At 74.6% G+C, this 54,506-nt stretch carries 53 protein-coding genes and 1 pseudogene; 32 read left to right on the forward strand and 22 right to left on the reverse strand.

Annotated features, from left to right (window positions below; all coding sequences use genetic code 11):
• The first annotated feature begins 162 nt into the window (after positions 1–162).
• Positions 163–1,194 carry a sigma-70 family RNA polymerase sigma factor gene (locus ACIQ87_RS34760; protein ID WP_402414888.1) on the forward strand — a complete coding sequence of 344 codons (1,032 nt, stop codon included), beginning with the start codon at positions 163–165 and terminating at the stop codon, positions 1,192–1,194.
• A gap of 75 nt (positions 1,195–1,269) precedes the next feature.
• On the opposite strand, the pseudogene ACIQ87_RS34765 reads toward ACIQ87_RS34760, so the two are convergent.
• Positions 1,270–1,449 (reverse strand): annotated as a pseudogene (locus ACIQ87_RS34765) (hypothetical protein); the annotation flags it as partial.
• A gap of 89 nt (positions 1,450–1,538) precedes the next feature.
• On the opposite strand from ACIQ87_RS34765, the gene ACIQ87_RS34770 reads away from it, so the two are divergent.
• Positions 1,539–2,030 (forward strand): NUDIX domain-containing protein, encoded by a 492-nt coding sequence (locus ACIQ87_RS34770; RefSeq protein WP_402414891.1) that lies wholly within the window; start codon positions 1,539–1,541, stop codon positions 2,028–2,030.
• A gap of 136 nt (positions 2,031–2,166) precedes the next feature.
• Here ACIQ87_RS34770 and ACIQ87_RS34775 read toward each other — a convergent pair whose 3' ends face one another.
• The 4 genes from ACIQ87_RS34775 to ACIQ87_RS34790 form a co-directional block, all read right to left on the reverse strand.
• Positions 2,167–2,928: a Clp protease N-terminal domain-containing protein gene (locus tag ACIQ87_RS34775; RefSeq protein ID WP_402414894.1), complete on the reverse strand. Its 762-nt coding sequence runs from the start codon at positions 2,926–2,928 to the stop codon at positions 2,167–2,169.
• Between the two features lie 108 nt (positions 2,929–3,036).
• Entirely contained in the window at positions 3,037–3,780 is a 744-nt protein-coding gene (locus tag ACIQ87_RS34780) for a tyrosine-protein phosphatase (RefSeq protein ID WP_402414896.1), read from the reverse strand.
• Between the two features lie 182 nt (positions 3,781–3,962).
• Positions 3,963–4,703 carry a VC0807 family protein gene (locus ACIQ87_RS34785; protein WP_402414899.1) on the reverse strand — a complete coding sequence of 247 codons (741 nt, stop codon included), beginning with the start codon at positions 4,701–4,703 and terminating at the stop codon, positions 3,963–3,965.
• A 239-nt stretch (positions 4,704–4,942) separates the two neighbouring features.
• Positions 4,943–5,653, reverse strand: a complete 711-nt coding sequence (locus ACIQ87_RS34790; RefSeq protein WP_402414902.1) for a hypothetical protein — start codon at positions 5,651–5,653, stop codon at positions 4,943–4,945.
• A gap of 462 nt (positions 5,654–6,115) precedes the next feature.
• On the opposite strand from ACIQ87_RS34790, the gene ACIQ87_RS34795 reads away from it, so the two are divergent.
• The 4 genes from ACIQ87_RS34795 to ACIQ87_RS34810 all read left to right on the forward strand — a co-directional run bounded on the left by ACIQ87_RS34795 (position 6,116) and on the right by ACIQ87_RS34810 (position 10,481).
• Positions 6,116–7,006 (forward strand): RNA polymerase sigma factor, encoded by an 891-nt coding sequence (locus ACIQ87_RS34795; protein ID WP_402414905.1) that lies wholly within the window; start codon positions 6,116–6,118, stop codon positions 7,004–7,006.
• A complete protein-coding gene (locus ACIQ87_RS34800) occupies positions 7,003–8,094 on the forward strand; it encodes a hypothetical protein (RefSeq protein ID WP_402414908.1) in 1,092 nt (363 codons plus the stop codon). Before ACIQ87_RS34795 ends, ACIQ87_RS34800 begins: the two co-directional genes overlap by 4 nt.
• Positions 8,095–8,520: 426 nt before the next feature.
• Positions 8,521–10,086: a protein kinase gene (locus ACIQ87_RS34805; protein WP_402414910.1), complete on the forward strand. Its 1,566-nt coding sequence runs from the start codon at positions 8,521–8,523 to the stop codon at positions 10,084–10,086.
• Positions 10,087–10,106: 20 nt separating this feature from the next.
• Entirely contained in the window at positions 10,107–10,481 is a 375-nt protein-coding gene (locus tag ACIQ87_RS34810) for a VOC family protein (protein WP_402414913.1), read from the forward strand.
• 115 nt (positions 10,482–10,596) lie between these two features.
• Here ACIQ87_RS34810 and ACIQ87_RS34815 read toward each other — a convergent pair whose 3' ends face one another.
• The 4 genes from ACIQ87_RS34815 to ACIQ87_RS34830 form a co-directional block, all read right to left on the reverse strand.
• On the reverse strand, positions 10,597–11,118 hold the full coding sequence (locus ACIQ87_RS34815; protein ID WP_402414916.1) for an ion channel: 522 nt from the start codon (positions 11,116–11,118) through the stop codon (positions 10,597–10,599).
• An 84-nt stretch (positions 11,119–11,202) separates the two neighbouring features.
• Entirely contained in the window at positions 11,203–12,618 is a 1,416-nt protein-coding gene (locus ACIQ87_RS34820) for a hypothetical protein (protein ID WP_402414918.1), read from the reverse strand.
• A gap of 151 nt (positions 12,619–12,769) precedes the next feature.
• The gene (tatA, locus tag ACIQ87_RS34825) at positions 12,770–13,054 is read right to left on the reverse strand and encodes a Sec-independent protein translocase subunit TatA (protein WP_402414921.1); all 285 of its coding nucleotides are present in this window, start codon (positions 13,052–13,054) and stop codon (positions 12,770–12,772) included.
• Positions 13,055–13,273: 219 nt separating this feature from the next.
• The gene (locus tag ACIQ87_RS34830) at positions 13,274–13,843 is read right to left on the reverse strand and encodes a methyltransferase family protein (protein WP_402414924.1); all 570 of its coding nucleotides are present in this window, start codon (positions 13,841–13,843) and stop codon (positions 13,274–13,276) included.
• Between the two features lie 164 nt (positions 13,844–14,007).
• Here ACIQ87_RS34830 and ACIQ87_RS34835 point away from each other — a divergent pair, with 164 nt between their 5' ends.
• The gene (locus tag ACIQ87_RS34835) at positions 14,008–14,298 is read left to right on the forward strand and encodes a type II toxin-antitoxin system Phd/YefM family antitoxin (protein WP_402414927.1); all 291 of its coding nucleotides are present in this window, start codon (positions 14,008–14,010) and stop codon (positions 14,296–14,298) included.
• A gap of 180 nt (positions 14,299–14,478) precedes the next feature.
• Here ACIQ87_RS34835 and ACIQ87_RS34840 read toward each other — a convergent pair whose 3' ends face one another.
• Positions 14,479–16,032, reverse strand: a complete 1,554-nt coding sequence (locus ACIQ87_RS34840) for an MFS transporter (protein WP_402414930.1) — start codon at positions 16,030–16,032, stop codon at positions 14,479–14,481.
• Between the two features lie 83 nt (positions 16,033–16,115).
• Here ACIQ87_RS34840 and ACIQ87_RS34845 point away from each other — a divergent pair, with 83 nt between their 5' ends.
• Positions 16,116–16,721 carry a TetR/AcrR family transcriptional regulator gene (locus ACIQ87_RS34845; protein WP_402414933.1) on the forward strand — a complete coding sequence of 202 codons (606 nt, stop codon included), beginning with the start codon at positions 16,116–16,118 and terminating at the stop codon, positions 16,719–16,721.
• On the opposite strand, the gene ACIQ87_RS34850 is transcribed toward ACIQ87_RS34845, so the two are convergent.
• Positions 16,711–17,028, reverse strand: coding sequence for a cupin (locus tag ACIQ87_RS34850; RefSeq protein ID WP_392867979.1), 318 nt, complete (start codon positions 17,026–17,028; stop codon positions 16,711–16,713). The genes ACIQ87_RS34845 and ACIQ87_RS34850 overlap by 11 nt on opposite strands.
• 181 nt (positions 17,029–17,209) lie before the next feature.
• Between ACIQ87_RS34850 and ACIQ87_RS34855 the strand changes: the two genes are divergently transcribed.
• The gene (locus ACIQ87_RS34855) at positions 17,210–17,476 is read left to right on the forward strand and encodes a hypothetical protein (protein ID WP_402414935.1); all 267 of its coding nucleotides are present in this window, start codon (positions 17,210–17,212) and stop codon (positions 17,474–17,476) included.
• Between the two features lie 100 nt (positions 17,477–17,576).
• Here the strand turns inward: ACIQ87_RS34855 and ACIQ87_RS34860 are convergent, their stop codons facing one another.
• Positions 17,577–18,734, reverse strand: a complete 1,158-nt coding sequence (locus ACIQ87_RS34860) for an acyl-CoA dehydrogenase family protein (RefSeq protein ID WP_402414937.1) — start codon at positions 18,732–18,734, stop codon at positions 17,577–17,579.
• Positions 18,735–18,936: 202 nt separating this feature from the next.
• On the opposite strand from ACIQ87_RS34860, the gene ACIQ87_RS34865 reads away from it, so the two are divergent.
• Positions 18,937–20,130, forward strand: coding sequence for a TetR/AcrR family transcriptional regulator (locus tag ACIQ87_RS34865; protein WP_402414940.1), 1,194 nt, complete (start codon positions 18,937–18,939; stop codon positions 20,128–20,130).
• A 32-nt stretch (positions 20,131–20,162) separates the two neighbouring features.
• Here the strand turns inward: ACIQ87_RS34865 and ACIQ87_RS34870 are convergent, their stop codons facing one another.
• Positions 20,163–20,546 (reverse strand): hypothetical protein, encoded by a 384-nt coding sequence (locus ACIQ87_RS34870; protein ID WP_402414942.1) that lies wholly within the window; start codon positions 20,544–20,546, stop codon positions 20,163–20,165.
• A gap of 255 nt (positions 20,547–20,801) precedes the next feature.
• Here ACIQ87_RS34870 and ACIQ87_RS34875 point away from each other — a divergent pair, with 255 nt between their 5' ends.
• From ACIQ87_RS34875 to ACIQ87_RS34900, 6 genes are all read left to right on the forward strand, one after another.
• The gene (locus ACIQ87_RS34875; RefSeq protein ID WP_402414945.1) at positions 20,802–22,757 is read left to right on the forward strand and encodes an ATP-binding protein; all 1,956 of its coding nucleotides are present in this window, start codon (positions 20,802–20,804) and stop codon (positions 22,755–22,757) included.
• A 61-nt stretch (positions 22,758–22,818) separates the two neighbouring features.
• Complete coding sequence (locus ACIQ87_RS34880) at positions 22,819–25,176, forward strand: hypothetical protein (RefSeq protein ID WP_402414948.1); 2,358 nt, start codon at positions 22,819–22,821, stop codon at positions 25,174–25,176.
• Between the two features lie 215 nt (positions 25,177–25,391).
• Positions 25,392–26,045, forward strand: a complete 654-nt coding sequence (locus ACIQ87_RS34885) for a DedA family protein (RefSeq protein WP_402414951.1) — start codon at positions 25,392–25,394, stop codon at positions 26,043–26,045.
• A 206-nt stretch (positions 26,046–26,251) separates the two neighbouring features.
• Positions 26,252–27,976, forward strand: coding sequence for a threonine/serine exporter family protein (locus ACIQ87_RS34890; protein WP_402414953.1), 1,725 nt, complete (start codon positions 26,252–26,254; stop codon positions 27,974–27,976).
• 88 nt (positions 27,977–28,064) lie between these two features.
• Positions 28,065–29,147: a hypothetical protein gene (locus ACIQ87_RS34895; protein WP_402414955.1), complete on the forward strand. Its 1,083-nt coding sequence runs from the start codon at positions 28,065–28,067 to the stop codon at positions 29,145–29,147.
• 263 nt (positions 29,148–29,410) lie between these two features.
• Complete coding sequence (locus ACIQ87_RS34900) at positions 29,411–30,670, forward strand: C40 family peptidase (RefSeq protein WP_402414958.1); 1,260 nt, start codon at positions 29,411–29,413, stop codon at positions 30,668–30,670.
• 52 nt (positions 30,671–30,722) lie between these two features.
• Here ACIQ87_RS34900 and ACIQ87_RS34905 read toward each other — a convergent pair whose 3' ends face one another.
• The gene (locus ACIQ87_RS34905; RefSeq protein WP_402414960.1) at positions 30,723–31,049 is read right to left on the reverse strand and encodes a hypothetical protein; all 327 of its coding nucleotides are present in this window, start codon (positions 31,047–31,049) and stop codon (positions 30,723–30,725) included.
• A gap of 127 nt (positions 31,050–31,176) precedes the next feature.
• On the opposite strand from ACIQ87_RS34905, the gene ACIQ87_RS34910 reads away from it, so the two are divergent.
• Positions 31,177–31,698: a GNAT family N-acetyltransferase gene (locus ACIQ87_RS34910; RefSeq protein WP_402414961.1), complete on the forward strand. Its 522-nt coding sequence runs from the start codon at positions 31,177–31,179 to the stop codon at positions 31,696–31,698.
• Between the two features lie 41 nt (positions 31,699–31,739).
• The gene (locus tag ACIQ87_RS34915) at positions 31,740–33,020 is read left to right on the forward strand and encodes a GNAT family N-acetyltransferase (RefSeq protein ID WP_402414963.1); all 1,281 of its coding nucleotides are present in this window, start codon (positions 31,740–31,742) and stop codon (positions 33,018–33,020) included.
• A gap of 62 nt (positions 33,021–33,082) precedes the next feature.
• Here the strand turns inward: ACIQ87_RS34915 and ACIQ87_RS34920 are convergent, their stop codons facing one another.
• Both ACIQ87_RS34920 and ACIQ87_RS34925 read right to left on the reverse strand, forming a co-directional pair.
• A complete protein-coding gene (locus ACIQ87_RS34920) occupies positions 33,083–33,895 on the reverse strand; it encodes a TetR family transcriptional regulator (protein WP_402414965.1) in 813 nt (270 codons plus the stop codon).
• 10 nt (positions 33,896–33,905) lie between these two features.
• The gene (locus ACIQ87_RS34925) at positions 33,906–34,043 is read right to left on the reverse strand and encodes a hypothetical protein (RefSeq protein WP_402414968.1); all 138 of its coding nucleotides are present in this window, start codon (positions 34,041–34,043) and stop codon (positions 33,906–33,908) included.
• Positions 34,044–34,075: 32 nt separating this feature from the next.
• Here ACIQ87_RS34925 and ACIQ87_RS34930 point away from each other — a divergent pair, with 32 nt between their 5' ends.
• A complete protein-coding gene (locus ACIQ87_RS34930) occupies positions 34,076–34,648 on the forward strand; it encodes a GNAT family N-acetyltransferase (RefSeq protein WP_402414970.1) in 573 nt (190 codons plus the stop codon).
• A 21-nt stretch (positions 34,649–34,669) separates the two neighbouring features.
• Here the strand turns inward: ACIQ87_RS34930 and ACIQ87_RS34935 are convergent, their stop codons facing one another.
• Together ACIQ87_RS34935 and ACIQ87_RS34940 are read right to left on the reverse strand one after the other, a co-directional pair.
• Positions 34,670–35,149 carry a macro domain-containing protein gene (locus tag ACIQ87_RS34935; RefSeq protein ID WP_402414973.1) on the reverse strand — a complete coding sequence of 160 codons (480 nt, stop codon included), beginning with the start codon at positions 35,147–35,149 and terminating at the stop codon, positions 34,670–34,672.
• Between the two features lie 9 nt (positions 35,150–35,158).
• Positions 35,159–36,442 carry an MFS transporter gene (locus ACIQ87_RS34940; RefSeq protein ID WP_402414976.1) on the reverse strand — a complete coding sequence of 428 codons (1,284 nt, stop codon included), beginning with the start codon at positions 36,440–36,442 and terminating at the stop codon, positions 35,159–35,161.
• 112 nt (positions 36,443–36,554) lie between these two features.
• Here ACIQ87_RS34940 and ACIQ87_RS34945 point away from each other — a divergent pair, with 112 nt between their 5' ends.
• Positions 36,555–37,541 (forward strand): LysR family transcriptional regulator, encoded by a 987-nt coding sequence (locus tag ACIQ87_RS34945; RefSeq protein ID WP_402414979.1) that lies wholly within the window; start codon positions 36,555–36,557, stop codon positions 37,539–37,541.
• 136 nt (positions 37,542–37,677) lie between these two features.
• Here the strand turns inward: ACIQ87_RS34945 and ACIQ87_RS34950 are convergent, their stop codons facing one another.
• Positions 37,678–38,292 carry a YceI family protein gene (locus ACIQ87_RS34950; RefSeq protein ID WP_402414982.1) on the reverse strand — a complete coding sequence of 205 codons (615 nt, stop codon included), beginning with the start codon at positions 38,290–38,292 and terminating at the stop codon, positions 37,678–37,680.
• 182 nt (positions 38,293–38,474) lie between these two features.
• Here ACIQ87_RS34950 and ACIQ87_RS34955 point away from each other — a divergent pair, with 182 nt between their 5' ends.
• The 8 genes from ACIQ87_RS34955 to ACIQ87_RS34990 all read left to right on the forward strand — a co-directional run bounded on the left by ACIQ87_RS34955 (position 38,475) and on the right by ACIQ87_RS34990 (position 46,472).
• Positions 38,475–41,693, forward strand: a complete 3,219-nt coding sequence (locus ACIQ87_RS34955; RefSeq protein ID WP_402414984.1) for an SNF2-related protein — start codon at positions 38,475–38,477, stop codon at positions 41,691–41,693.
• Positions 41,690–41,890 (forward strand): hypothetical protein, encoded by a 201-nt coding sequence (locus ACIQ87_RS34960; protein ID WP_402414987.1) that lies wholly within the window; start codon positions 41,690–41,692, stop codon positions 41,888–41,890. The genes ACIQ87_RS34955 and ACIQ87_RS34960 overlap by 4 nt, the downstream gene beginning before the upstream one ends.
• A gap of 41 nt (positions 41,891–41,931) precedes the next feature.
• Positions 41,932–42,918 (forward strand): RNA polymerase sigma-70 factor, encoded by a 987-nt coding sequence (locus ACIQ87_RS34965; protein ID WP_402414989.1) that lies wholly within the window; start codon positions 41,932–41,934, stop codon positions 42,916–42,918.
• A 35-nt stretch (positions 42,919–42,953) separates the two neighbouring features.
• On the forward strand, positions 42,954–44,051 hold the full coding sequence (locus tag ACIQ87_RS34970) for a MerR family transcriptional regulator (protein WP_402414992.1): 1,098 nt from the start codon (positions 42,954–42,956) through the stop codon (positions 44,049–44,051).
• Between the two features lie 116 nt (positions 44,052–44,167).
• A complete protein-coding gene (locus tag ACIQ87_RS34975; RefSeq protein ID WP_402414994.1) occupies positions 44,168–44,971 on the forward strand; it encodes an alpha/beta fold hydrolase in 804 nt (267 codons plus the stop codon).
• Between the two features lie 107 nt (positions 44,972–45,078).
• Positions 45,079–45,486, forward strand: coding sequence for a helix-turn-helix domain-containing protein (locus ACIQ87_RS34980; protein WP_392867915.1), 408 nt, complete (start codon positions 45,079–45,081; stop codon positions 45,484–45,486).
• Between the two features lie 2 nt (positions 45,487–45,488).
• Positions 45,489–46,004 (forward strand): hypothetical protein, encoded by a 516-nt coding sequence (locus ACIQ87_RS34985; RefSeq protein ID WP_402414997.1) that lies wholly within the window; start codon positions 45,489–45,491, stop codon positions 46,002–46,004.
• 198 nt (positions 46,005–46,202) lie between these two features.
• Positions 46,203–46,472, forward strand: coding sequence for a DUF2516 family protein (locus ACIQ87_RS34990; protein WP_392868765.1), 270 nt, complete (start codon positions 46,203–46,205; stop codon positions 46,470–46,472).
• Between the two features lie 125 nt (positions 46,473–46,597).
• On the opposite strand, the gene ACIQ87_RS34995 is transcribed toward ACIQ87_RS34990, so the two are convergent.
• A complete protein-coding gene (locus tag ACIQ87_RS34995) occupies positions 46,598–48,094 on the reverse strand; it encodes a PP2C family protein-serine/threonine phosphatase (protein WP_402415000.1) in 1,497 nt (498 codons plus the stop codon).
• Positions 48,095–48,328: 234 nt separating this feature from the next.
• On the opposite strand from ACIQ87_RS34995, the gene ACIQ87_RS35000 reads away from it, so the two are divergent.
• Positions 48,329–48,892 carry an O-acetyl-ADP-ribose deacetylase gene (locus tag ACIQ87_RS35000; RefSeq protein WP_402415003.1) on the forward strand — a complete coding sequence of 188 codons (564 nt, stop codon included), beginning with the start codon at positions 48,329–48,331 and terminating at the stop codon, positions 48,890–48,892.
• Positions 48,893–49,141: 249 nt separating this feature from the next.
• Here the strand turns inward: ACIQ87_RS35000 and ACIQ87_RS35005 are convergent, their stop codons facing one another.
• The gene (locus ACIQ87_RS35005) at positions 49,142–49,975 is read right to left on the reverse strand and encodes a class I SAM-dependent methyltransferase (RefSeq protein WP_402415006.1); all 834 of its coding nucleotides are present in this window, start codon (positions 49,973–49,975) and stop codon (positions 49,142–49,144) included.
• Positions 49,976–50,189: 214 nt separating this feature from the next.
• Here ACIQ87_RS35005 and mshA point away from each other — a divergent pair, with 214 nt between their 5' ends.
• Positions 50,190–51,563: a D-inositol-3-phosphate glycosyltransferase gene (gene mshA, locus ACIQ87_RS35010; RefSeq protein ID WP_402415009.1), complete on the forward strand. Its 1,374-nt coding sequence runs from the start codon at positions 50,190–50,192 to the stop codon at positions 51,561–51,563.
• A 71-nt stretch (positions 51,564–51,634) separates the two neighbouring features.
• A complete protein-coding gene (locus ACIQ87_RS35015) occupies positions 51,635–52,231 on the forward strand; it encodes a YbjN domain-containing protein (protein WP_402415012.1) in 597 nt (198 codons plus the stop codon).
• A gap of 9 nt (positions 52,232–52,240) precedes the next feature.
• On the opposite strand, the gene ACIQ87_RS35020 is transcribed toward ACIQ87_RS35015, so the two are convergent.
• Entirely contained in the window at positions 52,241–53,530 is a 1,290-nt protein-coding gene (locus ACIQ87_RS35020) for an MDR family MFS transporter (protein WP_402415015.1), read from the reverse strand.
• Between the two features lie 149 nt (positions 53,531–53,679).
• On the opposite strand from ACIQ87_RS35020, the gene ACIQ87_RS35025 reads away from it, so the two are divergent.
• A complete protein-coding gene (locus ACIQ87_RS35025; RefSeq protein WP_402415017.1) occupies positions 53,680–54,438 on the forward strand; it encodes a phosphoglyceromutase in 759 nt (252 codons plus the stop codon).
• Positions 54,439–54,506: the final 68 nt, after the last annotated feature.

Genomic DNA, 54,506 nt, shown 5'->3' on the forward strand with positions numbered 1-54,506 from the left:
GCCGGACAGAACAACCGGAGGACAGCCCAGCAGGGCGTCAGTCAGTGGCAGAGCCACGACCACCGGGGACCGGTTAGCAGTATCAGTGTCAGTGGTGTGCGCTACGTTCCTCCCGTTCACCAGGGCACACGGCACGGCAGGACGACGGGGGCGGGGCGCACCATGACCGACGTGATCACGGAGGAGCCGGTCGAGCTCCAGCTGGAGCGGTACCGCACCGAGCTGACCGGCTACTGCTACCGCATGCTCGGCTCGGTCTTCGAGGCCGAGGACGCCGTGCAGGAGACCATGGTCCGCGCCTGGCGCGGGCACCGGGGCTTCGAGGGGCGGTCCGCGCTGCGCTCCTGGCTGTACCGAATAGCCACGAACGTCTGCCTGGACGCGTTGAACGGCCGCAACAGCCGGGCCCGGCCGATGGACCTGGCCGGTCCGGTCACGGTGGCCACCGCGCACGACACCCGACTGCCCGAGGTGACGTGGATCGGCCCGGCGCCGGACGGCCGGGTGCTGTCCGAGACGGGGGACCCGGCGGACGTGGCCGCCCAGCGCGAGTCGGTGAAGCTGGCCTTCGTCGCGGTGCTCCAGCGCCTCGCGCCCCGGCAGCGGGCGGTGCTGATCCTGCGCGAGGTGCTCGGCTGGAAGGCCGCCGAGGTGGCCGAACTGCTGGGCGTCACGGTGGCCTCGGTCAACAGCGCGCTCCAGCGTGCCCGGGCGGCGCTCGCCGCCGACTCGGCGGCCCGGCCGGCCCCGGAGCTGGACGAGGACCACCGCGCGCTGCTGGACCGCTACGTCCGCGCCTTCGAGGCGTACGACATGGACGGCCTCGCCGCGCTGCTGCACGAGGACGTCACGCTCAACATGCCGCCGTTCGCGATGTGGCTGCGCGGTCGGGACGAGCTCCGGGAGTGGATGCTGGGCCCCGGGCACGGCTGCCGCGGTTCCCGGCTGCTCCCGGTGACGGCCAACGGCGGGCCGGCCTTCGGCCAGTACCGGCCGAGCCCGGAGGGCGGGCACGAGCCGTGGGCGCTGATCGTGCCGGAGGTGTCAGGGCACAAGATCACCGGCTTCACCAACTTCCTGGACACCGACGTGCTCTTCCCGCTCTTCGGCCTCCCGTCCCGGCTCGACGCCGTGTCGGCCGAGCCCGCCGAGCCCGCCGTGTCGGCCGTGTCGGCCGAGCCCGCCGCCGGGTAGCTCCGGCAGATCCGGCAGCTCCGGCGGGTCGGCGAGGTCGGCCGGACCGGGCAGCAGCGCCGAGAGCCCGCTGAACGCCAGCAGTTCGCGCAGCGGGCCGCCGGCGTTCCGCAGCACCACGGCCACCCCGTGTCGGGCGGCGGCCAGCCGTAGCCGGGCGAGCGCGTCGACGACGGCCAGGTCGGGGGCGGTGAGTGCGCCCAGGTCGCAGGTCAGGAGGGCGCTATGGCGCGGTGCGGTCGTCATGGTGTCCATGGCGGATAGGACCGTTGAGGAGGCAGGGAGTCATCGGTCGGGTGGCAGAGTGGGGGCGACCGAACCCACCCTGCCCCAGGAGGAGCACCGTGACGACCGAGCCCTTGAAGTCCCGCGAGGAGTGGCTGGCGTCCCTGCCCCGGATCTACGCGGCGGCGGGCTGCCTGCTGCGGGACGAGTCCGGCCGGATCCTGATCGTGAAGGCCGGGTACCGCGAGCACTGGCAGTTCCCGGGCGGCACGATCGACCTCGGGGAGGGCCCGGTCGAGTGCGCCGCACGGGAGTTGGAGGAGGAGACCGGCATCGTCCGGGAGGCGGGCGAGCTGCTGGCCATCTCCTGGACCCACGCCTCGGCCGAACTCGACCACCCCGCCCAGCACTTCCTGTTCGACTTCGGCACCGTCCCGGACGGCACCCCCGTGACCGTCCCGGCCGGTGAACTGGACGACTACCGCTGGGTGTCGACCGAGGAGGTCATGGACCTGCTCGGTCCGGCCCGTTCGGCCCGGCTGCGGGCGGCGCTGGAGGCGGCGGAGGCCGGCCGGGTCCGGATCGTCACCACCCGCGTCTCCGGGTTCTGAGCGGACGCGGCAGCGGACGAGGGGCGCGGAAGCGAACCCCGAAGCCGAAGCCGAAGCCGAAGCCGAAGCCGAAGCCGAAGCGCAAGTGCCCTGCCCCGGGCGGTCGTCGTGCCCGGGGCGGGACATCGGCGGCGACTCACTCCTGCGAGTCGGACTCCGGGTTCCGGGCGGCGATGATGGCGGCGATCGCCTCCGAGACGAAGGACTCCGTCTCGGACTTGTCCACCTTCAGCCCGGCCAGCACGCCCTGGCCGTTCTCCAGTTCCAGCAGCGCGAGCAGCAGGTGCTCGGTGCCGACGTAGTTGTGCCCGAGCTTGAGCGCCTCGCGGAAGGTCAGCTCCATCACCTTCTTGCCCTGGGCGTCGTAGGGGATCAGCGCGGGCACCGTCTGCTCGACGGCGGCCGGCAGCGCGGCGGTGGCCGCCGTGCGGACGGCCTCCGGGGTGACGCCCTGGGCGGCGAGCGCCTTGATCGCGATGCCCTCGGGCTCGGCGAGCAGGCCGAGCAGCACGTGCACCGGGGCGATCTCGGCGTTGCTCGCCTTCCGGGCCTCCTCCTGCGAGGCCACCACGACCTTGCGCGCCCGGGGGGTGAACCGGCTGAAGCCCTGGCTCGGGTCGAGGTCGTTCGGGGTGCCCGGGTCCTTGGGGACGAAGCGCTTCTGGGCGGCCTGCTTGCTGACGCCCATGCTGCGGCCGATGTCGGTCCAGGAGGCGCCGGAGCGGCGGGCCTGGTCGACGAAGTGGCCGATGAGGTGGTCGGCGAGTTCGCCGAGGTGGTCGGCGGCGATGACCGCGTCGGAGAGCTGGTCGAGCGCGTCGGTGTGGACCTGCTTGATCGCGGCGATCAGGTCGTCGAGGCGCAGCGGAGTGGTGTTGGGAACAACGGGATTCTCCATGCGTCAACCGTAGGTTGTCGATCCGAGGATCGTCAACCATCGGTTGACGATGGTTTCGGAGGACTTTTCCCGAGTCCCGACGCGCCGAAGGGGCTCCGGCGGCCCGCGCTACGCGGCGGGCAGCAGTCGCTCCCGGGCGGCGGCGATCCGGTCGGGCGTGACGCCGGCCGCGAGCAGGTAGCCGACCGGGTCGAACCCGTCGAGCGCGGCGGCCAGGGCGGCCTCGGCGGTGGTCCCGGCCTCGGCGAGCACCGCGTCGATCCGGCGGTACGGGTCGGGCAGGCCCAGCATCCCGTACAGCGGGCGGATGTTGGGGCCGCTCATCAGGTAGTCCTCGGTGATCGCGGCCCGGTCGACCCCGGCCAGCGAGAGCAGCAGGAGGGTGGCCAGGCCGGTGCGGTCACGGCCGGCGCCGCAGTGCACGACCACGCCGCCGGGGCGGGCGTCGGCGATCACGGAGACCAGCGCGGCGGCGGCGTGCGGGCAGTGGTCCAGGTACGGGCGGAGCGCGAGCGGGGTGCCGTCCAGTCGTCCGTGGGCCTCCCACCAGGCGGGGCCGGCCAGTTCGTCCAGCGGGACGCGGACCAGCTCGACGTCCTCGGGGAGCGGGAGGAGCGGCTTGTACTCCTCGGCGTTGCGCAGGTCGACCACGGTGCGGACGCCGTGGTCGAGGAGGGTGTCCCAGCCCTCGGCGGTGAGGCGGTCCAGGTTGTCCGCCCTGACGATCGCGCCGCGGGCGGTGAGCCGGCCGGCGGCGGTGGGCAGCCCGCCCAGGTCGCGGACGTTCAGGCAGCCGTCCCAGACGAGGGTGCGTTCCTCGGTGCTGCTCGGCGCGTACGTCGTCCGGTTCATGGGGTCCCCGTTTTCCTCGGTCGGGGGTCCCGTTACCCCCTCGTTATGAACGACTCCCGGGAGATCCGGATGGTTCCTCGCCGTTCGAGTCCTCGGAGCCGGCTGTTCAGAGAAGCGGAAGGGGAGCGACGGGGCAGCGAAGGGGAGCGACGGGGGGGGGAGGGAGGGGAGGGGCGGCCGGCTCAGGCGGTGGTCGGGGCCTCGGCCTCGGCGCGGACCAGCCGCTCCATCGGCTCGACCGCGATCTGGCCGAGCATCGAACCGGCCACGATCGCGCCGACCAGGAAAACGGTGGACAGCCAGGCCATGGTCGACACCGGCAGGGTGAAGGCGCCGACCACCCGGGCCGCGCACTCGGTCAGCAGCGCGGTGCCCCAGATGCCCGAGAACAGCCGCTCGTGGCGGCGGAACGCCCGCGATCCGGCCGCCCGGCCCTCGACCAGCCGCTGCCAGGCGGCGGCGCGCTCCGTCCGGCCCTTGGTGAGGAAGGGCATCAGCATCGGGGTCATCACCGGCCGGCCGATCAGCGCGGAGGCCAGGATCGCCAGTGCCACGGTGCCGCTCAGGCCGCCGTCCTTGGCGATCATCAGCCGGGCGTCGCCGGTGACGAAGGTCAGCGCCAGGCCCGCCAGGTTGACGGTCAGCATCAGGGTGGCCCACAGGTTCAGCCTGCGCTCGCCCAGCAGGCCGAGGACGGTCCGGGCGGCCGGGAAGGCGCTGCTCCAGGCCAGCGCGGCGAACTCGCTCAGGCCGAGGGCCGAGTGCAGCAGGTAGTAGCCGGCCAGCGGCGCGGCCACGTCGAGGGCGAGCGGGCGGAGCCCGGAGACCAGCGGGTTGGGCGTCTTGGCGTGGGCGGCGGTGACGGCCAGGGCGGGAGCGGAGGTGGCGCTGGTGACGGCGGCGGCACTGAGGGTCTGGCTCACGGTGGGTTCCTCCCCGGCTGGTGGCCGCGGGCCACTGCCCGCGTCGTGCCTCCAGTCTTTCCGCCGGACCCTCCGTCAGAGCAGTGCCGTCCGTTGCGTCATCCGCGTGACAGTTGTCATGGTGCGCGCCGTGACACCGCCTCCGACCTGCTGCTTTCCTGGCCTCGTCGGGGAAGGCCGCCTCGTCCGAGGCGACGGGGCTGCTCCCCGGGGCTGCTACCCGGGGCTACTCGCCGGGGCTACTCCCCGACGGGGAAGGTCCACAGCTCGCGGCCCAGGGTGTCCAGGCAGCGGACGGTGCCGAAGCGCTCGTCCCCGGCGGACAGGAAGCCCCGGGCGACCCCGGCCAGGACGGTCCGGGCGACGCCGTCGCCCGAGGTCCAGGCGCCGGTCAGCACCAGCGCCTCGTCGGCCAGCTCGGCGCGCTGCACCCGGGCCACTGCGGCGGTCAGCAGCGCGGCGTTGACCGCCTCCAGCTCGGCGGGGAGCAGGTAGGTCTCCCCGGTGGGGGCGCGGTCCGCCTCGGCCCGGCGCCGCAGCTCCGGCAGGCCGTAGTGGCGGACGGCGGCGACGGCGTCGTCCAGCGGGAGCTGCCAGCGCGGCCCCGGCAGCACCTCCCACCAGACGTCCTCGCCGACCGGCAGCACCTCGCCGATCCGGGCCCGCCAGGTCTCGATGCCGTACCGGGTGCGCGGGTCCGGGCGGTGCCCGGGGAGGTCCGCGACGGTCCAGTCGGTGCGGCGGACCACGCTGAGGTCGAAGGTGAAGGGCACCCGGTCGGGGGCGGGGCGCTCGACCAGGCCGAGCAGCAGCCAGTGGGTCGCGTCCGGCAGGCTGAAGGTCCGGCGCCACCCGGTGAGGCCCAGGGCGCGCAGGGCGGGTGCGAGGTGCTCGCGCAGGCCCTTCGCGTGGAGCCCGTGGTGCTCGTGGAGCTCGTGGGCGGTCGTCATCGTGGTCTTTCCCTGCTCGTCGTGCTGCCGGTGGCGGGTTCCTGCCGGTCGAGGGCCCCTGCCGTGGGGCCGTGGGTGGCCCTGCCGTGGGGCGGCCCTGCGGTGGGCTGCTCCTGCGGTGGAGGTGGCCCTGCCGTGGGGTGGCCCTGTGGAGGACGGCCCCCGTCGGTGCTGGTCCGCTGAGGGCCGGCCCAAACCCGGGAGGGGCGTGCGGCCGGGGCCGGTACGGGTCGTGTGTGCGCCCTCGAACGCGGCGGGGTCGCGGTGGCGGGCCGGGAGTGCCGTCGGACCCGGCGTCCGGGTGCGGCGGCGGCCGGGTTGCTTCGCCTACCGACAACGTAGGCCGCCCGGGCCCGCCGGGGCCGTGGGCCAACGGCAGCAGTCCTCGGGACCTTGGCCCCGGCCGCGCCGGTCGTTCGGCCGGAGCCGAAGTGTTCGCCCGAATGGCGCATCATGTGGCGGGTGCAGAGTGCAGAGCGCCCCGGAGCGGGCACCGACGGCCCCGTCGGCCGGTCCGGACCAGTACCACCCGACGGCCCGCCACCGGGCCCGGCCTCCGCCCGCCCGGACCTGACCGAGGCGGTCCTGGCCGCGCAGGGCGGGGACGAGGAGGCGTTCCGGCTGCTGTTCCGGACGGTGCAGCCGGGCCTGCTGCGCTACCTGCGGGTGCTGGTCGGCGGCCGGCCGGAGGACGCGCAGGACGCCGAGGACATCGCGTCCGAGACCTGGCTGCAGATCGCCCGGGACCTGCGCGGCTTCTCCGGGGACGGGGACGGCTTCCGCGGCTGGGCCGCCACCGTCGCCCGCCACCGCGCCCTCGACCACCTGCGTGCCCGGCGCCGCCGTCCGGTCGCCGACCTGCCCGTCGAACACCTGGCCGAGCTGGCCGCGGGGGACGACACCGCGCGGGCCGCGCTGGCCACGGTCGGCACCGCCGACGCGCTGGCCCTGATCTCCCGGCTGCCGCGCGACCAGGCGGAGGCCGTGCTGCTGAGGGTGGTCATGGAGCTGGACGCGGAGAGCGCCGCCCGGGTGCTCGGCAAGCGGGCCGGCAGCGTCCGGATGGCCGCACACCGGGGGTTGCGGCGGCTGGCCAAGCTGGTCGAGCCGCTCGCGTCCGGGGGCGGCATCCCGGCCGCCCGGGCCGGCGGACGGGCGGCCCGCGCCGAGGCCGGTACGGGCCCCGAAACCGCCGGGACCGCCCCCGGGAGCACCGCCGGGACCACCCCCGGAACAGCCGCCGGAGTGAGCGCGGGCGAGGCCGCCGGGCGACCCACGGGGAAACCCGCGAAAAAAAGTTCTCCGCAGGGTGTGACAGAACGCCGGGCCGCGACGCTGAAGGACATGAGATGAGCACCAACCGATCCCGTCGGATCGACCGTGATGCCGCCGAGCAGCTGCTCGGCGGTGCCGTGGGCGGCCCGTCGGCCGGGCAGGACGCCTCGCTCACCGGACCGGACGGCGGTCCCGGGCAACTCGCCCGGGTGCTCGCCGCGGCCGCCGCTCCCGCGACGGCCGAGGAACTGGCCGGGGAGGAGGCCGCCCTGGCCGCGTTCCGGAAGGCGAGTCTCGCGCCCGACCCGACAGTGACCCCCGTCCGGAGACGATCGATGGCAACCGCCGCGCTGGCCAGGGCCTTCAGTACGAAGGCCACTGCCGTCGTGCTCGGCACCACCGCGCTGTGCGGGGTCGCCGTCGCCGCCGGCACCGGCAACCTGCCGTCCCCGCTGGGCGGCGGCCCGTCCGTGCCGGAGCGCAGGCTCGCGGGTGAGGACGCGGCCGGCGGCCCCGTGCCGGGCTCGTCGGCCGTCGGCCCGTCCGCGGGCGTGGCCCCGTTCGGTGCCGTGACGTCCGGCTCCGCCCGTCCGTCCGGCGGTTCCTCCGGTGGACCGCAGGCGGTCGTCCCGTCCGATCCCAGGACGCCCGGCAACCCGTCGGCCGAGGGGCGAGGCCTGCGCACGGCCGTCCCGCCCGCGCTGCTCGGCCTCTGCACCGGTTTCACCGACCGAACGGCGAAGGGCGAGCGCCCGAGCAAGCTGGTCGGCGACCCGCTGTACGGTCCGTTGGTCACGGCGGCCGGCGGCGCGGACCATGTGGCGGACTACTGCGAGGCCGCGATCGGCGACGAGGACGGCGACCACCGGGGCGCCACCACCCCGACGCGGGGGCCCGGCCGCCCCGGCACCGCCCCCGGTACGGGAGCGGGCAAGGGCAACACCGACGGCGGCCGGACCGGTGGCAGCGGCAACGGCACCGGGAGCGGCGGCGCCGGAGACGGCAACGCCGACGGCGGCGGCAACGGCGAGGACACCGGCGGCGCCGGCACCAGACCGGGCAAGTCCGGCGTCACCCTCCCGCCCGTTCAGACCGGTCCCGGCGCGCAGGACGGCCGCCCGAGCAAACCCGACCGGTCCGAGAACCAGCAGTCGGTCGGGAGGTAACCCCCCCCCAGAACTCCGGGTGGGCGGCGAGCGACTCCCCCCGGGCTCGCCGCCCACCCGGAACAGCACCACCCGCGGTACCCGCACCATCCCGCACCACCCGCGGGAAGCAGTACCACCCGAAGACCCCGGGTGGCCGGTCGGCTCCCCCGTGCCCACCGGCCGCCCGGCCGGCCCCGGCCGGACCGGTAGGCGCAATCCCGGACGCGCCGCCGGCCCGGTCGGCCCGGAAACGTGCGGCCCGCCCGCCCGCAGTCAGGGCGGGCCGCACCCCCGTGCCGGCGGCCGGGGGACCGCTGCCCGGTCCCCCGACCGCCACCCTCCGCCCCAGGTCGGGCCGTTCGGCCCGTCCGGCGGTGCGGCTATCGTGCACAGGTGCACGAGGCGGCCCGGGACCCCGGGCAGGGCACGTGAGGGGAGCTCCAGGTGATCGGACGGGCGCTGAACGGGCGTTACGAACTCGTCGAGTTGCTCGGCGTCGGCGGCATGGCCACCGTGTGGCGCGGCGTCGACCGGGTGCTGGGCCGTCAGGTGGCCGTCAAGGTGCTCAACGGCGGCCTCGCCGACGACCCCCGCTTCGCCGAGCGCTTCAGCCGCGAGGCCCAGCACGCGGCCATGCTGGCGCACCCGAGGATCGTCATGGTCTTCGACTCCGGCGTGGACCAGGGCACCCCGTTCATCGTCATGGAGCTTGTCAGCGGCCGTTCGCTGGCCGCGCTGCTGGCGGAGCAGCAGGCGTTGCCGGTGGAGCGCGCCGTCGGCATCGCGGCGGCGGTCTGCGAGGCGCTGTCGGTCGCGCACGCGGCCGGGCTGGTGCACCGGGACATCAAGCCCGGGAACATCATGATCACCGACGACGGCGGGGTGAAGGTCGTCGACTTCGGCATCGCCAGGGCCGGTTCCTCCAGCAACCTCACCCAGGCCGCGAGTGTGCTCGGTACGGCCGCCTACCTCTCGCCCGAACAGGCCACCGCCTCGGCGCTGGACGGGCGGACGGACCTGTACGCGGTCGGCTGCGTGCTCACCGAGATGCTCACCGGCGCGACCCCGTTCACCGCCGAGACCCCGGTGGCGATCGCCTTCAAGCACGTCAGCGAGCAGCCCCTGCCGCCGTCCGTCCACCGCCCCGGCCTGCCGCCCGCGCTGGACGCCGCGGTGCTGCGGCTGCTGGCCAAGAACCCGGCCGACCGCCCGACCGACGCGGCCGCCGCACGGGCCGAACTCCTCACCACCGTGCCGGGGTTGATGGTCGGCGACCCGACCGCCGAGCTGCTCGCGAACACCGCGGGGGCCGCCACCCGGTTCCTCCCGCCCGTTGCCGCCGCCCCCTCGCCGAACCAGCAGCACACCACCGTGCTGCCGCCCCGGCCGCCGGCCGCCACCTCGGTGATGGCACCGATCCCCGCCCCGGCCTCCGCCCCGGTGCCGGCTCCTGCCCCTGCCCGCAGCCGGCGCAAGCCGCTGGTGCTCGGGGCGCTGGGCGTGGCGGGCCTCGCCGGGGTCACGGCGCTGGCCCTCACCGCCTTCGACGGACCGGCCGACGGTGCGGCCGCCGCCAAACCGGCCGCGGCCACCGCTCCGGCGGTGACGCCCACCACCCAGGCCACCACCCCCGCCCCGAAGGCCTCCACGCCGACCTCGGCGGCGCCCACCACCGCGCCCTCCACGCCCCCCGCGCCCACCTCGGCCGTCCCGCGCAACCAGCCCGCCGCGCTGCAGATCCAGTCCTTCCGCCAGGCCGTCGCCCAGGCCCAGGTCGGCAAGGAACGGGACAAGCAGACGGAGTTGCTGAGGATCCTCGACACCACCGCCGCGCGCCTCAACGAGGGCAACCCGGACGACGCCGCCCAGGAGCTCAGGAACGCCCAGAAGGTGGTCCGGGACATGGGCAAGAAGCACGCCGTCGACGTCCCGACGTATGCCAACTGGAACACCCGCCTCTCGGCCCTGTTCGCCACCCTCCACACCGCCGCCGACCTCCAGGACGACTGACGGTCCGCCAGAATGGACCCGTGCTGACGATCGGATCCCTCGCCCTCGGTGTCTCCGACATGTCCCGCGCCGTCGCCTTCTGGACGGCCGCCCTCGACTACGTCCCGCGCGGCGGCCTGGTCGGGGACGACTGGACGGTCCTCGTCCCGGCCGGCGGCCGCGAAGGCGCCCAGCTCGCCCTCGGCCTCAGCGAGTCCCCGATCCAGGAGGAGCCCCGCGTCCACCTGGACCTGTACGCCGGGGACGCGGAGGAGCAGGCCGCCGAGGTCGAGCGCCTGGTCGCCCTCGGCGCCGAACGCGTCGACTGGAAGCGCTACCCCGAGAACCCGGACTTCGTGGTCCTCGCCTGTCCGGACGGCAACCGCTTCTGCGTGATCGACACCAGCCGCTCCTGAGTCCACCGCCTTGTCCACAGCCTGTGGACAAGGCGGTGGACTCGCGCCACGGACCACGCGCCACGGCCCATGGGCCACGGTTCGCCACGGCCGTCGCCCGCGCCGGCCGGCGGGTTCACTCCTGCTTCCGGATCCTCCGCTCGACGTTCCCCCGGATCGCCCGGGACGCCGTCCCGGCCGCGGCCGCGAGGAACACGAAGTTGTACCCGATCTGGAGCGTCACCACGAGCCGGGCCGTCTGGCCCGCCGGGGTGATGTCGCCGTACCCCACGGTGGCCATCGTCACGACCGTGAAGTACAGCGCGTCCAGCCGGGTCTCCAGCCCGGCGAACTCCGCCTTGTGCGAGCCCAGCACGAAGTAGGTCGCCGCGAAGATGGTCAGCGCGAGGAAGATCAGGAAGATCAGCCAGACCACCGGCCGCTTGGCGGTGCCCCGCATCACGCCGATGATCTTGGCCAGCATCAGCCAGCTCATCCCGACCAGCGCCGCCACGAAGGCCAGCCAGCTCAGCCGTGGCCGGCGATCGCCCAGCCACTCCAGCGGCAGGGTGAAGTACCCGACCATCAGCAGCGTCGACGCGCACAGCAGCCAGCACCAGGCCTTCAGGTCGGTAGGCGGCGGCGGGTTCTCGGACATCCCGTCCAGCCTCGCCGCACCCGCTCCCGCCCGCCCTCCCGTCTGCTCCGATCGGGCGAGCCCCCGCCGGACCCGGGCTCCCCTTCAGGCCGCCGGCCGGGAAGGCCCGGACGGGCCGGCCCGCTCGGCCCGTCCCGCCCCCGGTTCGTCCAACAGCTCCAGCACCGCCAGGACGGCGAGCAGCCCGAGCGCCAGACAGAGCGTCACCAGCACCGTCGGGTAGCTCCACAGCACGAAGGCCAGCGCCGCGAGCGCGACCGCCAGCCAGCCCAGCGGGGCCTTCCGGCGGTGGACGAACCGGCCGACCGGCCCGAGCCGCAGGCCGGCCCGTCCGGCCACCCGCCGTACCCCGCCCAGCCCGGCGCGCCAGCCGCCCCGGACGGTGCGCGCCCAGCGCCCGGGGCCGATGACCCAGGCGCCGAGCGCGACCAGCAGGCCGAGGGTGACCACCACCCGGACGGCCGAGCGCAGGTACCGCACCAGGGTGTCGTACACCGCCTGGGCGGCCGCCTGGTCGACGTCGGCCGGCAGCCGGTCCAGGTAGACGGCGCGGAACACGCTCAGCCCGACGCCCAGCAGCAGCGCCCCGCCCGCCATGCCGAGGGACACCACCACCACGGCCCGGCGGCGCCGCGTGGCGAGCAGCACCCCGCCGAGCGCGCAGGCGCCGGCCAGCACCGGCACCCAGAAGCCGGCCAGGTTCAGGACCCGCAGGGTGGTGCGGATCTCCGGCAGGGCGTCGGACTGCACCAGTGGGTAGGAGGTGTGGATCTCCGGGATCCGGGAGGCCAGCGGGATCCCCTCGTCGACCAGTTTGGACTTCACCCGGGCGATCACCGGGGCGAGGTCGAGCACCACGGTGTCGCCGTGCACCTCGACGGCGCCGCCGCCCTGCCCGGTCACCAGCTGCACGACGGCGGCGTGCGCGTCCCGGTTGACGTCCGTCCAGAGGGTGACGAAGGCGTGGCTGTTCACCAGTCGCTCGACCTGGGTGTGGACGAAGCCGCTGAGCCCGCCCTCCAGGGCCTGGCCGACGCCGCCCAACAGGGCGCCGAGCTTGGGCTTGTCGTCCGGGGCGAGGCCGTCGAGCAGCGAGTCGAGCGGGAGCTTCTTCATGATCTCCGCGGTCACCCGGTCGGTGACGGCCGCCTTGATCCGGGGGTCCTCGGCCAGCGGGGCCATGGTCGCGAGGTAGCGGTCGGTGTCGCTGATCTCGGACCTCGCCCAGAGCGCGAGGGCGCCGAGCGGGGTGAGCGCACAGGCCAGCACGATCAGCAGGGCGGCGAAGAAGGAGCGCGTCCGGTGCCGGGGCGGGTGGGCCGCCGGCCCGGCTGCCAACTGCTCGGCGAGCCGCGCCTCCTGGGCCTCGACGGCGCTCAGCCGGGCCCGCAGCTCGGCCAGTCCGTCGCCGGACCCGTCGCCGGGACCGGAACCGGCACCGGCACCGGGCTCGCCGTCACGCTTGCCGCCACGCTCGCCGCCGGGCTCGTCGGTGGGCATGCCGGGACTCCGTTCCTCCGGTGGGTGCATACCAGGAGACAACGGATCAGATCGGACGGCCAGTCGGGAGGCTCCGGGCGCCCGGACGGCCCCGGAACGCGGAAAGCCCCTGGTGGGTCACCAGGGGCTTTCCGGAGTGCAGGAGGGAGGATCAGGCGGTCGTCTCGGGCCGCTTGGTCTCGGTGGCCTTGGTCACGTTGGTCGGCGTGACGGCCGGGCGGTCGGCGCTCTGCTGGGGAGCGGCGGTGCTCTGCGCGGTACCGGCGGCGTCCGCCGGGGTGTCGTCCTCGCGCATGGCCTTGGTCTCGGCCTTCAGGATGCGCATGGACTTGCCCAGACCGCGGGCCATCTCGGGCAGCTTCTTCGATCCGAACAGCAGGATGACGACCGCCAGCACCACGAGAATGTGCCAGGGCTCAAGACCGTTCCGCAGCATCCCTGGCCACCGGTCCCTTCTTGTCTAGTGTCATGGCGGGCGCTAGCGCCCGTGCTGGCCAGTATGCCTGGCCCTGACGGCGAACGGATACACCGGCTGGGAAACGCTGGCCAAAAACCAGGTGCCGTTCAGGCGGATCGCGAGGACCGCGGTGCCCGGCTGGCCGAATACGGGTGCCGAAGCTCACACGTGCCGCTCGTGCCGGTGCGGTCGGCGCGTTCAGTAGACGAACGGGACCAGACGCTTCGACACCCGACGGTACTCCTCGTACTCGTTCCCGAAGGCGTCCAGCAGCAGCCGCTCCTCGGCGGAGATCCGCCAGCCGTACGCGGTGAGCAGCAGCGCCGCGACCACCAGGGCGGCCGCCCAGCCGCCGGTGCCGACCGCGTAGCCGACCCAGACCAGCAGGCTGCCGGCGTAACCGGGGTGCCGGATCAGCCGGTACGGGCCGTTGCGGACCACGTGCTGGGTCTCCACGGTGCGCAGGGTGCGGGTGTAGTACCGGCCCAGGACGCGCATGCCCCAGGCCCGCAGCGCCAGCCCGGCGGCCACCATGGCGACCCCGGACCAGCGCGCCCAGGCGGGCGGTTCGCCGATCCCGGCGCGGTCGAACAGCACTACGGCCAGGACCGAGGCCGCGTAGCAGCCGAGCAGCAGCCGGGTCGACCCGCGGTCGCGGCGGTCGGCGTGCCAGGTGCCGGCGGAGGCGTCCTCGCGTCGGCGCAGCAGCAGCTCGTAGGCGATCCAGCAGAGCAGGCCGAGGAGGGAGAGGAGGGAGGGCAGGGACATCAGGACTCCCGGCGGTCGGATCCGAGGTGTGCCTCCACGGTCCTCCCACCGGCCCGCCGGCACACCCACCCGGGGGTGGACCCGCCGCGATCCACCTACGGGTGGAGTCCCCGCGCCGCCGCGGGCTGTCGATGCAACAGAGGTACATCGGCAACATTCGCGCCATGGGTGAGCCAGTGATCGAGTCGATGGCCGATGTGCGGAGTCATCTCGCGGACGTGATCGACCGGGCGAGGCGCGACGGGACCCCGACGATCATCACGAGGCGGGGCAGGCGGGAAGCGGTGGTGATCGACATCGCCGAGTACCAGCGCCTCAAGGATGTCGCGGAGCGGGCCGAGGCCGAGTGGCTGAACCGCCTTGCGGACGAGGCCGAGGCCGGGAGGCTGGACGGCTCCGTCTCTCTGGAGGAAATGGCCGGCGTGCTTCGCGAGCACCACGCCGGCTGGCGGTGAGGGTGGGGGACTGCCGGGTCCTCTACACCATCGAGGCCGGGGCCCTGGTCGTATGGGTCATGTCGGTCGGCAACCGTCGGGACGTCCATCGCCACCTGTAGCCCTGGCCGAACACGGCGGAGAGCCCCCGGCCGGGTGGGCGGGGGCTCTCGATGACTCGCGTGGATCGGGCCGGGTGGGTCAGACGGTGGTGGGCTCGGGGGCGGGTGCGGTGGTGTGGGCGGCCGGGAGGTGGCGCATCAGACGGTAGGCCAGGGCCGCGGCGCCCAGGGCGAAGACCAGGCCGACCACGGCCGCGACGTGCAGGCCGTCGGTGAAGGCGGAGCGGGCGGTCTCCAGCAGGTCGGCGCCGACCCGGCCGGGCAGGTGGCCGGCGACGGTGACCGCGCCGCCGAGGGTGTCCTGGGCGGCCCGGGCGGCCTCGCCGTCGACGCCGGCCGGGAGGGCGCCGTCCAGCCGGTGGCGGTAGACCGCGGCGCCGGCCGCGCCGAGCAGGGCGATGCCGAGCGAGCTGCCGAGCTCGACGGCGGTCTCGGAGGTGGCGGAGGCGGCGCCGGCCTGTTCGACCGGGGCGGCGGAGACGACCATCTCGGCGGTCATCGTCATGGTGCCGACCGTCCCGGCGGCCAGCACGCCCGCCGCGGTGAGGATGAGCGCCAGCGGGGAGTGCGCCCCGACCCCGGTCATCATCGCGAAGCCCGCCGAACCGACCAGGAACCCGCCGCCCATCAGCACCGCCGGGCGGACCTTCCCGGCCAGCGCCGAGCTGATCCCGACCGCCGCGCCGACGCCCAGGCTCGGCACCAGCGACCAGAGCGAGGCGGTCAGCGGGCTCATGCCCTTGACCAGCTGGAGGTACTGCGAGGTGAAGAGCGAGAAGCCCATCATCGCGAACATCGCGATGCTGTTGACGCTGATCGCGCCGCTGAAGGTGCGGATCCGGAACAGGCTCAGGTCGAGCAGCGGGTCGGCGGCGGTGCGCTGGCGCCGGACGAAGGCGGCGGCCGACAGCAGCCCGGCGAGGACGGCGAGCCCGGGCAGCGGGCTCCAGCCGTCGACGGCGACCGTCTTGACTCCGTAGACCAGCGGCAGGGTCGCGGCCAGCGAGAGCGCGGCGCCGAGCAGGTCGAAGCGGCCGGTGCGGCCGGGGGAGCGGTACTCGGGGAGCAGGACGGGCGCGGTCAGCAGCACCAGGGCCATCACCGGGACGGCGAGCAGGAAGGCCGAGCCCCACCAGAAGTGCTCCAGCAGCAGGCCGCCGGCGACCGGGCCGAGGGTGGCCCCCGCGGTGAGGACGCCGCCCCAGGCGCCGAGGGCGATCTGCCGCTGCCCGGGGTCGTGGAACATGGTGCGGATCAGCGCGAGCGTCGAGGGCATCACGGTGGCCCCGGCCGCGCCGAGCACCGCGCGGGCCGCGATCAGCTGGCCGGAGTCGTGCGACCAGGCGGCCAGCAGCGAGGCGCCCGCGAAGCCGGCGGCGCCGATCATCAGCAGCCGGCGGCGGCCGATCCGGTCGCCCAGGGCGCCCATCGTGATGAGCAGCCCGGCCAGCAGGAACGAGTACATGTCCATGATCCACAGCTGCTGGGTGCCGCTCGGCGCCAGCGTGGTGGAGATGTACGGGACGGCGAAGAAGAGCACGCCCATGTCCATGGTGAGGACGAGGGTCGGGAGCAGGAGGACGGCCAGGCCGATCCATTCGCGACGGCCTGCGCGGCCGGTGGTTGCGGTCACGGGGAAGACGGTACGGATGTGTCAGACGCTTGTCTAGTACGCATGTGCAAGACATTCGTCCAGGACTTCCGTAGGATCAGGGCATGGGAAACCGCGAAGACCTGATGGCGGGCGCCAAGCGCTGCCTGTACGAGAAGGGCTACGGGCGCACCACCGCCCGTGACATCGCGACCGCCTCCGGCGTCAGCCTGGCCGCGATCGGCTACCACTTCGGCTCGAAGGAGGCGCTGCTCAACGCGGCGATGATCGAGGCGATCGGGGAGATGGGGGCGGCCATGGGGGCGGTGGTGATCGCCGCCAACCGGGTGCCGGACGATCCGGAGGTGCGCTTCGCGGCCGTCTGGGACGGCCTGCGGGGCGTCTTCGTCGAGCACCGCGGGCTCTGGGCGGCCCAGTTCGAGGCGCTCGCCCAGGCCGGGCACGCCCCCGATCTGGCGCAGGCCTTCGCGGCGGCGCAGAAGGAGGGGCGGCTCGGGCTGGCCGCCGTGTTCCAGGGGGTGCCCGAGGTGTCGGACACCGAGGAGGAGGTCGCCCGCGGGGCCTTCTACCAGGCCCTGCTGGCCGGCTACTGCGCCCAGTGGCTGGCCGCGCCCGAACTCGTCCCCAGCGGGCAGGACTTCCTGCGCGGACTGCGGCTGGTCAGCGACAGCGTGTTCAACCCCGTGGAGCCCCCGCCCGCTACGCGGTGACGGCGGTCAGCAGCACCACCGAGTCGACGTGCGCCAGTAGTCCGTGCCGCTCCTGCGGGACGGGCTCCAGGTGGCCGGCCGGCAGCTCCAGTCGCCGGCCGGCGATGGTCAGCGAGACCCGGCCGCGCAGCACCTGGACACTGCCCGCGGTGGGCGGGTTGTGCTCGTCCAGCGCGGTGCCCGCGGTCAGCGCGATCACGGTCTGCCGCAGCATCCCGTCGTGCAGGACCAGGTGGGCGCTGCGCCCGTGCGGGCTCTCGGCCGCCCGGGCGGCGTGCTCCACGGTGAGCTGTTCGAGATCGGGCATCGCGCCTCCTCCTCGCTCCGGGTCCGGGCGCACTCCGTGTGCCCAGGGTCGCGGACGCCCGGGCGGCCCGCACCCGGAGGCGCCGCGCCCTGATCCGGCGGAGTTCGAGAGGCAGGCCCCGGGCCGTCCGACCCGAGTAGTCCGAGGTGCGGCTCCCGCCGACTGCCCGCATCGTGGAGGCATGGCGACCAACCAGAAAATCCTCAGCGGGTTCCAGGTCAACCGTCCGGTGCTGGTCGGCGGCGTGGTGCTCACCGCGGTCGGCACGGTGCTCAGTGCGGCCGGGACGGTGATGGTCTGCGTGGCCCTGGCCACCGCGGGCCGCAAGTGGGTGCGCGGCCTGGAGACCCCACCGGCCGCACTCGCCCAACGGGCCCTGCGCGAGGCGCGGGTGGCGTCCACGGCGGGCTGGGAGGCCTGGCGCGCCGAGCACAGCTCGCCCAACTGAGCGGGACGGCCGCCGGCGCGGGTGTCGATACGGCTGTCGACACGGGTGCGGCGGGCCGCCCGAGGGCGACCCGCCACAGTGCCGAACGGCCCGAACGGCCCTACAGGCCGAGCGACTTGGCGATGATGCTGCGCATGACCTCGCTGGTGCCGCCGTAGATCCGGAACACCCGGTTGTCGGTGTAGAGCCGGGCGATCGGGTACTCCAGGATGTAGCCGTAACCGCCGTGCAGCTGGAGGCACTTGTCGATCACTGTGGAGGCCGACTCGGTGCAGAACAGCTTCGCCGCCGCCGCGTCCGCGACGGTCAACTCGCCGCTCTGGTACAGCTCCAGCGCCCGGTCCACCATCGACTGCTGCGCCACCACCTGGGCCTCGCAGTCGGCCAGGGTGAACTTGGTGTTCTGGAACTCGGCGACCGCCTTGCCGAACACCTTGCGGTCCTTGACGTACTGCACCGCGAACCGCACCGCCGCCGCGGCCGCCGCGTACGCGCCGACGGCGATCGCGAGGCGCTCCTGCACCAGGTTGTGGGTCAGGTAGGAGAACGCCCGGCCCTCCTCGCCGAGCAGGTTCTCCACCGGCACCCGGACGTCGTCGAACGCCAACTCGGCGGTGTCCGAGGTGCGCAGGCCGATCTTCTGGAGCTTGCGGCCGACGGTGTACCCCTCGGAGGCGGTGTCCACGCAGAGGATGGACAGCCCGGCCCGGCGGTTCTCCGGGTCGTGCGGGGCGGTGCGGCAGACCACCAGGACGAGGTCGGCCAGCACGCCGCCGGTGATGAAGGTCTTGGCGCCGTTCAGGACGTAGTGGGTGCCGTCCTCGGAGAGCCGCGCGGTGGTGGAGATGCCCGCGAGGTCGGAGCCGGCGCCCGGCTCGGTCATCGCGATCGCGGTCATGATGTCGCCGGAGACGAAGCCGGGCAGCCAGCGCCGCTTCTGCTCCTCGTTCGCGTACTCCAGCAGGTAGGGCAGCACCAGGCCGGTGTGCACGCCGGAGGAACCGAAGCTGACGCCCGCCCGGGCGGTCTCCTCGGCGATCACGGCCTGGTACTTGAACCCGCTCTCGCCCGCGCCGCCGTACTCCTCCGGCACCTCGATGCCGTAGACGCCGAGCGCGCCGAGCTGCCGGTAGAAGTCGCGCGGCGGGTGGCCCTCGGCCTCCCAGCTCTCGTAGACCGGGACGACCTCGTTGGCGATGAAGTCCCGGATGGTCTCCCGGAAGGCCTCGTGGTCCTCGTTGAACACGGTGCGGCGCACGGCGGCGCTCCCTTCGACGGCACCGGCCGGGGCTGCCGACCGGAGCGGAACGTGCCTGGTGATGGCCCCACAAGTTAATCGGGGGTAGCTTCGGCTGTCCAGAGTCGGCCCGGGGTGAAAAGCCCGTGGGGAACGGCCTGGAGGGGCATGAAGTGAATCCTTGCTAGCCTTCCGTCGACGCTCGCAGGAGAGGGGGCCCGCCATGGTGGTCCGACGGCCGCCCGGGCGGCGCGCCCAGATCCTGGCCGTGGCCGCCGACCGCTTCCACCGCAGCGGCTACCACCAGGTCTCGATGACCGAGGTCGCCGCCGGCGTCGGGATCACCGCGCCGGCGCTCTACCGGCACTTCCGCGGCAAGCCCGAACTGCTCGACCGGGCCGTCCGCCTGGGCCTGGACGCGCTCGCCGAAGGCCTGCGCGCGGCCCGTACCCCCGCCGACCTCGGCACCGCGCTGGCCGCCGTCGCGGTCGGCCACCGTCCGCTCGGCACCCTGGTGCAGCGTGACGCCCGGCTGCTGCCGCCGGCCCGGCGGGCGGCGCTGCGCCGTGAACTGCGCGCCGACGTCGCGCTGATGACCGCGGTACTGCGTGCGGAACGGCCCGAACTGTCCGCCGGGGACTCCGAGTTGCTCTGCTGGTCGGCGCTCTCGGCCTGCGCGGGGCTGTCCTACCAGTCGGCGGCGCCGCAGCCCCGGCGGGCCGAGGCGCTGCTGCGCGGGATGGTCGCGGCCGTCCTCGCCGTCCCCGTGGACGGCGCGGTCCCCCTGGGCGGTGCGGCCGCAGGGTCCGTCGGCGTACCGGTGGCGCGGCCGGCGCCGGAGCCCAGACCGCGGGCGCGCCGGGAGGAGCTGCTCGCGGCGGCCGTGCGGCTGTTCCACCAGCGCGGGTTCGACAACGTCAGCACCGACCAACTCGGCGCCGCCGTCGGCATATCCGGCCCGAGCGTCTACCGGCACTTCGACAGCAAGGCCGAGCTGCTGGCCGCCTCGCTGGTGCGCAGCCGCGAACGGCTCTGGCACGAGGTGGACGGCGCGATCGCGGCCGCCGCCGGGCCCGGGGCGGCGCTGGAGGCCGGGCTGGGCGCGTACGTCGGCTTCGCGCTGCGCAACGGCGACTACCTGGGCGCGATGCTCAGCGAGACGGAGCGGCTGGCCCCGCCCGACCGCCGGGCCGCGGTGGACTTCCGGAGGGACTTCCTGCGCACCTGGGTCGGACTGCTGCGGCAGGTGTACCCCGGGTACGACGCGGCGACCGCCCGGATCCGGGTGCACGCGCTGTTCGCGCTGGTCAACGACGGGGTGCGGAACCGTCCGCACAGCGCCCGGCCGGACCTCGGGGACTGCCTGCTGCGGCTCGGTCGGGCGGTGCTGGGCGTCCCCGGGGAAGGGCCGCTCTGAGGAGGGCGGGGGCGGGGAGGTCGAGGGGCCTCCTAGTGGAGGACGTGGGGGTGGTGGACCCGCGCGTCGACGCCGCGGTCGGACTGGGTGGTGCCCGCGTTCCCGTCGTCGCCCCGCCCGGGGTCGGCCGTCCCGCCGTTGCTCTGCTGGACGCCGACGCTCCCGCTGTTGCCCGTCACCGCGAGACCGTTGTGCTGGTTGCCCGCACCCGAACCGGTGGCCGTCTGCTGGGTGTTGACCACGGTGCCGTGGACGTTGCCGACGATGTTGCCGGAGCCGGCGTTGCTCACCACGCCGGCGCCGGAGTGGTCGGCCGGGCCGGCGCCGTTGCCGGCGTGCGCGGTGGCGGCGCCGAATCCGACGAGGAGGAACGCGCCGAGGACGGTGACGGCGGCGGCTGCGCGAATACGGGACACGGTGGTCTCCCTGGCGAGAAGTGCGAATTGTGGCGCCGCCCGCAGTGGCCGCCCCGGGCGCCGTGGCCTGGCGTCGCCCGTTCAGCATTCACCAGCGATGTGGACGAACTCCACCGAACGGGTGGCAAATCGCCCGATGGTGGAGGGGCAGTCAATTCAAAGTTGACCGCATTCCGTCATTTCGCCATTCCGTCGGGAAGGAGCCAAGGAGAAAGAAATGGTCGACGGATAGTCGCACTGGCACACTGAGGACCCATGTCTGATGGTGTCCCGCCCGAGCCCACCCCCGACGAGGAGCTGCGGACGACCGAGGTCGATCTCGGCGGCCTGGTGAACGTCCTCGCCACCCACCTCTACTCCACCCCGCTGGTCGCCCTGCGCGAACTCGTCCAGAACGCCCACGACTCGCACACCCGCCGGCTCCTGGAGGACCCGGACGGCGACCACCGCCCGCTGATCCGGGTACGTGCCGACGCCGCCCGGCGCACCGTCGCCATCGAGGACACCGGCGCCGGCCTCACCGAACCCGAGATCCACTCCTACCTGGCCACCGTCGGCACCGGCTACACCCGGATGCTGCGCGAACTGACCGGGAACCAGGAGCTGATCGGCGCCTTCGGACTGGGCTTCCTCTCCGCCTTCTCGATCGCCGACGAGGTCACCGTCACCACCACCTCGCACCGCGAACCGTGGCTCGGCCACCGCTACCGCAGCCGTGGCGGCGAGCAGTACCAGGTCGAGCCGGTGCCCGCCCGGCCCCACCCGGGCACGGTGGTCGAGCTGGCGCTCAAGCCCGAGCACGGCCACCTCGCCGACGAGGACGTCCTGCGCGACGTGCTCGGCCGCTACTGCGTGCTGCTGTCGATCCCGGTGTACGTCGGCGCGGACGAGCGGCCGGTCAACTCCGTCGAGGTGCCCTGGCGGCAGCGGGCCCTCCCGTCGCCCACCGCCACCCCTGGCGGAGACGCTTCGCGCCGCCCCTCCGACGGCGACCGGTACGCCGCCCGGATGCGCTTCGCCACCGCGTTCGGCCGCCGCTTCGAGCCGCTCACCGCCTTCCCGGTCCACCCGGTCGAGGGCGTGACCGACGCGGCCGGCCTGCTCTGGGTCCAGGACGGCGGCAGCTACGGCACCAGCGACAACCGCGACCTCGCCGTCTACCTGCGCGGCATGCTGCTCGCCGAGGACGCCCGCGACCTGCTGCCCCGCTGGGCCGGGTTCATCGGCGGCGTGGTCGAGTCCAACCGGCTCACCCCCACCGCCAGCCGCGAGGACCTCCAGCGCGACGAGCACTACCACGCGCTCCGGAAGGTCCTCGCCGACGCCATCGTGGACGGCCTGTACGAGACCGCCCGGCTGCGGCCCGCCGCCTGGCGCCGCATCCTCGCCCGGCACGGCGCCGACCTGCTCGGCGCCGCGCTCTGCGACGAGCGGCTGTTCACCCTGCTCGCCGACGACGTCCCGGTGCCCACCTCCCAGGGCGACCTCACCGCCGGCGCACTGCGCGCGGCGGGCGGCGGCGCGGTGCACCTCGCGATCGGCAGCGGCGGCGGCTTCGAGGAGATGCTGTACCGGGCGATGCGGGTGCCGATCGCGCGCGGCGACCGCTACGCCGTCCAGCCGTTCCTGCACCGCTACGCCGAGCTGCGCGGCTGCCGGGTGGTCGAGCTGGGCAGCGAGAAGGGCGACCGCGAGCTGTTCCGCGACCCGGAGCACCCGCTGCCGGAGCACGAGGCGGCCTGGCTGGCGGGCGCCCTCGCCGACCCGGGCGAGCAGCTCGTCCCGGCCCGCTTCGACCCGCCCGGCCTGCCGCTGGTGCTGGTGCCGGACCGCGAGGCCGAGCTGAAGGCCAGGATCGAGGACGACCAGGCGGACGCCCGGATCCCGTCCGCGGCCCTGCGGCTGGCCCGCGCCTTCACCGCCCGCACCGACGGCGAGGTCCGGGCCCGGCTGTACCTCAACCTGGACAGTCCGGCGGTCCACGACCTGCTCGCCGCCTACCGCGCCGGGCACACCGGCAGCGCGACGGCGGCCGGGCTGCTCCGCTCGATCAAGGTGATCATGGCCGCGGCCTCGTCCGGTCCGTCCGAGGGCGACCTCACCACCGCGCTGAGCGGCATCGGCACGGCGGTCTCCGCCCTGACCGCCGCTGTTCCCGCCGGTCTGCCGGAGGTCCCGGACAGCCCCGGCGCCCTCTCGGAGGAGCCGTGACGGACGGACTGTCAGTGGGGTGCGGTAGACAACTCATCAGCACGACGCAGGGGGAACGGGCATGACCACCGACATCTGGGCCTGGGTGCGCGACACCCACCGGCAGCTCGCCGAGGCCGGCCACCACCGGCTGGCCGACGCCATCGTCGAGCTGCCCGAGCACGCCACCGAGGGCCGCAACGAGCAGCTGGACGCGCTCTACCCGGAGGCGGTGGCCGCCGCCCGGGCGCTCGGCCTGCCCTGGGTCGAGGTCTACCTGCGGCACTGGCGGATGCAGAACCTGCTGAACAAGCGCCAGCAGGGAGAGGCGGTGCTGCCCGAGGCGGTTGACCTGCTGGACTTCGCGCACCGGGAGGAGACGGCGGGCTGCCCGCAGTCCGTCTGTGTGGTGCAGGACTTCGCGATCTGCCACGCCCGGGTCGACGGACCGGGGTACGTGGCCGAGCGCCTCGCCGTGGTCGGCGAGACCTTGGACCGGATCGAGCCCGACCGGGCCTGCTACGACTGCCTCTCCCGCGAGTACTCGGACGCCCTGGAGGACGACGGCCGGGCGGGCGAGGCGCTGGACCACCTGGACTCCGCGGCCAACCGGATGCGGGCGGCCGGCCAGTCGGTCTCGCTCCGCTTCCACCAGGCCCGGGCCGGCACCCTGCACCTGCTGGGCCGGCACGAGGAGGTGCTGGAGCTGCTGGACACCGCCGAGCGGGCCGAGCAGGCGCAGGGGCGCCGGCTGGACGAGCGCGACCAGCGCTGGGGCGCCCTGCTGCGGGCCCGCGCGTTCGCCTCGCTCGGCCGCACCGAGGAGGCGCTCGCCCTGCTGCCCGAGCGGGCCGAGGCCGAGCGCCACGCCGACCTGCGCCCCGCCTGGACGCAGACGGTCGAGCTGCTGGTCGCGGCCGGAGCACGGGAGAACGACGCCGAGCTGGGCGCCGTCCTGGCCGGCTGGGTCGGCTACCTGGACGGCGTCGGCGCGCACCGCCCGTGCGTGGACCTGTTGCTGGCGGCGGGTCGGCTCGCGCTCGCCCGGCGCGCCCGCACGGTGGCGCTGACGCTCGCCGCGACGGGAGAGCGTAAGCTCACCCGGTTGCGTCGCACCGACGGCGTGTCGGAGCAGGTCGCGGCCCTGCGTGCGGCCGCTGAGGCACTGCCAGAGCCCGAGCTGCCCGTCCCGCCGGGCGAGCTGACGGCGCACCTGGCCGAGACCCGGGTGCCCTACGAGACCGGCGCCGACCTGCTCTCCGTCGCCCTGGACTGGTACCGGGGTGAGCAGGCCGGCGCCACCGGACTGGCGGTGCTCCTGGCCACCGTGCTGGGCGGCCTCGGCCACGCCCGGGCCGCGGCCGAGCTGCTGTGGCGGTACGTGGAGCAGGACGCGGCGGACCGCGAGCTGACCGGCGCGCTCGGCGAGATGCTGATCGAGGCCAGGGACGCCGAGGGCATCCGCCGGCTCGCCGACCGGGTGTCCGTCACCGCCCCCGCCGACGGGCACTGGATACGCGCCCGCTGGGCCGCCACCGAGGGCCGCTGGGCCGAGGCGCTGGAGTGGTGCCGGGCGATCCTGGCCCTGGACGACGAGGTGATCAACACCCGCCGTCTCGCCGCCCACGCCGCCACCGAGCTGGGGGACCACGCCACCGCGCAGCGGATGTACCTGGAGCTGCTGGAGCGCGCGGCGCCGGCCGACGGAGCCGCCGAGGAGGACGGCCACCGGCAGGTCCAGGAGCCGGACCTGTGGCACCTGATCACCGCGGCCACCGCCAACCGCGACTGGGCCGTGGTCCGCTCCACCGGCGCGCTGCTCGACATCGAGTTCGACGAGCCCGAGGGCCCGGTGGACGAGGAGTGGCAGCTCGTCACCATCCGCGCCACCCGGACCAACGGCGCCACGTCCGACCTGCCCGCGCTCCGGACGGGCCCGGCCACCGCCCGCATCCTGCCGGTGCTCGGCGACGACCTCACGCTCAACCACGGCGACGTGGTGGTCTTCGCCCCGGCCCTGCTGGAGCGCCCGCCGGCCGAGGACGCGCCCGAGGAGGAGCGGCGGCACTGGCGCCCGGTGTTCGAGCTGCTCACCCTGCTCGACCCGGCCGGGTACACCACGTACTGGATCGACGGCGCCTGGCCCGGGGACGAGCGGTGGTCGGCCCTGCGCGAGGAACTGCACGGGGCCGGGTACGCGGTCTGGGTGTACAGCGGGGACCAGTACCGGATCACCGACCCGGCGGACGGCGGCGACACCCTGCCCGGCGTCTACGCGGCCCTCGGCGTGCCGCCGACCGCCTCGGCCGCCGAGGCCGACGCCCTGCTGCTGCGGCTGACCGACGGCCTGGCGCACCCGCTCGCCTGGCCGGTGCTGGCCAAGGCGGCCGGAGCGGACCTCGCCCGGCACGAGGAGACGGTCGAGCGCTACGGGCTCTGACCGACCCCGACCCCGACCCCAACCCCGACCACGTGGCCCCGGCGGCCGGCCCTCCCGGGCCCCCGCCGGGGCCGCGCGCGTTCCGTCCGCGACCGTCCGCGACCGTCCGCGGCTGTCAGCGTTCTCGGCCCGGGAACCATCCGGCCCCGCGGCGAGTCTTTGTCAATGCTTTACTGTTTCATTGCCAAGACTCGACCTTCCCGGAGTGCCGCACCGTGACCAGCCTCGCCCTCGGCCCGTCCTGGCTCGATCCGACCACCCTGATCTCCACCTTCGGTCTGATCGGCATCCTGGCCATCGTCTTCGCCGAGTCCGGTCTGCTGATCGGCTTCTTCCTGCCGGGGGACTCGCTGCTGTTCACCACCGGCCTGCTGGTGGCCGGCGGCACCTACCTGCACCAGCCGCTCTGGCTGGTCTGCGCGCTGGTCGTGGCCGCCGCGGTGGCCGGGGACCAGGTCGGCTACCTCTTCGGCCGCAAGGTCGGCCCGAGCCTCTTCCGCCGCCCCGACTCCCGGGTCTTCAAGCAGGAGAACGTCGAGAAGGCCGCGGCCTTCTTCGACCGGCACGGACCCAAGGCGATCGTGCTGGCCCGCTTCGTGCCGATCGTGCGCACCTTCACCCCGATCGTCGCGGGGGTGAGCAGGATGAACTACCGCAGCTTCGTGGTGTTCAACGTGCTCGGCGGGGTGCTGTGGGGCGGCGGCGTCACCGTGCTCGGCTACTTCCTCGGCCAGATCCCGTTCGTCCGGGACAACATCGAGGCCATCCTGGTCGGCATCGTGCTGGTCTCGGTGATCCCGGTGGCGATCGAGCTGCTGCGGGCGCGCCGCTCCGGCGCGGCGCGGGCCGCCCACCACCGCGCCGGGTAGGCGTCCGCCGCTCCGGCCACGGGACGCCGCGTACATGTGCGTCGAGCTGTTCGATCAGGCAAGGTGTAACCCGAGATCGAGCGGTGGCCGACGGCTGCCAGGGGTGGCGAGGAGCGGAAGTGCCTAAGCGGGGCCGACCGGGAGCGGGCAAGCGGGCGAGGGGGGGCCGGGCGGTCCGACAGGCGCGGCAGATACCCCCGACGCCGGTGCACCCCGCCGACGCCCCGCCGACCGAGGGCCTGCTCGGCCACGCCGCCCCGCCGCTCGAGCCCACCACCGTCGTCCCGCTCGCCCCGCCCGTCCCGGAGACCAAGGGGCTGCTGGCCCCCGAGCCCGAACCGGTGCCCGCGTCGGCGGCCCGCCCCGAGGCCGGGCGCCCCGAGGCCGAGCGCCCGGTCCGCCGCCGCTCGGTCGCCGAGGACACCCTCACCCCGGAGGAGTGGCGGGCGGCCGGCTACACCCCGCCCACCGGCATCCCCATTCCGGAGCTGACCGCCGGCGCTCCCGGCGAGGCGCCCTGGCCGGACCGGATGCGCACCCTGCTGCGCACCCCGATGTCCGAGCGGCCCGCCTTCGAGCGCACCGCCCGCGAGATGCACCCCTCCTCGGCCGTCACCCGCAACGTCCCGCGCATCCTCGACCTCACGCTGCGCATCGGCGAGCTGCTGCTGGCCAGCGGCGAGGCCGCCGAGGACGTCGAGGCGGCCATGCTCGGCATCGCGCACGCCTACCGACTGGACCGCTGCGAGCCGCAGGTCACCTTCACCCTGATCGGCATCTCGTACCAGCCCTCGCTGGTCGAGCCGCCGGTCACCGCCGACCGCGTGGTGCGCCGCCGCACCTCCGACTACACCCGGCTCGACGCGGTGTACGAGCTGGTCGCGGACATCACCGCGGAGAAGGTGACGGTCAACGACGCCTACCGCCGGCTCGCGGTGATCCGCCGGAACCGGCACCCGTACCCGGCCTGGTTCCTCGCCCTGACCACCGGCCTGCTGGCCGGCGCGGCGACCTTCCTGGTCGGCGGGAAGATGGACGACAAGGGCTGGCTGGTGTTCGCGAGCGCCTTCGTCGCGGCCGTCCTCGGCGACCGGCTGGCCTCCGCGTTGGCCAAGCGCCGGCTGCCGGAGTTCTACCAGTTCGTGGCGGCCGCGATGCCGGCCGCCGCCTCCGGGATCATCCTCTCGTTCAACGACTGGGGCCTGCGCGGCTCGGTCGTGATCACCGGCGGCCTGTTCGCCCTGCTTCCCGGGCGCGCCCTGGTCGCCGCCGTGCAGGACGGCCTGACCGGCTTCTACATCACCGCCGCCGCCCGCCTGCTGGAAGTGGTCTACCTGGTCGCGGGCATCGTGATCGGCGTGATGGTGATCCTCTACCTGGGCGTCGGCTTCGAGGCGAACCTGCGCCCGGACGAGAGCCTGGTGGGCGTCAACTACCCGCCGGTCCAGATGGTCGCGGCGATGGTGCTGACCCTGGCCTTCGCGACACTGCTCCAGACCGACCGCCGCAGCCTGGCCCTGGTCACCGTCAACAGCGGCATCGGCTGGGCCAGCTACGGCGCGCTGGTGTACAACGCGGGCGTCAACCCGATCGCGGCGACCGGCGTGGCGGCCGGCCTGGTCGGCCTCTTCGGCCAGCTGATGGCGCGCTACCGCAACGGGTCGGCGCTGCCGTACGTGACCGCCGCGATCGGCCCGCTGATGCCCGGTTCGGCGCTCTACCTCGGGATGCTCGCCTTCGCCCAGGGCCACTCCAGCGCCGGCCTGGTGTCGGTCTTCCGGGCGGCGGCGATCGCGATGGCGCTGGCGGTCGGGGTGAACCTGGGCGGGGAGATCGCCCGGCTGTTCATGAAGCTGCCGGTCGGCGCCGAGCTCCCGTCGCTCTACCCGGCCGTGCCGCGCCGGGCGGCCAAGCGCACCCGAGGATTCTGACCGGACGTCGGCCGGTGTTGGGGGCGAGTTGGGCCCCGGGCCACGTCACGGCAGGCAGGACGCAGGACCAGGAACGAAGGTAAGACCCATGACGACACTGCTGGACGGCTACCGCGAGCACATCGTCGCCGCGCACAAGCAACCGCTGTTCCTGCTGTTGGTCGGATTCATCACCTCCTTCGTCTGCATCCGGTTCAGCGTCCGGATGATCCGCGCCCAGGTGAGCTGGTGGCCGGGCAACGTGACCCCGGGCGGCCTGCACATCCACCACATGGTGTTCGGCCTGGGCTTCCTGCTGCTCGGCGGCATCGGGGTGTTCGCCACCTACGGCGGGCACCCGTGGATCGACTGGTTCGGGCTGGCCTTCGGCATCGGCTGCGGCCTGGTGCTGGACGAGTTCGCGCTGATCCTGCACCTGGACGACGTGTACTGGAGCGAGCAGGGCCGCAAGTCGGTGGACGCGGTGATCTTCGGCATCCTGTTCACCTCCCTGCTGCTGGTCGGGTACGTGCCGCTGGGCGTGGTGCCCGGCGAGGAGACCAGGTGGGGCCTGGTCACGATCCTCTCGGTGAACGCGCTGGCCTCGGTGATCACCCTGATCAAGGGGAAGGTGTGGACCGGCCTGCTCGGGATCATGGTCCCCGGCCTGTCCTGGATCGGGGCGATCCGGCTGGCCCGCCCGAGCAGCCCGTGGGCCCGCTGGCGGTACGCCACGCGCCCCCGCCGACGGGCGCGTGCGCTCCGGCGCGAGCGCCTGTTGCACCGGCGCGCGGACCTGGCCCGCACCTGGCTCTTCGACCTGATCGCCGGGGCTCCCGACAAGGTGCCCGCCAACCACCCGGCCGCGCACCGGGTGGCCGAGCGGATGGCCGCCAGGGCCACCGCCCACCTCGACGCGCACGCCGCCCGGGCGCTGGCCCGCCGACAGGCCCGGCTGGCCGACCGCCGCTCGGCGGCCGCGGCGGGGGCGGGTGACCGGCGCCCGGGTGCGGCGGACCCGGTGCCCGGGGTGGCCGAGGCCGGTCCGGCCCGCTCCCGCCAGGCGCAGCAGCGCCGCCGTACCGTCCGGGCCGGGCGCAGCCGGGCCTTCGCCGTCGCACCGAACGGGACGGAGAGCCGGCCCGAGCGGCAACCCCGGCTGCGGAAGCACACCCGACGGATCGGCCGGTAGCCCTCGGTGCGCCTCGCCCACCGGCAAGCTCGGCCTGTTCGCTCAGCCGATGCCGAGATTGGTCAGATCATCTGATAGTCACCCGACCAGCCGAGCATTTTCCAGGTGTGAAGGCCGCCGGAATTGAGAACATGACGTCATGTGACCGTTCTGTCACGTGATGGGATGATTCATCGGACCTCCCGCCGCCCCGCCCGCCGTCCGCCGGCGGGCCGTGCACCGTCCGACGCCGTCCCCTCCGGACCCGTCAGAAGGGATGCCGCGTGGCGCGCAGGATCCTGCCGGCCCTCCTGTTGTCCCTCACCGCCCTGCTCGGGCTGCTCCCCGCCGCCCAGGCCGCCCCCGCAGCCCCCGCGCCGACGGTCGGCCGGGCCGCGGACGAGGACCCGTACCCGAGCACCGAGGAGATCGACCGGGCCCGGGCCGAGGTCGAGGGCAAGGCCTCCTCGGCCGCCGCCCTGGAGGCCGCGCTCACCGCCGCCCGGGCCGAGCTGGACCGGGCCGGGCACGCCACCGAGCAGGCCGTCGAGGCCTACAACGGCGCCCAGCTCGCGCTCGCCCGGGCCCGCGCCGAGGAGGCGGCCGCAGCGCAGCGCGCCGCCACCGCCGAGACCGAGCGGGCGGCCGCCGCCGACGACGCGGCCCGGCTCGCGGCCGAGACGTACCGGCAGGGCGCGGGCGCCGAACTCTCCGCGCTCAACGCTCTGCTCGGCTCCCACGGCCCGCACGAGGCGGGTGACCGCGCCGCCGCGATCGGCCAGGTCAGCGAACGCACCCGGCAGATCCTGGACGCCGCCACCTCCACGGCCGCCGCCGCCCGCAGCGCCTCCGCGGCCGCCCGGGCCGCCACCGAGGCCGCCGGGAGGGCCACCGCCGAGGTCGGCGCGGCCAAGGTCCGGGCGGAACAGCGGCTGGCGGCCCAGCAGGCCGAGGTGGCGGCCGCGGCCCAGCGCCGCGAGCAGCTGCTCGTCGAGCTGGCCGCGGCCAGGGACACCACCGTCGAGCTGGAGCGCCAACGCCGCGAGGCCCTGGAGGCGATCGCCGCCCGTGAGGCCGAGGCCGCCGCCCGGGCCGCCGCCGAGCAGGCCGCCCGGGAGGCGGAGGCCGCCTCGGCCGGCGTCAGGGCCCAGGCGCCGCCGTCCTCCCGTCCGTGGTCCGCCGAGGGCGCGGCCGCTGCCGTCGCCTTCGCCAGGTCCAGGATCGGCCTGCCGTACGTCTGGGGCGGCGAGGGCCCGGGCGGCTACGACTGCTCCGGGCTGACGATGATGGCCTGGCGCGAGGGCGGTCGGCAGCTCAACCACTTCGCCGCCGACCAGTACGCCCAGAGCACCCCGATCGGCTACCGCCAACTGCGCCCCGGCGACCTGGTCTTCTGGACCGACACCGGGCGCGCCGCCGACATCTACCACGTCGGGCTCTACATCGGCGACGACCAGATGATCGAGGCCCCGCGGGCCGGCGTGCCGATCAAGCAGGCCAGCCTCTGGATCATGGGCACCCCGAACTTCTACGCCAGGCCGTAGGGCCCCGCGGCGTCGGGTCCACGGCGAATCGCGCCGCGGCGGCGCGGGCCGGTCAGCGGTCGTTCAGGGCGGCGGCCAGCTCCTTGCGGCTGTCGCGCAGCCGCAGGACGGCCCAGCCCCAGGCGGCGGCGAGCGGGAGCGACACCAGCAGGACGGCGACCGCGCCGCCGATCCGGCCGATCATCTCGGAGTCGCAGGCCTCCTGCATGTGGAAGCCGGTCGGCTCGTAGAAGGCCGGCGAGCCGCAGAGCCCGTTGCCGGGGACGAAGACCAGCCAGAGCGCCCAGAGCCAGCCGGCGACGGCCAGCGCGCCGACGAGCTTCGCGGTCGACGACCGGCCCTCGTACTCCTTCAGCTTGCGGAAGTACTCGTCCTCCATGGATTCCCCCCGGGATGCGGATCGTCTGTGCCTGAACCGGCACGAGGATGCCAGCCGGGGCCGTCCGGACGCCACTGTCGGTGGGCCGCGTTAGCGTGGCCGCTCGGACCGGCACTGAGGAGGCGTCATGCGGCTGCGGGATGTTCGGGCGGGGGACGTCGAGGCGTACGTCCGGATGCGCTGCGATCCGGTGATGATGGCCGAACTGGGCGGCCCGCTGCCCCGGGAACGGGTGGAGGCGCGGCTGCGCAAGGACCTCTCCCTGGTGGCCGCGGACGCCTCCTGGATCAGGATGATCGTGCCGGCCGTCGCCGCGGACGACGAGGCGGTGGGCACGGTCACGCTCTGGTCGGACCAGGAGGACGGCGTGCCGGTCTCCGAGATCGGCTGGATGGTGCTGCCCGAGTACCAGGGGCGCGGCCTCGCCAAGGCGGCCGTGCGCCAGGTGCTGGACGACGCCGCCGGGGACGGCCGCTGGGGCGAGGTGCACGCCAACCCGGGGGCGGGCAACGGGCCGTCCAACGGGATCTGCCGCGCGCTCGGCTTCCGGCTGCTCGGCGAACGGGACCTGGACTTCGCGGACCGCGTCCTGCGCACCAACCACTGGGTGGTGGTGCCGGGTGAGCACCTGGGATCGCGCACGGATTAATTCGGATGCCGCCCCCGGAGGGCCGCCGTACGGTGGCCCGCATGGGCAACAGCATCGATCACGCGGCCGTCGACACCGTGAACGGGATTCTGGTCCGAGCCGTCTCCCAGAACGAGGTGGAGGGCTGGGACAAGGCGCTCGCCTTCGGGTTCCTGCGCCCGCACCTGCCCCCGGCGACGGACATCCGCCGCCGGCAGTGGCAGCCGGGCCGGCTGCTGGCCGGTTTCGACGGCGACCGCCAGATCGCCACCTTCCGCAGCTTCGACACCGAACTGACCGTCCCCGGTGGGGCCGTCGTCCAGGCCGACGCCATCACCAACGTCACGGTGAGCGCCACCCACCGCCGCCGCGGCCTGCTCAGCGCGATGATGCGCCGGGACCTCGCGGCCGCCGCCGAGCGCGGCAGGGCGGTCGCCGTCCTGATGGCCGCCGAGTACAACATCTACGGCCGGTTCGGCTTCGGCCCGGCGACGTGGGGCGCAGGCCTGCACGTCAACCTGCGCCGCACCCGGGGCCTGCGCGAGGGCCTGCCGGGCGTCCCCGGCGGTCGGATCGACTTCGCGGGCATGATGGAGCTGCGCGACCTGGGCGCGGACCTGTACGAGCGCTGGCGGCGCACCCAGCCGGGCGCGATCGAGCGCGACGAGCTGTGGTGGCTGCGCACCACCGGCGAGGTCCGGACACCGGGCGTCGACTTCAAGGAGCCGTTCGCCGCCGTCCACCGGGACGCCGACGGGACGGTCACCGGCCTGGTGCTCTACCGGGTCGAGGACAAGTGGGACGGCGCCTACCCCGACAGCACGCTCGAGGTGAGCGAGTTCATCGCCCTCGACCTCCCCACCGCGGTGGAGCTGTGGCGCTTCGTGCTGTCCGTCGACTGGGTGGGCCGGGTCACGGTGCCCAGGCTCGGCCCGGACGACCCGCTGCCGCTGCTGCTCCAGGAGCCGCGCGCGGCCACCCCGTACGAGGGCAACGGTGACGAGGTGTGGCTGCGGGTGCTGGACGTCGAGGCCGCGTTCGGCGCCCGGACGTACAACACCTCCGGCCGGGTGGTGCTGGAGGTTGACGACAAGCTCGGCTACGCGTCCGGCCGTTGGGCCCTGGAGGTGGCGGAGGACGGTACCGGTCGCTGCGCCAGGACCACCGACGACGCCGATCTCGCGCTCGGCGCCTCGGAGTTGGGCTCGCTCTACCTGGGCGGGCAGACCGCGTCAGGGCTGGCCGCGGCCGCCCTGGTCACCGAGCTGCGCCCGGGCGCGGCGGCCGCCGTCGACCTGCTGCTGCGCACCCCGGTCCGGGCCTGGACGCCGACCGAGTTCTGAGTCCCGCTCCGACGGGAACGGCCGGCCCGTTCGCGGGCCGGCCGTCTCTGTGCGCCCGGGCGCTACTTGACCGCGGTCTTGCCGATGGTGGGCAGGATGAAGTCCTGGATCAGGCCCTTGGCGTCACGGACGATCGGGCGGAAGACCCGGTAGCGGGACAGGTTGATCACCCGGGCCGCGAGCGGCGTCGAGCGCCGCACGAACTCCCTGGTGCGCTCGGTGTCCGGGGTGCGGTCGAAGACCCAGTAGAGCACCACGATCATCAGGTACAGCCAGAGCACGTCGGGCAGCAGCTCGACGAGTTCGGCGTCCAGCTTGGGCGCCAGCTCCGAGCCCTGGAGCACGTCGCGGAACAGCTCGACCGCCGTCGCCCGGGCCGGGTGGGACTCGTTGGAGAACGGGCTCAGCGAGCTGGTCGGGTCGGCGGCGGTGCGGAAGAACTGCGCGGAGAACTCGTGGTACGGCGCGGCCGTGTCGAGCCAGGAAGTCAGCGCGATCTGCAGCCGCTCGGAGAAGTCCCGGGTGTGGGCCATGCGGCGCTTGGCGTCGGCCGCGTGCTCGTAGGTCATCCGGTCGTAGAACCCCTGGATCAGGAATTCCTTCGCCGAGAAGTAGTAGTACGCGTTGCCCACCGACACGCCCGCCTCGGTGGCGATGGCGCGCATGGTGGTCTTCTCGTAGCCCCGTTCCTGGAACAGCCGCATGGCGGTCTCGAGGATCAGGGCCCGGGTGGCCTCACTCTTGTCGGTCTTCGGCTTGGCCCGGCCGCCGGGCAGGGCCTCCGGCCCGGGCCCGCTCTCCGGTCCGGGCACGGCCGAAGCCTCGGCCGTGCCGTTCTCGCCGTCCGTTCGGTTCGTCGCTGCCAGGTCGTCCACGGGCACGAGCCTAGCCGGAGACGACGTTCCATCCGGTGTCGGTGTTCGTGGTACCGGATGCCCCCTCCGCATCCGGTGCCACGATGACCCCCATCATTTCGAACGCGTTCAAAATCTGGGCAGCACTGTAGACGTATCGGTTGAACATGTTCAACTCCATCTCTGTGGGAGGCTGGTCACATGATCAGTTCAGAGCGGACCGTCATTCGGCGCGGCGGAGTGCAGGACGCCGAGTCCATCGCCGAACTGCACGCCGCCAGCTGGCGCACCACCTACCGGGGGATCGTCCCGGAGGAGGGGCTGGGCGACGGGATGGTCGCCCAGCGGCGTGAGCTGTGGAAACTGCGACTGGAAGCCGACTACGGGGAGCCGGAGAACACGCCCGAGCTCCTGCTGGCCGAACGGGCCGGTGCGGTGGCCGGGTTCATCTATCTCGTCCCGCAGCCGGACGGCGGGGTGCTGATCGACAACCTGCACGTGCGCCCCGGTCTGAACGGGGGCGGCATCGGCCGCGAGCTGTTGACCGCGGGCCGCGCCCATGTCGCCGAGCGGCACCCCGGGGCCGGACTCTCCCTGGAGGTGCTGCGGGACAACACCCGGGCGATCGCCTTCTACGAGCGCGAGGGTGCCGAGCGGGTCCGGGCGCAGGAGGGTGAGTTCCCCGGCGGATTCCTGCTGCCCGAGTACGTGTACGCCTGGCCGGCCGGGCGCGTGGCGCCCGGTCCCGACCGGTCGGAGCCGGCGGATCGGTGAAGTGGAAGTGGTCGGGTCGGGTCAGTCGACGTCGTAGACCGTCACCGGTACGCCCCGGGCCGTCAGCCGGGCGGTGACCAGCGGCTCGACCCGCTCCCAGCGCCCGCCCGCCAGGCCACAGCCGATCCGCGGCATGTGGACGGAGGCGCCGAGCCGGAGCGCGTGCTCGCCGAGTGCGGCCAGCCCGGTGTCGATCGCCTCGTACCGCACCGGCACTCCGGTGGAGCGCCCCGTGCGGATGCCCCGCTGGCCGACCAGGTTGGCCACCCAGAGGTGCGGATCGACCGGGACCAGTTGGACGGCCCCGAGGCCGAAGTCGTTCTTCGCCCGCTCCCGATGCCAGCGCCGGTACGCCGCCTCGGGCTCGGGCCAGCGTCTGGAGAGCGCGAGCACGAAGCCCCTGCCCCAGCCGCCGAGATCGTTGCAGATGTGCGCGATCACCTTCACGCCCTTGCCCTGGGGCGTGGTGGCATCGCCTCGGACGTAGGTGATTTCCCCCATGCCTCGACGTTAGAGGGTGCCACTGACAATCTGCTCGGCATTTTCCGCCGCGCCCTCGCCCGGCGAGCCCTCCGCCGCCTTCGGCGCCGTGAGGTGCCGTCGCCCGGCCAGCGCGATCAGCAGCGCGAGCCCGGCGGCCGCGGCGGGCAGGGCGTAGCCGGTGCCGGGGGCGGCCCGCTCGGCGACCGTTCCGGCGAGCGCCGCCCCGGCCGAGATGCCGACCACGATGCCGGACACCGCCATCGCCATGCCCTCGTTGAACTGCCGCCGCGGCAGCAGCTCCTGGACCAGCGTCATCCCGGTCACCATGGTCGGCGCGGTGGCGGTGCCGGCCGCGAACAGCGCCACGCCGAGTGCCCCGAGTCCGGCCCCGCCCAGTCCGGCGGCGAGCGGCAGCAGCAGCACCGCGGCCATCGCCGCGGCGCAGAGCAGGAAGCGGGTACCGGGAGCCCGGCGCGGCGTCAGCAGGCCGAACAGCAGCCCGGCCACGCAGGAACCGCCCGCGACCAGGGCCAGCAGCAGGCCGGCCGTCGCCTTGTGGCCGAGCGCGTCGGCGTACGCCACGGTGGTGATCTCGGTCGCGCCGAAGACCATGCCGGTCGCCAGGAAGGTCAGCACCAGCACCCGCAGCCCGGGTGCCCGCAGCGGCGAGCCGTGCCGCCGCTCGGCGGAGTCCCGGACGGGCAGCGGGGGTTCGGTGCGGCGCTGGGCGGCGAAGAGCAGGGCGCCGACGGTGCCGAGGGCGCCGGTGGCGATCATCCCGGCCTCCGGGGCGAGCGTCGTGCAGAGCAGCATCGCGAGCACCGGCCCGGCCATGAAGCAGAGTTCGTCCAGCGCCTGCTCGAAGGAGTTGGCCAGGTGGCGCGCGGCCGGGTCGTCCCGGTGCAGGTGCGCCCAGCGGGAGCGGGCCATGCCGCCGAGGTTGGGCATGGCCGAGCAGGCCGCGGAGCTGAGGAAGAGCGTCCAGTCGGGCGCGCCGAGGTGGACGCAGAGCAGCAGGGCGGCCATCGGAACGGCGCTGTACAGCGCGGCCGGCACCGTCACCCGCGCCTGCCCGTAGCGGTCCACCAGCCGTCCGATCAGCGGCATCCCGATCGCGCCGAAGACCAGCCCGGCCGCCGAGACCGCCCCGGCGAGCCCGTACGAGCCGCGCCGTTCGGAGAGCAGCACCACCAGCGAGACGCCGTACATCGACAGCGCCAGCCGGCCCAGCAGCCCGGCCAGGGTGAAGGCGGCGGCGCCGGGGGCCGCGAACAGCCTCCGGTAGGAGGCGAGGAGGGCGGGCGAGGGCATGGTGCTCCTGTGAGCGGGGAGGGCGGGGTTCCCCAGCCTGGCGCCGTCGGCGGGCGGCCGTCCAACACCTGTTTCGTCGCACTCACAACACGCCGTTGTTAATCTGCCGCCCATGCCCCGTGACCTGCACCCCCGACTGCTGCGCGGCTTCGTCGCGACCGCCGAGACCCTGCACTTCGGCCGGGCCGCCGAGCGACTGCACATCGCCCAGCAGGCGCTCAGCCGGGACGTCCGGAGCCTGGAGGGGCTGCTCGGCGACGCGCTGTTCGCCCGCACCACCCGCAGCGTCGAACTCACCCCGGCCGGGCGGCGGTTGCTGCCCCGGGCGCGCCGGTTCCTGGCCCTGCACGACGAGATCCTCGCGGAGGCGGCGACCGGAACCGGGGCCGGTGCCAGGCCGCTGCTGATCGACCTCAACAGTGACGTCACCGGCCCGGACCTGACCACCGACCGGGTGCTCGAACGGGCCCGCGCCTCCTGGCCGGAGGGCGAACTGCTGGCCCGCTTTCACGGCGGCCTGGCCGCGGCCGCCGCCGAGCTGCTGGCCCACCGGCTGGACGCCTCCTTCGGCCGCTTCGCCGGGCTGCCCGCCGGGGTGCGCGGCCAACTCGTCCAGCTGCCGGTGCGGTTGGAGCGGATCTCGGTGATGATGGCGGACACCCATCCGCTGGCCGACCGCCGCGCGCTGCGTCTGGCCGATCTGGCCGGGCACCCCGTGGACGTCTGCGCGGGCAACCCGGCCACCACCGAGTGGGCCGACCTCGGCGCCCGGCTGCTGCGCGAGCACGGTCTGACGGCGGCGGCGCCGTACGTGCCGCCGGTGGGTGTGGACGAGACCGCCCGCTACCTCGCCCGGCACGGGGATCCGATGCTGACCACGGTCGGCGGTCCGCGGATCCCGGGGACGGTGAACGTGCCGTTGGTGCGGCCGGTGCCGCTGAGCCTGGTCAGCCTGGTGCACCGGCCCGGCGATCGTCATCCGGGGCTGCGGGCGCTGGCCGCCGCGGCGGGTGCGCTCGGCGCGGCCGAGGGCTGGCTGCGCCGCCCGGCGGGCGGCTGGCTGCCCGCGGCGGACGCGGCGCTGCTGCCGCCGGGGTAGGCGGCCGGAGGCCGTCGGGGGCGGCGCGGCGGGGCCGTCGGGATGGCGTCGGGGAGGTGGGAACCGGTGGAAACGTTGGAAACCGCCCCTGCCCCGGGGGGAAGGGCAGGGGCGGTGCTCCTGGGGGTCAGGCGGCTCAGGCCGCCTTGACGGCGGAGATGTCGAAGCTGAGCTTGACCTTCTCGCCGATCAGCACGCCGCCGGTCTCCAGCGCCGCGTTGTAGGTCAGACCGAAGTCGGTGCGGTCGACGACGGCCTTGCCCTCGAAGCCGACCCGGTTGGCGCCGTACGCGTCGGTGGCGCTGCCGGTGTACTCCAGGTCCAGCACGACCGGGCGGGTGGTGCCCTTGATGGTGAGGTCGCCGGTCATCCGGTACGAGTCGCCGTGGACCAGCTGGGCGGAGGTGCTGCGGAAGCGGATCTCCGGGTGGGTGTCGACGGAGAAGAAGTCACCGGTGCGCAGGTGCTCGTCGCGCTGGGCCTGGTTGGTGTCGATGCTCCCGACCTTGATCACCAGCTCGGCCGAGGAGTTGCCCGGGTGGGTCCCGTCCAGGTGCAGCTTGCCGTCGTAATCGGTGAAGCGGCCCTTGACGTTGGTGACCATCGCGTGGCGGACGGAGAAGCCGATCTCGCTGTGGGTGTTGTCGATGGTCCAGTCGCCGGTCAGGTGGGCGAGGTCCGGGCCGGCCGGGGTCCGGACGGCGGTCGCGGCGGGGGCGGTGACGGTCTTGGTGCGGTTGAACAGGCCCATGGCTTCCTCCTTGGTTCGAAGCCGGTTGTTTAGGCTTCAACTTGTTGGCTCCACCATAGGCCAATGTCGTTCAACTTTCAACCACAGCTTTCGGGCTTCCCCCGAACGGCTCGACGGACCGGCCTGTCGGCCCTCCCGGTTAGGCTGCGAAGGACGGTCCCAGCACGCCCGGAAGGCCCCCGATGTTCGTCCTGCACGCGCTCTGGCGGACGGACGGGCGGCTGGCGCTCTGGGCCGAGGACGCCCGCGCCCACCCGGGCGCCGCCGACCCGCGCCCCGACCGCCCCGCGCCGCGCGCCCACCCCTACGCCTGCCCGGCCGCCGAGCTGGCCGCCGTGCTCGGCGGCATCGGCCCGGGCCTCGGCTGGCTCGCCGGGCAGGCCCCCGAACGCTGGGCCACCCTGCTGCTGCCCACCGTCGGGGCCGTCCCCGCGCCCTCGCCCGACCTGTCGGTCACCCCGCCGCGCGGCGGTGCCGTGCTCACGCCCTGGCGGGTGCCGGCGCTGCTCTTCGACGCCGGGGCCGCCGCCCAGCTGCTCGGCGAGGTCTTCGACCCGGTCTGGGCCGTCACCGGCACCGACCTGCCAGGAGCCGGGCGGGTCGAGGTGGTTCACGGCCCCTCGCTGCGCTGGCTCACCGGGGTGCACGACCTCGCCTGGCGGACGGTCGGCCGGGGCCGGGTGCTGCCGATGCCCGTGGCCGCCGCCGACGGCCGGCCGCAGGCCCGGTGGCGGCCCGACCCCACCCCGGCCGGGCGCCACGAGGCCGCCGCCCTGGCCGCCGGCTGCCCGCCCGTCCTGCTGGGGGAGTGGCCGCACGGGCCCGGCAGCGGTGAGGCGCTGCTGGACGCCGCCCTGGGTGCGCTGGTGGACGCCGAGGCCCGCGCCGCACTGGCGGACACGCCCTTCCCGCCGCCCGGTGGGGCCGGGGCCGCCGCCGAACGGTGGCTGCACGCCCTCACCACCCCCGACGCCGGGTTCGACGGCGCCCCGCCCGAGGAGTTCGCCGAACTGCGCCGCCGGCTCGGCGCCTGGTACGCCGCCGCCGAGCCCGTCGATCCGGCACTGCGGCTCTGCTTCCGCCTGGTCGAGCCGCTCGGCCCCGACCCGGACGACCCCGAGGGCAGCCCCTCCGACGACGCCTGGCGGCTGGAGTTCCTGCTCCAGGCCGTGGACGAGCCCTCCCTGCTGGTCCGCGCCGCCGACCTGCTCGAAGGCGGCGCCGCCGAGGCCGCGCTCGCCCGCAAGGCCGCCGACCCGGTCGACGTCCTGGTCGCCGAACTCGCCCGCGCCGCCCACCGCTGGCCCGCCCTGGACGGGCTGCGCCACCGCTCCCGCCCGTCCGCCCTGCCGCTCGACCGGGCCGGCGCACTGGACTTCCTGCGCACCGCCGCGCCCGCCCTCGCCGAGGGCGGCTTCGGGGTGCTGCTGCCCGCCTGGTGGCGCCGCCGCCCCAGGCTCGGACTCGCCCTGCGCGCCACCACCCCGCCCGCGCCGGGCTCGCTCGCCGTCACCAGTCAGGTGGACCGGGACGCCGTGGTCGCCTTCCGCTGGCAGGCCGCGCTCGGCCCGGAGGAGAGCCCGCTCACCGAGCGGGAACTGGCCGAACTCGCCTCCGCCAAACAGGGGTTGGTCCGGCTGCGGGGCACCTGGCTGGAGGCCGACCCGGCCCAGATCGCCGCCGCCCTCGCCTTCCTCGCCGACCGGCGCGAGGGCGTGCTCGCCACCGGCGAGCTGCTGCGGCTCGCCCTGGACCCGGCGGCGACGGTCGCCGGGCTGCCGGTCACCTCGGTGCGCGCGGACGGCCCGCTCGGGGAACTGCTCGCCGGGCGGGCCGGTGCCGCCCCGGCGCCCGAGCTGCCGCCGGACTTCCGGGCCGAGCTGCGCCCGTACCAGGAGCGCGGGCTGGCCTGGCTGCGGACCATGTCCGGGCTCGGCCTCGGCGCCGTGCTGGCCGACGACATGGGCCTCGGCAAGACCGTCCAGACCCTCGCCCTGCTCGCCTCCGAGAAAGCCTCCGAGAAAGCCTCCGAGGAGGCCTCCGAGGAAGGCCCCGAGAAGGCCGCCGAGGTTGGCTCCGAACGGGCCGCCGGGTCCGACGGGCCCGCCGGCCCGACCCTGCTGGTCTGCCCGATGTCCCTGGTCGGCAACTGGCAGCGTGAGGCCGAGCGCTTCGCCCCCGGCCTGCGGCGGTACGTCCACCACGGCGCCGGCCGCCTCGGCGCGGAGCGACTCGCCGCAGCCGTACGGGGCGTGGACCTGGTCATCACCACCTACGGGCTGGTCCAGCGCGACCTCGCGGCCCTGCGCGCGATCCGCTGGCGCCGGGTGGTCGCCGACGAGGCCCAGCACATCAAGAACACCGGCACCGCGCAGTCCAGGGCGATCCGCTCGCTGCCCGTCACCCGGCACCGGATCGCCCTCACCGGCACCCCGGTGGAGAACCGGCTGTCCGACCTGCACGCCGTCCTGGACTTCGCCAACCCCGGCCTGCTCGGCCCGGCCGAGCGCTTCAAGGAGCGCTACGCGATCCCGGTCGAGCTGCACCGCAGCCCCGAACGCACCGCCGAACTCCGGCGCCGCACCGCCCCGTTCGTGCTCCGCCGGGTCAAGTCCGACCCGGCGGTGGCGGCCGAGCTGCCGGCCAAGCAGGAGATGACCGTCTGGTGCAACCTCACCGCCGAGCAGGCCGGCCTCTACCAGGCCGTGGTTGCCGACCTGCTGCGGCGGGTCGAGGGCATCCGGGGCGTGGAGCGGCGCGGCACCGTGCTGGCCGCGATCGGCAAGCTCAAGCAGGTCTGCAACCACCCGGCCCAACTGCTGCACGACGGCTCGGCGGTGGCCGGGCGCTCGGGCAAGGTCGCCCGGCTGGCCGAACTGCTGGAGGAGGCGCTGGCCGAGGGCGACCGGACGCTGGTCTTCACCCAGTACGCCGAGTTCGGCGCGATGCTCCGCCCGTACCTGCGGCGCCGGCTCGGCGAGGAGGTGCTCTACCTGCACGGCGGGCTGTCGCGGGCACGCCGCGAGGAGCTGGTCGAGCGCTTCCAGTCCCCGGACGGGCCGAGGGTGTTCCTGCTCTCGCTGCGGGCCGGCGGCACCGGACTCAACCTGACCGCCGCCAACCAGGTGATCCACCTGGACCGTTGGTGGAACCCGGCGGTCGAGGAGCAGGCCACCGACCGCGCCTTCCGGATCGGCCAGCGCCGGGACGTCCAGGTCCGCCGGCTGGTCTGTGTCGGCACCGTCGAGGAGCGGATCGACGAACTGCTCACCGCCAAGCGCTCGTTGGCCGAGACGGTGGTGGGGGAGGGGGAGCGCTGGCTCACCGACCTGCCGGTCGATGCGCTGCGCGAACTGGTAGCCCTCACCCGGGAGGACGCCGTGGCCGAGGAGGACGCGTGACCGACGAACCCAGACCGCCCGTGGTCAACGTCGCCGCCTACTGGCGCGGCGACTTCACCCTGCACCCCGCCCCGGCGGAGGACGAGGACGGCCCGGACGAGCCCTCGCTGCGCCGCCTCGGCCGCTCCGGCATCACCGTGCACGGCCGCGACCTCGCCACCGTGCTCGGCCCCGCCTACGAGGCCTTCCGGAGCTGAGTGCCCGAGCACCGTGGCTACCGTGCGGTAACGTCGCGAGGGTGACCGACACCCACGAGACCGGCACCCGGCTGGCCGACTTCGAGCGGCACCGGCGGATGGTCTTCGGCATCGCCTACCGGATGCTCGGCAGCGTCGCCGACGCCGAGGACCTGGTCCAGGACACCTGGCTGCGCTGGAGCGGCGTCGCCGGCCCGGTCGCCGGCCCCGGCGGCTTCCTGGCCCGTACGGTCACCAACCTCGCGCTCAACAAGCTGGACTCGGCCGCCGTCCGCCGCGAGTCCTACGTCGGCCCCTGGCTGCCCGAACCGCTGGTCACCGAGCCGGACGCGACCGACGGCGTCGAGCGGGCCGAGACCGTCTCACTCGCCCTGCTGGTGGTGCTGGAGAGCCTGTCCCCGCTGGAGCGGGCGGTGTTCGTGCTCAAGGAGGCCTTCGGCTTCTCCTACCAGGAGATCGCCGAGGCCGTGGGCCGCACCGAGGCCGCCTGCCGCCAGCTCGGCAGCCGAGCCCGGGCGCACGTGCGCGCCGGCCGGCCGCGCTACGACGCACCGCCCGAGCTGCGCCGCCGCGCCACCGACGAGTTCCTGGCGGCCTGTGCCGGCGGCGACCTCAACCGGATGCTGGAACTGCTCGCCCCCGACGTCACCGGCTGGACGGACGGCGGCGGGGTGATCCGCGCCGCGCTGCGGCCGATCAACGGTGCCGAGAACGTCGCCCGCTTCGTCCTCGGGGTGCTCGGCCGGCTCGGCGAGGGGGCCGGTGCCCGGCCGGTCCTGGTCAACGGGGATCCCGGTGTGCTGATCACCGTGGACGGCGCCGTCGACTCCGTCTCGGTGTTCGAGTTCGCCGAGCAGCCGGACGGCACCGTGCGGATCGCCGAGATCCGCGGCGTCCGCAACCCGGCCAAGCTGGCCCATCTCGCCGGCCCCGCCCCCGTCTCTCCCGCCCCCGTCCCTCCCGTCCCCGTCCCTCCCGCTCCCGACGGCGACCGGGGCGACGCCCCCGACCGGCCCGGCCCGGCTTGACCCTCGACCAGGTCGAGCCCGCAGAGTCACCGGGCATGGAGAGCGAGCTGCACAGCATCGGCGAACTGGCCCGCGCCAGCGGCCTGGGCGTCGGCACCCTGCGCTACTACGACGGCGCCGAGGTGCTCACCCCGGCCTGGGTCGATCCGCAGACCGGCTACCGCTGGTACCGGCCCGGCCAGCTCGCCGACGCCCGGCTGCTGTCCCGGCTGCGCCGGGTCGGCCTGCCGCTGGCCGGCATCCGCGCCGTGCTCGGCGCCGCACCCGGCGGCGGCGAGGCCCGGCGGGTGCTCGACACGCACCTGCGACGGCTGGAGGACGGCCTCGCCGACGCCCGCCGCGAGCTCTCCCTGATCCACGCGATGATCGACCAGAGGGAGCAGCCGATGACCACCACCCCCGCCGCACTCCGGCTCACCGTCCCGGCCGAGGGCCTCATGGCCGCCCTGGACGCGGTCCGCTTCGCGGTCTGCGGTGACCCGGAGCTGCCCTCGCTCGCCGGGGTGCTCTTCGAGCCGGACGGCCCGGTGCTGCGCCTGGTCGCCACCGACCGCTACCGGATGGCCCTCGCCGAGGTGGCCGCCACCGGTGGGACGCCCGAGCGGCCGGTGGCCGGCACGGTCGTCCCGACCGCGCTGGTGGACGCGCTGCGCGCGCTGCTCGGCGCCGGACCGGCGGACGTGGTGCTCACCCTCGGCGGGGGATCGGTCCGGGCCGAGGTCGGGGAACACCGGATCGAGGGCGCCGCGCCGGACCTCGACTACCCCGACCACCGGGCCGTCACCCGGCTCGAACCGGAGCACCGGATCACCCAGTCCGCCGCCGAACTGCGCGCCGCCGTCGCGGCCGGCGCCACCCGCACCCTGCCCTCCGGCCCGGACGGCGCCGACTGCGAGGTCACCGTCCTGACCCTGACCGGGGACGGCCGCCTGACCGTCGCCGACGACCCGGTGTCCGAGGGCTACCGACTGGCCGTCAACCGGGACTTCCTGCTCGACGCCCTCGACGCCGGGCGGCCCGAACAGCTGCTCCTCGAACTCGGCGGCCCGATCGCCCCGTTGGCCGTCCGCACCCCCGGCCGGGCGGGCACCTTCTCCGTCCTGATGCCCATCCGGCTGCCCGAGACGTCCTGACCGTCCGAGGCCCGGGGCGTCCTGACCGTCCGAGGCCCGGCGCCCTGCCCCCGGCCCCGCGACCGCCCGGGCCGCCTGGCCGGATCGCCTGACGGGGGCTCTGGAATGATCACCGCATGAGCCGGAACATCGAACCCCCCGTCACCGAGGTCCACGTCCCCGCCCCCGGCGGCGGCCTGCTGTGGGCGGAGCGCCGCGGCTCCGGCAGCCCGGTGGTGCTGCTGCACGGCTCCGGCATGGACTCCCGGCTGTGGGACGCCGTCGTCCCGGAGCTGTCCCGGCACCACGACGTGATCCGCTACGACGCCCGCGGCCTCGGCCGCTCCAGCGCGCCGGAGCAGGTCTTCGACGACATGGCGGACCTGGGCGCCGTCCTGGACCACTTCGGTCTGCGCAGTGCCGCGCTGGTCGGCCTGAGCATGGGCGGGGAGACCGCACTGGACTTCGCCCTGGCCCACCCCGACCGGGTCGCCGCGCTCGGGCTGGTCGGCGCCTCGGTGAGCGGCCACGACTGGCCGCCGTCCCCGGAGACCACCGCCTACACCGAGGCCCGGCGGCGCGGCGACGCGGCGGCGCTGGCCGAGCTGGAGCTCTCCGTCTGGGCGGCCATGGGTCGCACCGCACCGGGCGGCGAGCTGATCGCGACGATGGTCGAGGAGAACGCGGCCCGCCGGATCGTCAGCGAGCACCACCTCGCCGGCGCCCCGGCCCGGGCGGCCGAGCCGGTCCTCGGCACCGTCACCGCGCCCACCCTGGTCGTCCACGGCGACCACGACCACCCGGAGATCGCGGCGATCGCCCGGCGGCTCGCCGCCGACATCCCCGGCGCCCGCGGCCACCTCGTCCCGGACGCCGACCACTACCTCCCGCTGCGCACCCCCGAACGGCTCACCGAACTCCTCCTCACCCACCTGGCGTAACGCCCCGGCCCCCACGGGCCGGTCCGAGGGCCCGGCCCCGCCCCGGCGCGTTTGCTGCCGCTAGCACCCTGCTTGCATTTGCAAGCAGGGTGCTGCAGGCTGTCCGCATGGCCTCACTGAACGTCGGCTCGCTGGGCGAGTACATCCGCGAGCAGCGCCGCAACGCCCAGTACTCGCTGCGGCAGCTGGCGGAGGCCGCCGGCGTGTCCAACCCGTACCTCAGCCAGATCGAGCGCGGGCTGCGCAAGCCGAGCGCGGAGATCCTCCAGCAGATCGCCAAGGCGCTGCGGATCTCCGCGGAGACGCTGTACGTCCAGGCCGGGATCCTGGAGGAGCGGCGGGGCGAGGGCCTGGAGCTCAGGGCCTCGATCCTGGCCGATCCGCTGATCAACGAGCAGCAGAAGCAGGCGCTGCTCGCGGTCTACGACGCCTTCCTCAAGGAGAACGCCGCGTCGGTTCCCACCCCGACGGCCGACGGCGCCGCCACCCAGAACACCCACCGGGAGGACCGGTAACCATGCCCATCACCGATGAGATCAAGAAGACCCTCGGCGACCCGACCCCGCTGTACGCCCTGGCCGGCGCCGGGGACCTCGCCTACGAGAAGCTGCGCGAGGTGCCGGGCCGGGTCGAGGCGCTGGCGGCGGACCGCAAGGGCGCGCAGGAGATGGCCACCGCCAGGCTCCAGGAGGCGCAGTCGCTGCTGACCGGGGCGCAGGCCAGGGTCACCGAGACCGTCACCACCCTGCCGACGGACCTCAGGGCGCTGCAGGAGCGGGCCCAGGGCTTCGCCCTGCAGCAGGTGGCCCGCGCGGTCGAGCTGGCCGTGAAGGCCAAGGAGACGTACGACGAGTTGGCCGAGCGCGGCAAGGTCGTGGTGGACAAGGCCCGCCCCGCCGCGTCGGACGAGGCCGAGCGGGTCGAGCTGACCGTCGAGCGGGTCGAGGCCGAGCCGGTGGCGGAGAGCGACGACGCGCCCGCCCCGAAGAAGTCCGCCCGGGCCCGCAAGGACGCCGCTGACGCCACGGAGTGACCTCGTGCCCCGCGGGGCACAACCGGTGACCGTGGGACGTTGACCCCGTTGCGGACGGTCGCCGTGCCAGGATGGGCGGCGGTCGCATCGCCGGAGTCGAGAGCAGAGGAGATCGAAATGGTCGGAGTGTTTCAGATTCTGGCCTTTTCCTACCTGAACCCGATCTGGTGGGCGACCATCGCCATCCTGGCCTACAAGATGTTCGCCCTGGTGGACGCGGCCACGCGCCGGGAGGACGCCTACCGGGCCGCCGACAAGAAGACCAAGGGCTTCTGGGTGGCGATCCTGGCGATCTCCTTCGGTTGGGACTTCCTGTTCGGGGTGAACTTCTTCACCGGCATCGGCACCCTGGCCGGCCTGGTCGCCTCGATCGTCTACGTGGTGGACGTCCGCCCGGCGATCCGGGCGCTGACCGGGGGCGGCGGCCGGGGCGGCCGGAGCAACACCGGCCCGTACGGCCCCTGGTAGGCCCTACGACGGACAACGCGACGGCCCGGGCGGGGAGTTCACCCGCCCGGGCCGTCGCGTTCGCGCCTACACCTCCGCGCCCGCGTCTCGGCGCCTACACCTCGGCGCCCGCGCCTTCGAGCCCGTCAGCCGAGGATCAGCTGCACCGGATTGCGCTCCAGCAGCAGCACCGCGACGTCGTCGGTCAGCGCGCCGCCGTTCAGCTCCTCGACCTCGGCGATGGCGCTGTCGACCAGCCGCCCCCGGGTCAGCCCGGCGGCCTGGTGGTCGCCGACCAGGTCCGCCAGCCCGTCCTGGCCCAGCCGGCGCGACCCGGCCCCGACCCGTCCCTCGATCAGCCCGTCGGTGTAGAGCAACAGCCGCCAGCCGGGCCGCAGTTCGAGCTCGTGGGCGGGCCAGGCGGCCTGCCCGTCGTGGCACGGCAGCAGGCCGAGCGCGGGCCCGGCGAGGTCGGCGGGCAGGGTGATCGGGGCGTGGTCCCGGCCGAGCAGCAGCGGCGTCGGGTGCCCGGCGAGGTAGAGCCGGGCCCGCTCGGCGGCGCCGAGCGAGTCGAGGTCGCTGCCGACCCCGCCGGGCTCGATGACCAGCATGCAGAGCGTCGCGAAGATCTCGTCGCTGCGCCGTTCGTGCTCCAGCACGTGCTGGAGGGTGGTGAGCAGGGCCTCGCCGGTGAGGCCGGCGAAGACCAGGGTGCGCCACGCTATCCGGAGCGCGACGCCGAGCGCGGCCTCGTCCGGGCCGTGGCCGCAGACGTCGCCGATCACGACGTGGACGGCGCCGTCGTCGGTGCGCACGGCGTCGTAGAAGTCGCCGCCGAGCAGCGCGCGGCGGCGGCCGGGGCGGTAGCGCCGGGTGAAGGAGAGTCCGGCGCCGTCGAGCAGCGGGGTGGGCAGCAGGTGGCGCTGGAGGCGGGCGTTCTCCTGGCCGCGCAACTCGGCCTCGACCAGGCGGCGCTGGGACTCGTCGGCGCGCTTGCGCTCGACGGCGTAGCGCAGGGCGCGGGCGAGCAGCGGGCCGTCCGTCTCGTGCTTGAGCAGGAAGTCCTGGGCGCCGGCCGCGACGGCGGCGGCGCCGAGTTCGGCCCCGGCGGCGTCGGTGAGCACCACGACCGGGGTGTGCGGGGCCCGGCGGAGCAGTTCGTGCAGGCCCTCCAGCCCGTCCGAGGAGTCGGACGGGTGCGGCAGGTCGGCGGCCGCGGCGAGGTCGAGCAGCACGCAGCCGAACTCGGGGGTGCGGGAGCGGCCGCGCCGGGCCCAGGGCGCGGGCGGGGCGAGCAGTTCGGTGGCCTGGTCCAGGCCGCGGGCCCAGTGGATCTCGATCGAGGTGCCGCTGTCGGCCACCGCGGCCTTGATCAGCTGGGCGTCCGAGTCGTCGTCCTCGATGACCAGCAGCCGCAGCGGCGTGCCGTCGGCCGGTCCGTCCGCGGTCGACGGGCCGGCCGGGTCGGAGACGTGGGACGGGTGGGAGGCGTGCGCGGCCCGCGAGCGGGGGTGGGGTATCGGGGGAGCCGTCGTGGCCGGTGCGATCGTGGCGCGACTGCGGGCATGACCGACGGGGGCGCCGTCATGGGCGCCCGGCAGGTCCGCGGCACCAGGTGCCCGCCCGTCTCCCGTTGCGGGCATCGGTGGTTCCTCCCTTTCCCCGACTGCGTAACGGCCGGCGTCCGTCCGCAGTGCCCGCCTGGCACCGCGCGTCGGGGAACTTCTCGCGACCATAACGTGATCTCCGGGGATTTCTCTGGCCGACCGGCGCCGTTGTGGCTATTGCCACGCCGGTGGCGGTGTGGTGACTGGGCGAGGACGGCGAATCGGCCCCGGCCCGGCGGGAGCCGGGCGGCCGGGGGAGAGGAACGGGCGATGACGATGCGGATCACTCTGGCGAAGGGTGACATCACGGAACAGGCGGTGGACGTGGTGGTGAACGCCGCCAACTCGTCCCTGCTGGGCGGTGGCGGGGTGGACGGAGCGATCCACCGCAAGGGCGGGCCGCAGATCCTGGAGGAGTGCCGCAGGCTGCGGGCCTCGCACTGGGGCAAGGGGCTGGCCACCGGTCGGGCGGTGGCGACGACGGCCGGGCGGCTGCCGGCCCGGTGGGTGGTGCACACCGTCGGGCCGGTGTACCGGGCGGAGGAGTACGAGGAGCGGGCGGGGCTGCTGGCCTCCTGCTATCGGGAGTCGCTGCGCACCGCGGCGGTGCTGGGCGCGCGCACGGTGGCCTTCCCGGCGGTGTCGGCCGGGATCTACGGCTGGCCGCCGGCGGACGCGGCCCGGATCGCGCTCGGCACCGTCGCGGAGGTGCTGGACGGCGGTGACGCGCGGTCGGGGGCGGAGCTGGCCGAGGTGCGGTTCGTGCTGTTCGGGTCGGAGATGTACGAGGTGTTCGAGCGGGCTCGGAGGGAGCTGTCCGAGCGGGACGGCTGACGGTGGGGCGTGGCGCGTACGGCGTGGGGCGTGGTGCCGACCGAGCGGCGTGTGGTGTCGCCGCCCGGCCGGGACCATCGTGGCGTGCCGGGGCGTCAACACGCCATAGGTATTCGATAACTCGTTCGAGTGAATGCGTCGGATCGCTCACCAGATCCGGCGTGCACCGACCTTCCGCGCGCTCCCGGGCCCGTCGTGAACTCCCGGGTCTTCACCGCGCTCGCGGCTCCCCGGTCGGTCGGCCGACCGCTACGGCGCGAGCGCCGTCCAGGGCACCGTGACCTCGCCCTGCCGCCACCGGCCGCGCGCGTCCACCAGCGGCCAGCTGCCCGAGAGCGCCGCGCAGGCCGCCGCCCAGCGCTGCCGCGCCCCGAACGCCCCGTACGGCGCGGCCGCCGCCCAGGCCCGGTCGAAGTCGGTCAGGAAGGCGTGCACCGGCCGCCCCGGCACGTTGTGGTGGATCAGCGCCTTCGGCAGCCGCTCGGCCAGGTCGGAGGGCTGGCCGAGGCCGCCCAGCCGGGCCGCGAAGGTCACCGTCCGGGGCCCCTCCGGGCCGAGCGCGACCCAGACGTGCCGCCGCCCGACCTCGTCGCAGGTGCCCTCGACCAGCAGCCCGTCCGGGGCGAGCCGCGCGCACAGCCGCTCCCACACCCCGGCCACCGCCGACTCCTCGTACTGCCGCAGCACGTTGGCGGCCCGGATCAGCTGGGCCGGCGCGCCGCCGTCCAGCGGCACCTCGAAGCCCCCGCGCCGGAAGGTGAGCAGCGGGGGCTCGGCGTACGGCAACGCGGCGGCGACCCGCTCCGGTTCGATCTCGATCCCGACCACCCGGACGTCCGGCCGCACCGTGCGCAGCCGCCCGGCCAGCTCGACGGCGGTCCACGGCGCGGCCCCGTAACCGAGGTCCACCGCGACCGGCGGGCGCTCGGCGGCGCGCAGCGCTCGGCCCAGGGCGTGGGCGATCCAGCGGTCCATCCGGCGCAGCCGGTTGGTGTTGGTGGTGCCCCGGGTGACCGTTCCCACCGGGCGTCCGGTCCGTCCGCGGGCGGGCGCGGCGGGAGCGGGGTCGAAGGAGGCAGCCATGCCCAGAAGGGTAGTCGGGCCGCCGGGGCGACCACGCTGACCTGCGGTGATGGGGGCCGGTCCGGCCGGTGGGCGGCGGCGGGAATGCCGGGCGCGGTCCGTGTGGTTGGCACACTGGTGGTGATGTGTGCCCAGGACGGGGCAGCGCACACCGGACAACGGGCGGCCCGGCGCGGGCGGCCTAGACGGGCCGCACAGAGGAGGCTTCAGCCAGGTGATCCAGCACCCCGTCCGTTCGGTACGCCGTGCCCAGTCCGCCGCCCCCGCGCGCGGCAGGCTCCAGTCGCTCGTCCCCGGCCGCCGCCGCCCGCGCCGGATAGCCATGCTGAGCGTCCACACCTCGCCGCTGCACCAGCCCGGCACCGGGGACGCCGGCGGGATGAACGTCTACATCGTCGAGCTGGCCAAGCGCCTGGCCGACCTCGACATCGAGGTCGAGGTGTTCACCCGGTCGATCTGCTCGGACGACGCGCCGACGGTCGAGCTGGCCCCGGGCGTGCTGGTGCGGCACGTCACCGCCGGGCCGTACGAGGGCTTGGTCAAGGAGGACCTGCCGGCCCAGCTGTGCGCCTTCACCCACGGGGTGCTGCGGACGGAGGCGGGCCACCGCCCCGGCCACTACGACCTGGTGCACTCGCACTACTGGCTCTCCGGGCAGGTCGGCTGGCTGGCCGCGCAGCGCTGGGGGGTGCCGCTGGTGCACACCATGCACACCATGGCGAAGGTCAAGAACGCCGCGCTGGCCGTGGGCGACACGCCCGAGCCCGCGGCCCGGGTGATCGGGGAGACCCAGGTGGTGGAGGCGGCCGACCGGCTGATCGCCAACACCACCGAGGAGGCCGCCGAGCTGGCCCGGCACTACAGCGCCCGGCCGGACCAGCTGGCCGTCGTCCACCCCGGGGTCAACCTGGACGTCTTCCGCCCCGGCGGGCCGCGGACGTCCGCCGCCGCGCGGGCCCGGCTGGGCCTGCCGCAGGACGCCGCGGTGCTGCTGTTCGCGGGCCGGATCCAGCCGCTGAAGGCCCCGGACGTGCTGCTGCGCGCGGTCGCCGCGCTGCTGGCCCGCCGCCCGGAGCTGCGCGAGCGCCTGGTGGTGCCGGTGGTCGGCGGTCCGTCCGGCACCGGGCTGGCCCGGCCGGAGAGCCTGCACAAGCTCGCCGCCCAGCTGGGCATCTGCGACGTGGTGCGGTTCCACCCGCCGGTCGGCCAGCCGCAGCTCGCGGACTGGTACCGCGCGGCGACGGCGCTGGTGATGCCCTCGTACAGCGAGTCCTTCGGGCTGGTCGCGCTGGAGGCGCAGGCCTGCGGCACCCCGGTGGTGGCGGCCGCGGTCGGCGGCCTGCCGGTCGCGGTGCGGGACGGCGAGACCGGCACCCTGGTGCAGGGTCACGACCCGCTGGACTGGTCGTACGCGCTGGAGCCGTACGTCACCGACCGGGGCCTGGTGGCGCGGCGCGGCGCGGCGGCGGCCCGGCACGCGGCCGCCTTCGGCTGGGACACCGCCGCGGCGACCACCGCCGAGGTCTACGCCGGCAGCATGGCCCGCCCGGGCGGCCGGTTCGCCGGGGCCCGGCAGCGCCTGGCCTGAGGCCGCGAGCGTGTGAGGCCGCGAGCGTCAGGGGCTGCGCGTGCCCGGTACCGGCGAGTAACGTCACCCCCATGGCAATCCGCACCAAGGACGAGGCCCTGACCCTCCTGCGCACCGCCCTGGACGACGCCGGGGTGGCCTGGGAGCCGGCCGCCGCCGACCCGTACACGCTGGTGGCGGCCCTCCCCGGCACCCGGAAGCTGAGCACCGCCTGCGCCCTGCGGGTCGGCGACCACACCCTCTCGGTGAACGCCTTCGTGATCCGCCGCCCGGACGAGAACCACGAGGCCGTCTACCGCTGGCTGCTGGAGCGCAACACCCGGATGTACGGCGTCGGGTACGCGATCGACGCGCTCGGCGACGTCTACCTGGCCGGCCGGCTGCCGCTGGAGGCGCTCACCCCGCTGGTCGTGGACCGGCTGCTCGGGACGGTGCTGGAGAACGCCGACGAGCCGTTCGACACCCTGCTGGAGCTGGGCTTCGCCACGGCGATCCGGCGGGAGTGGGAGTGGCGGACCAAGCGCGGGGAGTCCACCCGCAACCTGGCCGCCTTCGCCCACCTGGCCGCCCCCGCCCCCGGTCCCGAAGCCCCCGTCGCCGGGACCGAAGCCCCGGACGCCGTGACCGGCACCCCCGCGTCCGGGACCGACGCCCCGGACGCCGGCTGACCGGTCCGCTCAGGCGCCCGCCGGAGCCTTCTCCGGCTCCGCCGCGGGTGCCGTGACCTCCGTCGCCACGGGCCGGCGGCGCCCCACCGCGCCCGTCCGGCGGGCCAGCACCAGGTACCCGGCCGCGGTGGCCGTCCCGACCGCCCCGCAGGTCGTCCAGAGCACCACCGGCCCGGCGTGCTGGAGCAGCAGCCCGCCGCCCGCCGGGCCGAGGAACGAGGCGAGCGACCAGGAGAGGCTGAACACCCCCTGGTAGCGGCCGCGGCCGTGGGCCGGCGCCAGCTCGGCGACCAGGCCCATCATCACCGGCATGTTGAGGATCTCGCCGACCGTCCAGACCGCCACCGAGAGCGCGAACAGCCAGGCCGAGGACCCGGCCACCGCGGCCAGCCCGAAGCCCCAGCCGGTGAGCAGACAGCTGGCGATCAGCAGCCCGGTCCGCGAGCGGCCCTGCATCCACCGGGTGAGCGGGATCTGGAGGACCACGATCAGCAGCCCGTTCAGGCCGATGACCAGGCCGTACTCGGTGGAGGTGATCCCGGCCGCGCCCATGTCCACGGCCAGCGTGGTGCTGCCCTGCTGGAAGACCAGGGCGAGCATCAGGGTCAGCCCGACCAGCGCCATGAACGGGGCGTCCCGGAACACCGAGAGCAGACTGATCCGGGGTTCGGCGGAGTCCGCCGACTGCTCGGGAGCGACCTGTGGCCTGGTCTCCGGGATCCGGACGAAGATCACCAGCGCGCAGACCAGGGTGGAGAACGCGTCCAGCAGGAAGAGCGTGAGGTACCCGTGGGTGGCGATCAGACCGGCCAGGGCTGCCGAGAGGCCGAAGCCGATGTTGACCGCCCAGTAGTTCAGCGAGTACGCGCGGACCCGGTCCTCGGGCGGCACCAGGTCGGCGATGACGGCCGAGGTGGGCGGCCGGGTGGCGTTGTTGAACAGGCCCACCAGGAAGGCCACCACGGCGATCGCCACCTGGCCGTCCGTGAAGCCGAGCACGGTGGTGAACAGCGCGGTGCCGAGCTGGGCGCCCAGCAGCGTGGGGCGTCGCCCGATCCGGTCGGTCAGCACACCCGCGAGGAGTGCCGCGGCGGCCGAGCCGAGGCCGAACAGCGAGGCCACCAGGCCCGCGTAGGAGGCCGAATACCCCCGGTCCTTGGTTAGGTACATCGCCAGGAACGGAACGACGAACGCGCCCAGCTTGTTCACCAGGGTGCTCACCCAGAGCCACCAGAACTGGCGCGGCAGCCCGCCCGCCGTCTCCTGGACCACTCTTCGGAACCGGGCGGTGACGAGCATGTGGGGGCTCCCGAGGCAGGTGTCCGCTGAGCGGCGCGGGCAGGCCCGGTCAGCCGACGGATGTAAGTGTCAGATGCGCTGAGCACACATTACACAGCGGTCGTAGGTCCCCACCAGGGGTTTTCCGGCCCCCCACTAAGCTGGGGGCCATGGCTGACACGACGTACCGACTCATCCTGCTCCGCCACGGCGAGAGCCAGTGGAACCAGAAGAACCTGTTCACCGGTTGGGTCGATGTCGACCTCAACGAGAAGGGCGAGAAGGAGGCCGCCCGCGGTGGCGAGCTCCTGGCCGCCGAGGGCCTGCTCCCCGACGTGCTGCACACCTCGCTGCTGCGCCGCGCCATCCGTACGTCGCAGATCGCCCTGGACAAGGCCGACCGGCACTGGATCCCGGTCAGCCGCAGCTGGCGGCTGAACGAGCGCCACTACGGCGCGCTCCAGGGTAAGGACAAGGCCCAGACCCTGGCCGAGTTCGGCGAGGAGCAGTTCCAGCTGTGGCGCCGCTCGTACGACACCCCGCCGCCGGCGCTGGCCGACGACGCCGAGTACTCGCAGGCCGGTGACGCCCGCTACGCCGAGATCCCGAGCGAGCTGCGTCCGCGCACCGAGTGCCTGAAGGACGTCGTCGAGCGGATGCTCCCGTACTGGTACGACGCCATCGTCCCGGACCTCGCCGCCGGCAAGACCGTCCTGGTCACCGCCCACGGCAACAGCCTGCGCGCGCTGGTCAAGCACCTCGACGGCATCTCCGACGAGGCCATCGCCGGCCTGAACATCCCGACCGGCATCCCGCTGGTGTACGAGCTGGACGCCGACTTCAAGCCCGTCACCCCGGGCGGCCGCTACCTCGACCCGGACGCCGCCGCGGCCGCGATCGAGGCGGTCAAGAACCAGGGCAAGAAGTAGACCACTTGCCGTTACGGCCCCGCCGCCCGGGCAGACCGGGTGGCGGGGCCTTCGTTCGTTTTCGGTCG

Origin of the sequence: Kitasatospora sp. NPDC096204, from assembly GCF_044763205.1 — a bacterium.
Taxonomy (GTDB): Bacteria; Actinomycetota; Actinomycetes; order Streptomycetales; family Streptomycetaceae; genus Kitasatospora.

Excerpts from the sequence above, each read along its gene's own strand:
- ACIQ87_RS34995 (WP_402415000.1), bottom strand. The coding sequence starts at position 48,094 with ATGCCCGCAACGGGAGACGGGCGGGCACCTGGTGCCGCGGACCTGCCG.
- ACIQ87_RS35025 (WP_402415017.1), top strand. The coding sequence starts at position 53,680 with ATGGCTGACACGACGTACCGACTCATCCTGCTCCGCCACGGCGAGAGC.
- ACIQ87_RS35015 (WP_402415012.1), top strand. The coding sequence starts at position 51,635 with ATGGCAATCCGCACCAAGGACGAGGCCCTGACCCTCCTGCGCACCGCC.
- ACIQ87_RS34910 (WP_402414961.1), top strand. The coding sequence starts at position 31,177 with ATGCGGCTGCGGGATGTTCGGGCGGGGGACGTCGAGGCGTACGTCCGG.
- ACIQ87_RS35005 (WP_402415006.1), bottom strand. The coding sequence starts at position 49,975 with ATGGCTGCCTCCTTCGACCCCGCTCCCGCCGCGCCCGCCCGCGGACGG.
- ACIQ87_RS34915 (WP_402414963.1), top strand. The coding sequence starts at position 31,740 with ATGGGCAACAGCATCGATCACGCGGCCGTCGACACCGTGAACGGGATT.
- ACIQ87_RS34815 (WP_402414916.1), bottom strand. The coding sequence starts at position 11,118 with ATGTCCGAGAACCCGCCGCCGCCTACCGACCTGAAGGCCTGGTGCTGG.
- ACIQ87_RS34880 (WP_402414948.1), top strand. The coding sequence starts at position 22,819 with ATGACCACCGACATCTGGGCCTGGGTGCGCGACACCCACCGGCAGCTC.
- ACIQ87_RS34820 (WP_402414918.1), bottom strand. The coding sequence starts at position 12,618 with ATGCCCACCGACGAGCCCGGCGGCGAGCGTGGCGGCAAGCGTGACGGC.
- ACIQ87_RS34950 (WP_402414982.1), bottom strand. The coding sequence starts at position 38,292 with ATGGGCCTGTTCAACCGCACCAAGACCGTCACCGCCCCCGCCGCGACC.
- ACIQ87_RS34855 (WP_402414935.1), top strand. The coding sequence starts at position 17,210 with ATGGCGACCAACCAGAAAATCCTCAGCGGGTTCCAGGTCAACCGTCCG.
- ACIQ87_RS34865 (WP_402414940.1), top strand. The coding sequence starts at position 18,937 with ATGGTGGTCCGACGGCCGCCCGGGCGGCGCGCCCAGATCCTGGCCGTG.
- ACIQ87_RS34980 (WP_392867915.1), top strand. The coding sequence starts at position 45,079 with ATGGCCTCACTGAACGTCGGCTCGCTGGGCGAGTACATCCGCGAGCAG.
- ACIQ87_RS34790 (WP_402414902.1), bottom strand. The coding sequence starts at position 5,653 with ATGACGACCGCCCACGAGCTCCACGAGCACCACGGGCTCCACGCGAAG.
- ACIQ87_RS35020 (WP_402415015.1), bottom strand. The coding sequence starts at position 53,530 with ATGCTCGTCACCGCCCGGTTCCGAAGAGTGGTCCAGGAGACGGCGGGC.
- ACIQ87_RS34935 (WP_402414973.1), bottom strand. The coding sequence starts at position 35,149 with ATGGGGGAAATCACCTACGTCCGAGGCGATGCCACCACGCCCCAGGGC.
- tatA (WP_402414921.1), bottom strand. The coding sequence starts at position 13,054 with ATGCTGCGGAACGGTCTTGAGCCCTGGCACATTCTCGTGGTGCTGGCG.
- ACIQ87_RS34955 (WP_402414984.1), top strand. The coding sequence starts at position 38,475 with ATGTTCGTCCTGCACGCGCTCTGGCGGACGGACGGGCGGCTGGCGCTC.
- ACIQ87_RS34800 (WP_402414908.1), top strand. The coding sequence starts at position 7,003 with ATGAGCACCAACCGATCCCGTCGGATCGACCGTGATGCCGCCGAGCAG.
- ACIQ87_RS34895 (WP_402414955.1), top strand. The coding sequence starts at position 28,065 with ATGACGACACTGCTGGACGGCTACCGCGAGCACATCGTCGCCGCGCAC.
- ACIQ87_RS34925 (WP_402414968.1), bottom strand. The coding sequence starts at position 34,043 with ATGTTCAACCGATACGTCTACAGTGCTGCCCAGATTTTGAACGCGTTC.
- ACIQ87_RS34945 (WP_402414979.1), top strand. The coding sequence starts at position 36,555 with ATGCCCCGTGACCTGCACCCCCGACTGCTGCGCGGCTTCGTCGCGACC.
- ACIQ87_RS34940 (WP_402414976.1), bottom strand. The coding sequence starts at position 36,442 with ATGCCCTCGCCCGCCCTCCTCGCCTCCTACCGGAGGCTGTTCGCGGCC.
- ACIQ87_RS34905 (WP_402414960.1), bottom strand. The coding sequence starts at position 31,049 with ATGGAGGACGAGTACTTCCGCAAGCTGAAGGAGTACGAGGGCCGGTCG.
- ACIQ87_RS34930 (WP_402414970.1), top strand. The coding sequence starts at position 34,076 with ATGATCAGTTCAGAGCGGACCGTCATTCGGCGCGGCGGAGTGCAGGAC.
- ACIQ87_RS34975 (WP_402414994.1), top strand. The coding sequence starts at position 44,168 with ATGAGCCGGAACATCGAACCCCCCGTCACCGAGGTCCACGTCCCCGCC.
- ACIQ87_RS34845 (WP_402414933.1), top strand. The coding sequence starts at position 16,116 with ATGGGAAACCGCGAAGACCTGATGGCGGGCGCCAAGCGCTGCCTGTAC.
- ACIQ87_RS34835 (WP_402414927.1), top strand. The coding sequence starts at position 14,008 with ATGGGTGAGCCAGTGATCGAGTCGATGGCCGATGTGCGGAGTCATCTC.
- ACIQ87_RS34780 (WP_402414896.1), bottom strand. The coding sequence starts at position 3,780 with ATGAACCGGACGACGTACGCGCCGAGCAGCACCGAGGAACGCACCCTC.
- ACIQ87_RS34775 (WP_402414894.1), bottom strand. The coding sequence starts at position 2,928 with ATGGAGAATCCCGTTGTTCCCAACACCACTCCGCTGCGCCTCGACGAC.
- ACIQ87_RS34985 (WP_402414997.1), top strand. The coding sequence starts at position 45,489 with ATGCCCATCACCGATGAGATCAAGAAGACCCTCGGCGACCCGACCCCG.
- ACIQ87_RS34850 (WP_392867979.1), bottom strand. The coding sequence starts at position 17,028 with ATGCCCGATCTCGAACAGCTCACCGTGGAGCACGCCGCCCGGGCGGCC.
- ACIQ87_RS34875 (WP_402414945.1), top strand. The coding sequence starts at position 20,802 with ATGTCTGATGGTGTCCCGCCCGAGCCCACCCCCGACGAGGAGCTGCGG.
- ACIQ87_RS34830 (WP_402414924.1), bottom strand. The coding sequence starts at position 13,843 with ATGTCCCTGCCCTCCCTCCTCTCCCTCCTCGGCCTGCTCTGCTGGATC.
- ACIQ87_RS34990 (WP_392868765.1), top strand. The coding sequence starts at position 46,203 with ATGTTCGCCCTGGTGGACGCGGCCACGCGCCGGGAGGACGCCTACCGG.
- ACIQ87_RS34970 (WP_402414992.1), top strand. The coding sequence starts at position 42,954 with ATGGAGAGCGAGCTGCACAGCATCGGCGAACTGGCCCGCGCCAGCGGC.
- ACIQ87_RS34760 (WP_402414888.1), top strand. The coding sequence starts at position 163 with ATGACCGACGTGATCACGGAGGAGCCGGTCGAGCTCCAGCTGGAGCGG.
- ACIQ87_RS35000 (WP_402415003.1), top strand. The coding sequence starts at position 48,329 with ATGACGATGCGGATCACTCTGGCGAAGGGTGACATCACGGAACAGGCG.